Raw genomic sequence first — 48,589 nt, 5'->3', positions numbered from 1 at the left:
GAGCAGGCTTCCATTCCAATTACACAGGGAGGTAAACCTGCGATGAGTTCAGGAAGTGCTGCACGTGACACCTTGGGTTTAACCAGAACTGCTTTACCATTTTGGTCAACGCAGTGAACTGCAAACACATTTTTAGCAAGATCGATACCGACAGTAGTGATGGTCATAACGAATCTCTCTGGGTCAATATTTACCCCATGATTGCACGAAAGTTAATCAGGTGCATATCCAGGGGAAGTCCCTTCCATTCGCTAAGAGTCTACATATTCATTAACATGTTGATTTAAAGGCCTTAATTCACCATTCATCACGTTTTCAGACAAGGTGAATGAGTAATGCCCTAACATATTGATATGACCGTGCATCAGCGGTGATAATCTGGATATATCTTCTTCGTTAATTTCAGTAGGCTGGCTATCTGTATTAATATGTCCAAGGGCTTCCTGCATATACAGCGTATTCCATAAAACAACAGTATTTGTTACCAGTCCCAATGATCCAAGTTGATCCTCTTGCCCTTCGCGATAGCGTTTTCTGATTTCACCACGTTGACCATGGCAAATGGCGCGAGCCACACTGTGTCTCCCTTCACCCCGGTTTAGTTGCGTTAGTATTCGGCGACGATAATCTTCATCATCAATATAATTCAGCAGGTATAGCGTTTTATTTATTCGCCCAGCTTCAATGATGGCCTGCGCCAAACTAGACGGGCGCGTGCTCTTCAATAAACTACGGATTAGCTCTGATGCTTGTACAGTTCCCAATTTAAGAGAACCCGCAATCCGCATCATATCGTCCCAGTTAGCCTCAATCAGTGCTAGATTGATGCAACCACGGGCCAATTCATCGAGAGGGCCGTAATTCGCATTTTTATCCACTCGCCAGAAAACGGCATCTCCGGCATCCGCCAGACGTGGGGAAAACTGGTATCCCAACAACCAGAACAGACCGAATATCAAATCACTGGCACCTGCTGTATCAGTCATAATTTCCTGTGGATTTAACCCCGTTTGCTGTTCAAGTAAACCCTCCAGAACAAAGATTGAGTCTCTCAACGTACCTGGGACAACAATGCCGTGAAAACCAGAAAACTGATCGGAGATAAAGTTGTACCAGGTAATTCCACGATCAGAGCCAAAGTATTTTCTATTGGGTCCGGCGTTAATCGTTTTTACTGGCGTAACAAAACGCATACCATCAGCAGATGCGACCTCTCCACCACCCCATCGCTGAGCGAGACTGAGCGTAGCCTGGTAATCAACCAGGCGAGCATTCGCTTTGATAAGGGTTTCTGACCGAAAATAATTTTGTTTCACCCAACTAAGACGATGCCGGGTTAATGATGGAATATTGTGCTTAATTAATGGTTCAAAGCCAATGTTGCAGGCTTCTGCCAGTAATACAGCACAAATGCTGATATGCAGATCTTTCGCTCGCGCATTAGACTCGCTGACATGAGTAAATTCTTCGGCAAATCCTGTATGGGCATTGATTTCCAGTAAGAGCTCAGTCAGATCCACCAAAGGTAAAAGACCTCTGACTTGTCTGTTGAGAGCTATCAGACTTGGTGATTCATCCAGTTTCTCTAGGCTGCTGATAGTCAACGTAGGATGTTTCCCCCCGTATTCGATATGGACTGACGCATTATCATCAAAGCTATCAGCTACCGCTTTCCAGGCAAAATCTAACTGCTGAGCAAGCTTTTCTGTTGCCTGCTGAGCATTGACAGGGTGGCCTAATGCTCGACAGACAGAGACGCGTTGAGCTTGCCATTCTGTCCCTTGTAATAGCTTTGACCGTGGATCTCCCCAACGATCGCTATTCTCAAGATAAATATCCCGCCGCCTTAATGCATCCTGAAACCGCTCAAGTAGACATAGTGAATAGCCAGGCCGTCTTACTCGGCCTTCTTCGTCAAAAACCAAACGCTTCCAGGGGCCGGTAATAATATTTTTTGGAGCATCGTCAAGGATGTGCTTTCTTGAAGCGCCTAGCGACGATAAATAGTTAAAAGCTGCCAGAGTATGTTCTCCCGCCGGGGCGGCCAGAAAAGTTAATTCCCGAAGAACTCTGGGTAGAAAACGGCGAACGCGCCCATATTGTTCAATCATTTCATCTTGGAAATTATTGTCTGCCGGTCGGGCCAACTCATTGACCATTTTTACCGACTCAGCCAGTCTTTCTTTGGAAATGCAGGAAAAAATTGATTTTCGGAGGTGGGAATCATCAGTTACCTCATCCAGCAGGAGTGCACAGGCTTTTGCCAGTATCAACGAAGAGCGGTCCAAATCCTTCAACGTCCTCAACCGCTTCTTTTGCCCTGCTTTTTTAGCCTCTCCCGCAATATTAGTGATTAGCATATCCAAAACATCGATGGCTTCATCCAGCGCAATGACCTCCAATGATTTAACAAAGGCAATAAGTATCGCTGTACGTTTCTTCATGGGGATACGAACTATCTTTTTTACCGAGGTTACATTGGCATAGCGAGCAAGACTTTTTAGCTGAGCCGGTGGAAGGCCTGTAAAATCAAGTTGCTGAAAACCCAGTTGGTGCAATTTGTTATAACGATCAAGTGCATCGTTAAATGCAGGACTACTGACTGTCACAGGACCTTTTTTCAGTTGCTCGAACATGGATACTCTCTGACCTTCACTAAAGCTCAGTAATTCATCCAGTTGTCGTTTCTGTTCATCATTGGGCAATGCCAGTAATCTTTGCCAAAGACGGTTTGCTGCTCGTTCGCGGATTTCGGTGATCACTCTGGAGAGTGTTGTGGTTCCTGGTAATAAAATTTTATGCTGTACCAGCCATGCGGTGGCGAAATCGAACATCAGGCTGGGGCGTTCATTGCTAATCCAGGCTCGGGTATACAGCAACCGGTTCAATCTGAATGTCCACGGAAACTCCCCGAACTCATGATAGTGATAATATTTTTTGATTTGAGCATAATGCTCCCAGCGGGTTGGTTCTCGTTTTGCGTATTCAGCCAGAATATCAGTCCGACTGATTGAAAGCTGCGTGGCAACAAAGGTTTGTACATTGTGCGGAACCAGAGCCAAATCAGGCAGGAACGCTCCTAAAAATCGGACGGATGTTAGTTGAAGGGCTATACCAAGACGGTTTTGGTCCCCGCGCCTTTGTGCGATGAATATCAGGTCATTTTCATCCAGAATAAAATAACGGGAAAGTTGTACCTCGTTCGGCTCTGCCGCATAACGCCCATAATTTTGCTTCTGCTCTTCAGTCAAAAAATCGATAGGCATCCAGCACTCCTTGCGTAACTATGACTTAGGTCTATTTTTAACTATCTCAAATGTTATAAGTTTTGAGACCACTCAAAACGATTTCAAACATGAGTATCAAAAATCGCGATTTATACTTTATGATACTACGCAGTATCAATATCGATTTGTGAGACCAATATGGCATTACTGGGATATGCAAGAGTATCAACCAGCCATCAGAAACTGACGGTACAGATTACGGAGCTGAAATCTGTAGGTGTCAGAGATGACCGGATTTTTACTGATATGATGTCAGGAGCCACGGATGAGCGCGAAGGGTTACAACGGCTGCTTGCCCGTGCAGAAAAGGATGACATCATTATTTGTACCAAAATGGATCGGCTTGGCCGCAATACCGTAGACATGATCCACATTGTTGATGCTTGCTATAAAAAGGGAATAGCCATTCGTTTTCTGGAGAACGGACTAAGTACAGAAGGAACTATGGGGAAAATGGTGATTCAAATTTTGGCGGCTGTTGCAGAAGCAGAACGAGAACGTATTCTGGAACGCACTAATGATGGCAGAATTGTTGCTATGGCATCCGGTGTCAAATTTGGACGGAAACCGCACTCGAAAGCAGCACTTGTCAGACAACTTATCAATCAGAAGCTATCAGAAAAAATAATTCTAGAAAAGACAGGGGTTTCTCGGGCTACTTATTTTCGGTTAAAAAAATCGGAAAACAATCAGAAATCATCATAAAGATAATATTAACCATGATTTAAAAAGAATTATTCTAAGCAGAGATCAAGTCATACAACAAATTATGATAGGGAATTAAAAGCTATGGAAGAAATAAACCTACTTAAAGAAATTCGTGAGCTAAAAAGTCAACTATCCTACGCTAAAAATATTGGTTTCTTTATGGGGGCTGGTACCTCCTGTGCTTTAGGCTTGCCAAATATATCTCAATTGACTATTCAAGTCGAAAGTGCATTAACCGGATCATTGTTGGATTATTTTAATGTTATTAAAACAGACTTATCGAAGCCTGATGAAACAATTAGCATTGAAGATATTCTTAATCAGATAAGACGGATTCGCGAAATAACTGAAGAAAGGCCTGATAGAGAATTCCTCGGGGTTTCTGGCATAAGCGCGTGTGATCTGGATATTGAAATTTGCAAAAATATTTATAATCTAATCACGGAGAAAGAAGTTAGTGCTAATCTGACTGCTCCAAAGAAATTTTTTGCGTGGTTAAACATGCAAAACAGAGATTTTTCGAAAGAGATTTTTACTACAAATTATGATCTGGTAATAGAAAAATCTCTTGAAGCAATTCGTGCGCCGTATTTTGACGGTTTCGTTGGTTCTTATGAACCATTTTTTTGGCAAGAAAGTGTCGAAACACTTGTTCGTAGAAATGATCTAACTCAGAACTGGATTCGATTATGGAAGATACATGGTTCTCTTAGTTGGTTTTGGAAAAAAAGAGAGAATCTGAAGTCGCATAAAGTTATACGCCTTGGGAAAGTAGATAAAATTGAAGAAGAGAAAAATGAGATAGTCATTTACCCATCAAAAGAAAAATATGATCTATCTCGTAGACAACCTTTTTTAGTTTACTTCGACCGCCTTAAAAACTATTTACTAAATGGTGAGCTTCTATTCATTTTCACCGGATACTCATTTTTAGATCAGCATATAAATGAAATTATTTTTAATTGCTTGAGGCAAAACAACAGGCTTAGTGTTGTAGTCTTTTTTTATGCAGACAGTGAAGTTAAAAAATTGCATTCCCTTTCGGCAGGATATCTAAATCTATCTGTATTCGGACCAACAACTGCGATTATAAACGGAACATTAGGGAAATGGTCCTTTGACCAATCCGAGCTAAAAAACAAAGAAAAATGTGATAGTTTTTGGAATGCTGAAGGTGAAAAATTCTTGCTTGGTGATTTTAATTATTTGGTTGAGTTCTTAGTTGGTAATTCTGGTCGTAGTAGTGAGATTGAGGTATCTATAAATGAAGACTGATTCTACATATTTAGGAAAGGTTATTCGTGTGGATTCCAGTACTGTAGAGGTAGAAGTTTCATCAGAAATACCTTCCGCTGCGCCAATAATAAATGGACGATTGTATAAAATTGGCCAGATCGGCACATTTGTAAAAATGCCAATGGGAAATATTACTATCTACGCTATCGTTGCTGCGGTAAGTGACAGACCGTTCACAGATAGTAGCGATGATGAGTATAGAGTAAGCTCAAAATTTCTTTCAGTACAACTGATTGGCGAAAAAATAGGTGACAGTGAGTTTGAAAAAGGAGTGGGTACTTATCCTACAATAGGTGATGAAGTACACCTTGTAATCGAACACGACTTATTTGCAATTTATGGTGAAAAGGATGCCGGTTCCATTGAAATTGGAAAACATTCTTCATCTGAAAATTTAGGTGTTCATGTAGATACTCATAACTTAATTTTACGTCACTGTGGTATTTTAGGCTCAACAGGTAGCGGGAAATCCAATACTACCGTCAGTATTTTGAAATCTATTCTACATGGTTACGTTGGTTCAAGAATTATATTGGTTGACCCACACGGTGAATATGCTTCTGCATTTCCTGATGCCAAAGTACTTCGAATTAATGAAGTAGCATCCCCATTGGTGATACCATTTTGGCTTATGACCTTTGAAGAACTTGCCTATTTTCTTGTAGGTGCTGATCATCGCGATGAACAAAGAATAGAATATCGTTTACTGAGAGATCTTGTAACAAAGCTTAAGAAAGAAAACTTAAATTTAAAAGCTGGGATTGTTAATGAAAATCTTATCACAGCCGACTCACCTATTCCTTTTAGCGCTAGGCAGCTATGGTATGAGATGAATTGGTTACTTAATGCATCATTTTCTTCTGCAAAGAAAGATGAACAAACTAGAGATACAGCAAATGAACTGGCTGCTGGGGATGCAGAAACATTGACTCCGGCAACCTTTGAAGCATATGTAATGGGAAATACAGCTCCATATAAATCTCAACACGCAGAGTATTTTTCTTATGAAAAAAAATTACTTTCTCGACTCAGAGATACCCGATACGATTTTCTGTTCAATCCAGGTGATTACAAAACAGCAGATTCTGAAAAAGATTTGCATGATTTACTAGCTGACTGGATAGGCTGTGAGCAGCGATTAACAATACTAGATCTTAGCGGTGTACCATTTGAGGTGTTAGATATAACCATAGGCTTGATTACAAGATTTGTTTACGACAGCATGTTCTGGGGGCGTAAAGAGTCATATACCGGTAAGCAAAGGCCAATACTCTTAGCATTTGAGGAAGCTCATACGTATTTAGGGAAAAATGACAAGAGTAATTATTCAAAAGCCGCAGTTGAGAAAATATTTAAAGAAGGGAGAAAATTTGGCGTAGGAGCGCTAGTCATTTCTCAACGCCCCTCAGAGTTGTCAGAGACTATAATTTCCCAAATTGGCACGTTGATAGCTCTTAGGCTTACCAATTCAAGTGATCAATCCATAGTGAAATCATCAGCCCCCGATAATCTAAATAGTCTTATGGATCTTCTTTCATCTTTGCGTATAGGTGAGGCAGTTATTTCAGGTGAGGCTATAAAAATTCCATCTAGAGTTCGATTGAAATTGAATCACCCAAGACCTACAAGTGAAGATCCAAAGTTAATTGAATGTTGGACAAAAGCATTTTCTTTCGATGCTGATAATTATAAAATTGTTGTAACTAAAATACGTGAACAGAAAATATAACCAAAGGAGTGTAAAATGGAACGAAGAAGTATTTCATCAAGCATGATTCGTAGTATTGGGTACGACGAATCTATTTCTACATTAGAGATTGAATTCAATAGTGGTGCAGTATGGAATTACCATGATTTTCCTATTACATGTTGGTATGAATTTGATGGAGCAGAATCGCACGGTAAATTTTTTCATAGCTTCATAAAGAATAATTATCGAGAGTCTCAAGTGGGATAACCTATGAATGAACTGTCACCGAAGCATAATAAAGGTCGGTGGCAGTCACAATTAGCGTCTTATGGTAACAGCACAACTCATTGTTTAAAAAAAATTTGAATTTGGTTTCCTATCGCTTAGCGTAGGTTTTCGCCCCATTGGACCTCAAACCCCGTCCTCAAGCGTTTTCATTTGTGGTTATTAAGTCTGCTGTATCTCGCCACCTTCGGTTCATTTATCGGTTTTTCAGCAGGCTTTGCCATGCTGGCGAAAACACAGTTCCCTGACGTGAATATTCTGCAACTGGCGTTCTTCGGGCCCTTCATCGGTGCGCTTGCGCGATCGGCGGGCGGTGTTATCTCTGACAAGTTTGGTGGTGTGCGTGTCACCTTAATTAACTTCATCTTTATGGCACTGTTCAGCGCCCTGCTGTTTCTCACTTTGCCCGGCTCGGGCGAAGGAAGCTTTATCGCGTTTTACCTGGTGTTTATGGGCTTGTTCCTGACCGCGGGTCTGGGCAGCGGTTCGACCTTCCAGATGATTGCGGTGATCTTTCGCAAAATCACCATTTACCGGGTGAAGCTGCACGGTGGTACTGAAGAACAGGCCCAGCGTGAGGCGGTAACCGATACCGCCGCCGCCCTGGGATTTATCTCCGCAATTGGCGCTGTCGGGGGCTTCTTTATCCCGAAAGCGTTTGGTTCATCGCTGGCGCTGACCGGATCTCCGGTAGGCGCCATGAAAATATTCCTTGTGTTCTACATCGTCTGCGTGCTGGTGACCTGGCTGGTTTACGGCCGTAAATCACAAAAAAAATAGTCATCTTTTGGCCTGTGTAGGCAACGTTATTCGAAGCAGGAGTTATGTCATGAGTAAACTGTTAGACCGCTTTCGCTACTTTAAACAAAAGGGCGATACGTTTGCCGAGGGGCATGGGCAAGTAATGCACACCAACCGGGACTGGGAAGACAGCTATCGTCAGCGCTGGCAGTTCGATAAAATTGTGCGTTCTACCCACGGCGTTAACTGTACCGGCTCATGCAGCTGGAAAATCTACGTCAAAAACGGGCTGGTAACCTGGGAAACTCAGCAAACCGACTACCCGCGTACCCGACCTGACCTGCCAAATCATGAGCCCCGTGGCTGCCCACGCGGCGCAAGTTACTCGTGGTATCTCTACAGCGCTAACCGCCTGAAATATCCACTGGTGCGTAAACGCTTAATCGAATTGTGGCGCGACGCCCTGTCCCGCCAGCCCGATCCGGTGCTGGCCTGGGAATCCATTATGAACGACCCGCAAAAATGCCAGAGCTACAAGCAGGTACGCGGGCGCGGTGGGTTTATCCGTTCCAACTGGAAAGAACTTAATCAACTGATTGCTGCTGCCAACGTCTGGACGGTGAAAACCTACGGCCCGGATCGTGTGGCCGGATTCTCTCCCATCCCCGCAATGTCGATGGTCTCCTATGCCGCAGGTACGCGCTATCTCTCGCTACTGGGCGGAACCTGTCTGAGCTTCTATGACTGGTACTGCGACTTACCGCCCGCGTCACCGATGACCTGGGGCGAGCAGACCGACGTTCCTGAATCCGCCGACTGGTATAACTCCAGCTATATCATCGCCTGGGGCTCTAACGTGCCGCAGACCCGTACCCCGGACGCGCACTTTTTTACTGAAGTTCGCTACAAAGGCACCAAGACGATTGCCATTACGCCAGACTACTCGGAGGTCGCCAAACTGTGCGACCAGTGGCTGGCACCGAAACAAGGGACAGACAGCGCGCTGGCAATGGCGATGGGCCACGTCATCCTGAAAGAGTTCCATCTCGACAATCCCAGCGATTATTTCCTCAATTACTGTCGTCGCTATACCGATATGCCGATGCTGGTGCTGCTGGATGCCCGCGAAGATGGCAGCTACGTGCCTGGGCGCATGATGCGCGCCTCAGACCTTGTCGATGGTCTGGGTGAAAGCAACAATCCAGAGTGGAAAACGGTGGCTTTCAACCGCGAAGGTGAACTGGTTGTCCCGAATGGATCCATCGGTTTTCGCTGGGGCGAGAAAGGCAAATGGAACCTGGAACCCCTGGCGGCTGGCGCTGAAACTGAACTTTCCCTCTCGCTGCTTGGTCAGCATGATGACGTGACCGGCGTGGCATTCCCCTATTTTGGCGGCAACGAAAACCCACATTTTCGCAGTGTAAAACAAGAACCAGTGCTGGTCCGTCAACTACCGGTAAAATATCTTACCCTCGCTGACGGTAGCCGTTGCCCGGTGGTGAGCGTCTATGATCTGGTGCTGGCGAATTACGGCCTCGACCGTGGTCTGGATGATGTTCATAGCGCACAAGATTACAGCGAAGTAAAAGCCTACACCCCGGCCTGGGGTGAGCAAATTACCGGCGTGCCACGCCGTCATATCGAACAAATCGCCCGTGAGTTTGCCGATACCGCGCACAAAACGCATGGCCGTTCGATGATCATCCTCGGGGCTGGCGTTAACCACTGGTATCACATGGACATGAACTACCGCGGGATGATTAACATCCTGGTGTTCTGTGGTTGCGTGGGACAAAGCGGCGGCGGCTGGGCGCACTATGTGGGTCAGGAGAAACTGCGTCCGCAAACCGGTTGGTTGCCGCTGGCCTTTGCGCTGGACTGGAACCGCCCACCGCGTCAGATGAACAGCACCTCGTTTTTCTACAACCACTCCAGTCAGTGGCGTTATGAAAAACTCACCGCGCAAGAACTCCTCTCTCCGCTGGCCGATGCGTCGAAGTTTAGCGGACATTTGATTGACTTTAACGTACGAGCTGAACGAATGGGCTGGCTGCCCTCTGCGCCGCAGCTTAACCTTAACCCATTGACCGTCAAAGCGAAGGCAGAACAGGCTGGGTTATCTCCTGCGCAATACACTGCCCAAGCGCTGAAGTCGGGTGATATTCGTTTTGCCTGCGAGCAGCCGGATAGCGGCAAAAACCACCCACGCAACCTCTTCGTCTGGCGCTCTAACCTGCTCGGTTCCTCAGGTAAAGGGCATGAATACATGCTCAAGTATTTACTGGGTACCGAAAGCGGGATCCAGGGGGAAGCGCTCGGTTCAAGTGAGGGTATTAAACCTGAAGAGGTTGAATGGCAGTCCGCGGCGATAGAGGGCAAGCTCGATCTGCTGGTCACGCTCGATTTCCGTATGTCCAGCACCTGTTTGTTCTCCGATATCGTTTTGCCAACCGCTACCTGGTATGAAAAAGACGATATGAACACTTCGGATATGCATCCGTTTATTCACCCGTTGTCCGCGGCGGTCGACCCGGCATGGGAATCGAAGAGTGACTGGGAAATTTATAAAGGCATCGCCAAAGTGTTCTCCGAGGTATGTGTGGGACACCTTGGACAAGAAACGGATGTGGTGTTGCAACCACTGCAACACGACTCTCCGGCAGAGCTGGCGCAGCCGTTTGACATTCTGGACTGGCGCAAAGGCGAATGCGATCTCCTTCCGGGGAAAACGGCACCAAATATCGCCGTTGTGGAACGTGACTACCCCGCTACCTACGAACGCTTTACTTCACTCGGTCCGCTCATGGACAAGCTTGGTAACGGTGGGAAAGGCATTGCGTGGAATACCCAGGCGGAAGTCGATTTCCTCGGCAAGCTGAACTACACCAAACGCGAAGGCCCGGCAAAAGGCCGACCGCTGATTGACACCGCGCTGGATGCCTCTGAGGTGATCCTCGCCCTGGCGCCGGAAACCAACGGTCAGGTGGCGGTGAAAGCCTGGGAAGCGCTGGGGGCGATGACCGGACGCGACCATACGCATCTGGCGTTGAACAAAGAAGACGAAAAGATTCGTTTTCGCGATATCCAGGCGCAGCCGCGCAAAATCATCTCCAGTCCTACCTGGTCCGGCCTTGAAAGCGAACATGTCTCCTATAACGCAGGCTATACCAACGTCCACGAGTTGATCCCATGGCGTACCCTGTCCGGTCGCCAGCAGCTGTACCAGGATCACGCGTGGATGCGAGCGTTCGGTGAAAGTCTGGTGGCGTATCGTCCGCCTATCGATACCCGCAGCGTCAGTGAAATGCGCGAAGTTCCGCCTAACGGCTTCCCGGAAAAAGCCCTCAACTTCCTGACGCCGCACCAGAAATGGGGGATCCACTCTACCTACAGTGAAAACCTGCTGATGCTGACGCTTTCGCGCGGCGGCCCCATTGTCTGGATCAGCGAGACCGATGCCAAAGAGCTGGGCATTGAGGATAACGACTGGATTGAAGCCTTCAACGCCAACGGTGCGCTCACCGCGCGTGCAGTGGTGAGTCAACGCGTGCCGCCGGGAATGACCATGATGTATCACGCTCAGGAGCGAATCATGAATATCCCAGGCTCGGAAGTCACCGGGATGCGTGGCGGGATCCATAACTCGGTCACCCGCGTCTGCCCGAAACCCACGCACATGATCGGCGGCTATGCGCAACTGGCATACAGCTTCAACTATTACGGGACGGTCGGCTCTAACCGCGATGAGTTCATCATGATTAGAAAAATGAAAAACATTAACTGGCTGGATGATGAAGGTCGCGATCAGGTACAGGAGGCGAAAAAATGAAAATACGCTCACAGGTAGGCATGGTTCTTAATCTGGATAAGTGCATCGGCTGCCACACCTGCTCCGTCACCTGTAAAAACGTCTGGACCGGGCGTGAAGGGATGGAATATGCGTGGTTTAACAACGTCGAGACTAAACCGGGGATTGGTTATCCGAAAAACTGGGAAGATCAGGAAGAGTGGCAAGGCGGCTGGGTTCGCGATGTCAACGGCAAGATAAGACCGCGTCTGGGCGGTAAGATGGGCGTGATCACCAAAATTTTCGCCAACCCGGTGATCCCGCAAATCGATGATTACTATGAACCGTTTACCTACGATTATCAGCATCTGCATAGCGCGCCGGAGAGCAAGAATCAGCCCACCGCGCGTCCGCGTTCGCTGATAGATGGTAAACGGATGGACAAGATTATCTGGGGTCCAAACTGGGAAGAACTGCTTGGCGGCGAATTTTCAAAACGTGCCCGCGACCGTAACTTCGAGAAGATGCAAAAGGAGATGTACGGTCAGTTCGAAAACACCTTTATGATGTATTTACCGCGCCTGTGCGAGCACTGTCTGAATCCAAGCTGTGTCGCCACCTGCCCGAGCGGTGCTATCTATAAGCGTGAAGAAGACGGCATTGTGCTGATCGACCAGGACAAATGTCGCGGTTGGCGCTTGTGCATCAGCGGCTGTCCGTACAAAAAAATCTACTTTAACTGGAAGAGCGGTAAGTCAGAGAAGTGCATTTTCTGCTACCCGCGTATTGAGTCCGGCCAGCCGACGGTGTGTTCAGAAACCTGCGTTGGGCGTATCCGTTATCTCGGGGTATTGCTGTACGACGCCGACCGTATCGAGGAAGCAGCGAGCACTGAGCATGAAACCGATCTCTACGAGCGTCAGTGCGATGTGTTCCTCAACCCGAACGATCCGGCGGTGATTGAAGAGGCGCTAAAACAAGGTATTCCACACAACGTCATTGAAGCAGCCCAGCGCTCGCCGGTTTACAAAATGGCGATGGACTGGAAGCTGGCGCTACCGCTGCACCCGGAGTATCGCACCCTGCCGATGGTCTGGTATGTGCCGCCATTGTCACCGATTCAGTCGGTCGCCGACGCGGGCGGACTGCCGCACAATGGCAACATTTTGCCTGCGGTTGAGTCGCTGCGAATTCCGGTTCAGTACCTCGCCAATATGCTCAGTGCGGGTGATACCGGTCCGGTGCTGAGGGCGCTCAAACGGATGATGGCCATGCGCCACTATATGCGTGCGCAAACCGTAGAAGGCGTCACGGACACCCGCGCGATTGAGGAAGTGGGTTTGAGCGTTGAGCAGGTCGAGGAGATGTATCGTTATCTGGCCATCGCCAACTATGAAGACCGCTTTGTGATCCCGACCAGTCACCGCGAAATGGCGCGTGATGCCTTCCCGGAGAAAAACGGCTGCGGATTTACCTTCGGCGACGGTTGTCATGGTTCCGACACCAAATTCAACCTGTTCAACAGCAGCCGTATTGATGCCATCGACATCACCGAAGTGCGCGATAAAGCGGAGGGTGAATAATGCAAATCCTGAAGGTTATCGGCCTGCTGATGGAGTACCCCGACGAGCTGCTATGGGAGTGTAAAGACGACGCGCTGGCGCTTGTGGCCAGCGATGCCCCCATGCTTAGTGATTTTAGCCAGGAGCTGCTCAATGCGCCGTTACTGGATAAACAAGCCGAATGGTGCGAAATCTTTGACCGGGGTCGGGCCACCTCTCTGCTGCTGTTTGAGCATGTGCACGCCGAGTCCCGTGACCGTGGTCAGGCAATGGTCGATCTGTTAGCGCAGTATGAAAAGGTCGGGCTGCAGCTAAACTGTCGCGAACTGCCGGATCACCTGCCTTTATATCTTGAGTACTTAAGCGTGTTACCGGAAGCGGAGGCCAAAGAAGGACTGCAGAACGTCGCACCGATTCTGGCGTTGCTTGGCGGGCGCTTAAAACAGCGCGATACGCCGTGGTATCAACTGTTTGATGCCCTGTTGCAGCTTGCCGGAAGTCCTCTATCGAGTGACAGTGTCACTAAGCAGGTTGGCGCGGAAACGCGCGACGATACCCGACAGGCGCTGGATGCAGTCTGGGAAGAGGAACAGGTGAAGTTTATCGAAGATAATGCCACCGCCTGTGACAGTTCACCGTTACAAAACTATCAACGACGCTTTAGCCAGGACGTGGCACCTCAGTATGTCGACGTCAGCGCGGGAGGCCCGAAATGATACAGTACCTGAACGTCTTTTTTTACGATATCTATCCGTACCTGTGCGGTACGGTGTTTATCCTCGGCAGTTGGCTCCGCTACGACTACGGGCAATACACCTGGCGCGCGTCTTCCAGCCAGATGCTGGACAAACGCGGCATGGTGTTGTGGTCAAACCTGTTCCACATCGGTATTCTGGGGATTTTTTTCGGGCACCTGTTTGGCATGTTAACGCCGCACTGGATGTATGCCTGGTTCCTGCCGATTGCGGTAAAGCAGCAGATGGCGATGATTGCCGGCGGACTTTGTGGTGTGCTCACACTGGTGGGTGGCGCTGGCCTGCTGGTGCGCCGGTTGACTAACCCGCGCATTCGCGCAACCTCCTCGACCGCCGATATTCTGATCCTCTGCGTTCTGCTGATTCAATGTATTCTCGGTTTAACCACTATCCCGTTCTCTGCACAGCATCCTGACGGCAGTGAAATGCTAAAACTGGTCGGTTGGGCGCAGTCGGTGGTGACCTTCCAGGGCGGTGCGTCTGCGCATCTGGATGGCGTGGCGTGGATTTTCCGTGTGCATCTGGTTCTGGGGATGACCATTTTCCTGCTGTTCCCGTTCACCCGACTGGTCCACGTGTGGAGTGCGCCATTTGAGTACTTTACCCGCCGTTATCAGATAGTGCGTTCGCGCCGCTAATTTCCTCTGCTGCCCGGTAGCGCTAGCGCTTACCGGGCCTGGATCGCTATCCCGCTTTTTGTACGTTATGATGCTTCTCCATCCCAGGGAGAACGCTAATGAAACCACAGGTTTATCACGTCGATGCCTTTACTTCAGTACCCTTTCGCGGCAATTCAGCGGGAGTGGTGTTGCATGCTGACGGATTGAGCGAAGCACAGATGCAACTTATTGCTCGCGAGCTGCGTCATTCGGAAACCGCATTCCTGCTGACCAGTGACGACAGCGATGTTCGCATTCGTTATTTCACGCCGACGGTCGAAGTTCCTATCTGTGGACACGCTACCGTCGCCGCACATTATGTGCGCGCCAAGGTGCTGGGTCTGGGCAACAGCACCGTCTGGCAAACCTCGCTCGCCGGTCGTCATCGGGTCGATATTGAAGCAAGTGACAATGACTATCGCATCAGCCTTGAACAAGGCGTACCTGGATTCGAAGCTCCGCTGGAAGGTGCTGTACGTGCCGCGATAATCGATGCACTGCACCTGAGCGAAGACGATATGCTGCCCGGATTTGCCTGCCCTGACCGCTATCAGCAAGCAAATTGGCTGTAACGGTTTCTTCCCTTTTCAAATTCGCAAGGGCGAAAACGCCACCGATGGCCGCATGTTCTCGCCTGCTATTGGTATTGTGGAAGATCCGGTTACCGGCAATGCCAACGGTCCAATGGGCGCGTGGCTGGTTCAACATGGGTTGATGCCGCATGACGGAAAAACGCTACGTGTTCAGGGGCATCAGGGCCGCGCGCTCGGGCGTGACGGTATTGTTGATGTGACGGTGGCTATCCGGGAAAACCTGCCGGAAAAAGTGACTATTACCGGTTCGGCAGTGATCCTGTTTCACGCCGAATGGGCGGTAGATTTTTAATTGTTCCCGTAGGCCGGATAAGGCCTACAATCAAAACAGACAAACTAAAGCGAACTTTAAAATCGACCATAGGCTTAAGTTCTTCTTATTGGGCAGAGCCAGTAAATATTTTTGCGAAAAAGAATTTAGAATCTGTATTCTCAATGCGCGACATAAGGAGAACATTTAAAACCTTGTCTGGAACGCTCCACTTCACAGAGAATGAAAAAGATATTGTTAATCAACATGCTAATAAAATCATCGGAAAAAACATTATGACAGATATGATTATATTATTGAGAAACGTGAAACCACGTTAAAATGGGAGAAGGCATTACAGGTTCCACTGTCAAATGACGGGCTTAATGAGATTAATCTCATCATAGAAAAGAAAAAGAGTTTACGAGGCATTTATCTAATGAATTTCAATTAAACTGGTTATAAAAGGCCTGAATTATTTTAAAAAAGATTCAGGCTTTTTTTATAATTTGCGATGGCAGTCACAATAATTAAATTACAAATAGTTTGATATCATACTTTCTTTAGTCTTGATATTTAAAATAAGGATTTGCCATATGAGTTTCTGGGATGCTAAGAAAGGATTTTTATTATCTCCGGGAGATAGAACAAGTTGTGGTGGTTATATTTTAGAAAATTCCGACCTTCCTGGTATTAGAGGAGTTAAAATAGCATGTGAGGGGGATGAGTATATATGTGGTTTTGATGGTCAACGATACCAAATTGAGGGTGGCGTACCAAATGACTCACATATAGAAGCAAGCAGGATTTTATATAGAGACACCTTCAAAAGTGCATTTGATAACGATATTGATCATGAAGGTCGAAAAATAACACCTTCTTCAGAAATATTCAGACAAATGCAAGAGGAAACCGGTTTACATAGACGCTCGCATGATTCACTTAGAGACTTCGATGAAAGATTTGAACACGATGATTTTATTGGTATGGCTGGAGGGATAATACTTGGACGGAAAAAAATCATTACTGGAGAAAAGAAAAATAAATTCTTAACTTCAAATTTTAGCACAGGTTTTCGAACAAGGATTCCCAAACATTTATTTGATATTTACTCAAGGATGGGGCGAGATTTATCAGATTATGAAACCGAAATAATATGTCTCCTTGCAGGTTCCGCACACAGCAGAGGTTCATGCAAATGTCATTGCAGGTTTACACCGCATTTTAATATAACATACAGATATGATGAATACCTTTTGTCCAGTTTTCAGTCAGTAAATAGTACCAGTAATTCAATACCTGATACACCACCTGTACGGCAGCAGCGCCCCCCAGAAGCAAGACAAACGGTAGAACCTGGTTTTTGTGTAGTACCAGATCAAACATCACCTAAGAAATATGAGTGTGAGTTAATAGTCAATCCGCCATCAGGAGTAAAAGAGTTATACCGCAAGCTAAATCCAGAAATGGAAAAAAAACCAGGCTCTATATTGATTGTTGTTGATCCTGAAAAGCAAGATCAAAAGCAGATTCAGACTCTGCAAAAAGCACGAGATAAAATTGATAAAGCACTTGAACCTCTTACTATAGAGGAAGCAAAACTTTTACACGATAACAGAGCCGTCGTAGATACATTTTCATATCAGCTTTATGGAGATTATTTAGGTAAGGCCGGGGATGGTTTTGGATATATAAGTGAAATAGGCAAAGGATACTATGAAGAGATAAATGATATATTAAAAGAAATTGAAGATCTATACAAAAAAACTTACACGCATAATAATGGAAAAATATCTGGAGAGGAGTTTTTTGGACAAAGATCGAGGCTTTTTAAAAGATTGGATATTGTATTAAATAAGTTCTCTAAATCACAATTAAATTTAGAAGAATATAACAGTATAAAGAAAGCGCTGGGCCTCTCAACATCTTCTGTTATGCATAAGTGGAACCAATCTGGAGTCGATAATATTGAAGGATATGCGAATTATATTGAACATTCTTCCAAATTGATAAAAATAATAAAAATGTAGGATACATTGGTGTTGGCTTAGATTTTGCTGGTTATTCAGCAAATGTATATGACGCTTGTTCCAGAGGCCGTGAAGATGCTTGCAAAAAGGCTGCAATTACTGAATATAGTAAGTTTGGTTTTAAACAGGGGACGAGTATGGGGGTTGGTTGGGCCAGTGGTTTAGCTGCGCGAGGTGCCTGCATGTGGGTTCTTGGGCTAGTAACTACGGAAGTGGGCGCCGTAGGTGCTAGTTTATGCTTTGTAACGGGGGTTGGCGTAAGTATAGGAACCGCAAAAGTTGTCGAGGATAGTGCTGAACATTATGGTGAATTATTCGGAGAACATATAATTTATGAGCAATTATTTAAAAAATAATCCAAACTTTATTTTATATTTAATAACATTCTCCATGATTGGAATGTTACTTATTGTTATTATTTCATTGGTAAATAAAAAATATTATGCTATGGTTGTTGATTTATATATTAAAAAGTATAATAGATTGCCTATTATGGCAGGATTAGCAAAAGAAGCTAGCCTGATATTAACACCAGGGTCATACCATGCAAAAGTTGGTTTTATTATGGATTCATTAATATTGCCGTATAACAAGTTTTCTAATCATGATATGACAATAGAGCAATATAATTACATTAATTCCTTACCAATGAAATTAACTATTGGATTTAGAATTGAGGGTTTTCTTTGGATTATATCGATTCCACCAATGTTAATAGGATTTATTTTACACGCATTATTTGAATGATAATTCAAAGGGACTCCATTGGAGTGCTTGTTATTTTTTATTTCAATGCCCCATAAATCTGATCAACAATCCAGCCATATGTAGCAACAGGTAGTAACCCGCTTACAAATACATTCGGATTTACTTTAGGGTCTGCCGGATAAGGCGATGACGCCGCATCCGGCACTATTCTCACCCCCTATTTCCCCGCCTCTGGATGCGTATCAAACGCAGCCATGACCGTCGCCAGCTCATCTTCGGTAAACCCATGCTTCACGTCATCCACGCCCAGTCCAAACTGTTCCTGCAGCAAGGCATACAGGCTGGCGACATCGGGCAGATTAATCTGCTCTACCGCACGACCATCCTGATAACGGGTGAAATGAAAATTGGTCAACGTCAGCTTACCGCCGTCCGGAAGATGACGACACATCAGCAAATGATGACGAAAATGCGATTGTGGCCAGTGCGCGGACCAGAAATTGCCCATCAGATAATCGCTCTGGTGCTGTACAACCAGGTCAAAACGGTACATTGATTGCCAGTGATCGTGATGGCGGAACTGCAGGATCCAATCGTCCCCCTCCTGAACCAGACGATATTCGCCGTGTGGCGTTTGCTGCTCAATGTCGGCCTGCAGACGAATCGGCGCCGTCAGCGTTTGCCCGCCGAAGCCAACGTCGGCGATCCACTGCTCTCCCTGTAATTCAACCAGCAACAGACGATGCGTGCGCGGCGGCAGACTTGACGGATTTGCCAGTACCACACGACCGAGAAGGCTGCGTACGTTAAAACCGATTTCGCGTAACGCGCGCTCAAACACTCCATTCTGTTCAAAGCAATAACCGCCACGACGCGCCGTCACCAGCTTCTCTTCCAGCGACAAATCGTCAAGCTGCATCTCTCTTGGCAGTAATACATCCAGGTTTTCAAACGGAATCGCGCCGTTGTGCAGTAAATGCAGCGCTTTTAAAGTTTCAATGTCGACGCTGGCCGAATCTGACCAGCCAATACGGGCAAAATAAGCGGTTAAAAAAGGCGTCATAGGGAGTTCCTGTTCGATTAATGCAGTACTTATAACGCATTTTTAATTTTACGCCGTCGATTTTGTGCGTTGTTCCTCCAGACGAGGCGACAAAATCGCTAATACCGTTAATATCTATATCTATTGTGGTGTGTTATCTCTCAGCCCAGGAGCATCCATGAGCCATTTCCGTTCAATCGAATTAAAACATGCCAGTCGGCTGCTTAACCACGGCCCTACGATACTGATCACCAGCCGGGATGAGCATACCGAGCGGCGCAATGTGATGGCGGCGGCATGGTCAATGCCGGTAGAATTTGAACCGCCGCGGATTGCAATTGTTGTTGATAAGACCGCCTGGTCGCGTGAACTGATTGAGCGTAGCGGCAAGTTCGGCATTGTTATTCCGGGCGTGGCCGCCACCAACTGGACTTACGCGGTGGGCAGCGTTTCCGGTCGCGTGGAAGATAAATTTAACTGCTACGGTATTCCGGTGGTAAAAGGTCCGGTGCTGGGATTACCGTTAATAGAAGCGAAATGTCTGGCCTGGATGGAGTGTCGCCTGTTGCCTGCAACGGCGGCACAGGAAAAATATGACACCCTGTTTGGGGAAGTGGTCTCGGCTGCCGCTGATGAACGAGCTTTCGTGGAAGGACGCTGGCAGTTTGATGATGGCCAACTCAATACCCTGCATCATCTTGGCGCCGGAACGTTTGTCACCAGCGGGAAACGCATAACAGCGGCTGAATAATACGGGCGCAATAATCGCCCGTTCTCTTTCACATGCTGTAGCCGGGTTTTTTAATCAGCCTCGTCATCTGTGGCGCAATTTCCGCATCCCACACGCTCTGCCACTCCCCTGGCTCAATTTCATTCAGCGCCACGCTCACTGAACTCTCTTTGCTTTGTAAATGACGAATAATGACTTCGGTAATATCCGCCGCCAACGCGGCCTTCTCTTCTTCGTTCAAATCGCGAGGAAAACATTTGATATCAACGTGCGGCATGCCAGGTTCCTTAGTGTTTTGGGATGCAGGTAACTTATGCGGACTCTCGTTCAACCAGGTGAAATCCGACATCAATAATATCGTCTTCACGTGGAATTTGTTCGATACGATCGAGGCGACGCGTTGTCCAATAGCCCGTCGGAGCTCGCCCGCTGTTCCGGGATTTGCACTCCTGCGGAACAGCGTTTTTTTATTCAAATAATCTTATTGCTTTTCAGTACAGTACGCAGCCTCGGATGCTGACAAACTGCATCAGCGATAGCGCTAATATTCGGCGTGTTGTCCTGAAACCAGTCATGCCCTGGCCCCCAGGTGCGCATAACGGCAATATATACGTCCAGTAGTGTTAGCTGATCCCCGAATGCGTACGGCTCGGCGTTTAGCTGATCGTTCAGCCACATATAGAGGGATTTACGGTACTCAATGCAGTTCTTTTTCAACTGCGCCGGGGCGTCCGGTACCCAGCGTTCTGGATAGTCGGCATAGGTAAACGTGGGATAGACATTTGCTACCAGCCATATCAACAGACGCTGAAACTGCTGGCGTTCGGCGTGTCCAACGGGTGGTGAAAGTTCAGGGCGACGATCGAGGATCATCAGCGCGATCGCCGCCGTTTCTGTCATCACACTGCCATTTTCCAGTACCAGCGTGGGCACCTGGCATAGTGGATTCATCGTCTTAAGCAACTCCCGCTGAGGGCCATCACTGTCAAAACCGTCGACATTAATAAAATGATAAGGGATCTCCGCCAGTGTGAGCATCACTTCACTGATGGCCGATCCCCAGCCCGGTACCCCATAGACCTTAATCATGCTGCAATCCCCAAAGTTAAAACCCTAAGTGTAGAGCAGCATTCGGCAACCTATGCAGACATGATTATTACTTTCATAATAACAATGGTCGAATACCGGGGGAGAATAAGCCATGCGTTCCAGTATGTTTGAATATATGAACATTTTTGTACAGGTTGTTGAGCAAGGTGGATTTGCCAGAGCAGCAGACGTGTTACACCTGCACCGCCCTGCAGTGACCAAAGCTATCCAACATCTTGAAGACGATCTGGGAGCAAAGTTGCTTAACCGCACGACTCGTAAAGTGAGTCTGACAGAAGAAGGTGACGCTTTTTACCAACGCACAAAAATCCTGCTCAGTGACGTTGATGACATCATGGCTTCTTTCTCACCCACCCGCCCTCCGCGCGGAAAGCTTAGGGTGAATGCCCCCCTGTCGCTGGCTCACTCGGTATTAGTCCCGGCCCTGAACGATTTCCAGTCGCGCTACCCGGATATTGAGATTGTCCTCACCTCCACCGACCGCAGAATCGATCTGCTTGCCGAAGGTATCGACTGCATGATTCGCATTGGCGAGTTACAAGACTCTTCTCTGATTTCACGGCGGCTTGGTGAGGTAAAAATGGTGACATGCGCGTCACCGGATTATCTGCAAAAACACGGCGTACCGCAGACGCCAGAGGATTTATCCCGACATCAGGCAATTAACTTTTTCAGTGAACGTCATCGTGAAGCACTGGAATGGTCCTTCGTCCGTGAGGGTGAAACCGTGTCGTTTATCCCCACAGGTCACATCAGCGTTGATAACTCCGACATCCTTTTGACAGGCTGTTTATCCGGACTCGGTATCATCCACGGTGTGCACGCGGTACTGGCCCCCTGGATCCAGTCGGGCCAGCTCGTAGAGGTGCTGGCCGATTATGCTGGGGAATCAAAACCCGTTTCCGTGCTCTACCCGGACAGGCGTCATCTTGCCCCCCGCGTTCGGGTGTTTATTGACTGGCTGTATGCGCTTTTTACCGAGCAAAAATCGCGCCTACAGGGATTATTATAATCTGAGTAATAGTGAAGTTCCGCAACGGCGGTTTTTCACCCTCATCTGAGCCGTTAAATTGTGCAGACCCAATACAGAACAATTTACAGAGGTTTGCTATGTCTAAGGTCGTGGTTTTTAATCAATCAGGTGGCGCTGACGTCCTGACAATTGAGGATATACAGGTTCCGGCGCCAAGTGCTGATGACGTTCAGATCCGCGTGCGCGCAATCGGCATCAACCGGGCGGAAATTATGTATCGTACCGGCCAGTATATTTACCAACCCAAATTCCCGGCGCGTCTGGGCTATGAGGCTTCTGGCGTTGTTGAATCCGTGGGAGACAACGTGCGTGAGTTTGCGCCCGGCGATAGCGTCAGCGTCATCCCGGCTTTCAGCTTCCATGAGTATGGTATGTACGGTGAAGTCGTCAATGCTCCAGCCCATGCTGTCGTCAAACATCCAGAGAATCTTAGCTTCGAGGAAGCCGCGGCGAGCTGGATGATGTATGTGACCGCTTTCGGCGCGCTGGTTGAATATGCGGATATTAAGCCTGGTGATAACGTGCTGATCAATGCTGCTTCCAGCAGCGTCGGACTGGCGGCAATTCAGATTGCTAACATGCGGGGAGCAAAACCGATTGCGATGACGCGCACCAGTGAGAAACGTGCCCAGCTTCTGCAACTTGGCGCGGCAGAGGTTATCGCCAGCCAGGAGCAGGATCTGGTGGCGGAGATTAACCGGATCACTGACGGCAAAGGTACCCGCGTGGTCTTCGATCCGGTCGGTGGCCCTGGCGTGGCAAAAATTGCCCAGGTGATGCCTGCCGGCGGACTCTTTTTCCAGTATGGCTCTCTTGATGCGCGTGATTTGTCGATTCCGGTAATTGAGATACTCGGTCGTCATCTGACCTTCCGCGGCTATGAGATTTTCGAAATCACCGCGGACGCAGAAAAACTTTCGCGGGCGAAACGGTTTATCTTTGAAGGACTGCAATCCGGTAAGCTCAAACCGCTGATTGATAAAACCTTTGCCTTTGATGATATCGTTGAAGCACATCAATACATGGAAGCCAACGGTCAGGTGGGCAAAATCGTCGTCACCCTGTAATCCTTGTGCGGCACAGTCTTGTGCCGCAAATTACCCTCAAAGCACTTTCGACAAAAACTGCTGGGTGCGCGTGTGGCGTGGATGATTCAACACCTGCTCGCTGCTGCCCTGCTCGACGATTTTGCCATCAACCATAAACACCACCTGATCCGCCACTTCCCGAGCGAAGCCAATCTCGTGCGTCACCACCACCAGCGTGGTTCCCGACTTCGCCAGCGCTTTGATGACATCCAGGACTTCGCCCACCAGTTCAGGATCCAGTGCAGATGTAGGCTCATCAAACAGCATGACGCGCGGATTTAGCGCCAGTGCACGGGCAATAGCGATACGCTGCTGCTGACCGCCAGATAAGTGACGCGACCAGGCATCGGCTTTATTGCGCAACCCTACCGCATCAAGCAGCGTTAATGCCCGCTCGGTGGCGGCTTTACGCGATGCCAGTCCGTGCGCAATGGGTGCTTCAATCAGGTTCTCCAGCACCGTTAAGTGCGGGAACAGATTAAAGTTCTGGAACACATAGCCGACGTTAACCCGCTGGCGCAAAATTTCCGCCTCTTTCAGCTCATACAGCTTGTCTCCCTGCCGACGATAGCCAATGTAATCGCCATCGATTTGAATAAAACCCTCATCGACGCGTTCCAGATGGTTGATGGTACGCAGGAGTGTGGATTTCCCTGAACCGGACGGCCCGAGAATGACCGTAACCGTTCCGGGAGGGATCTCCAGCGACACATTATCCAATGCTTTGTGGCGACCAAAGTATTTGCTGACGCCGGTAATAGAAATATGACCTTCAGGCGAGTGGGACATGGACGGCCTCCTGCTGTGGACGTTGACGACTGCGTTTTTCTGCACGGCTCACCCGGACGGTGTTGATCGCTGAACGTCGTTCGCTGCGTGCCAGCGCACGTTCGACCAGATGCTGAATAAGCGACAGAATGCTGGTGATCACCAGATACCACACCGCACCCACCATCAGCAGCGGGATCACTTCCTGCGTGCGGTTGTATATCATCTGGATGGTGTAGAACAGCTCCGGCATTGCCAGCACGTATACCATCGCCGTCCCTTTCGCCAGGCTGATGATTTCATTGAAGCCAGCAGGCAAAATGGTGCGCAGCGCCTGCGGCAGAATAATCCGCAGCGTACGTCGCCCTGCCGGTAAGCCCAGTGCTGCCGCTGCCTCGTACTGACCGTGATCAACCCCCAAAAATCCACCACGTATAATCTCAGCGGTATAGGCGCTTTGCACCAGCGTCAGGCCAACCACCGCAGTGGAAAACTGACCGAGTACATTGATGGTCTCAAAACTTCCCCACTGAATGGGAGTAAACGGAATACCAATCGTCAGCGTGTCGTATAGATAGGAGAAGTTGTACAGAACGATTAGCACCACAATCAGTGGTAACGAACGAAACAGCCAGATGTACCCCCAGGCCAGACAGTTCAACAGCCAGGAAGATGAAAGCCGCGCCAGCGCCAGCAGACCGCCGATGAGAATACTCAACAGCGTCCCGATAAGTGTCAGTAACAGCGTTTGTCCAAGACCAGACAAAATCACCGGATCGAAGAACCAGCGGGCAAACACACTCCATTCCCAGCGCGGATTAAACGCCACAGACTGGAGAATCACCGCCAGGGCAAACAAAGCAATGATCGCGCCAACGGTGCGCATGGGGTAACGCGCCGGTACGACTTTAATGCTATCTGTCGTTTTCATCTTCTCTCCTCAGGCGATTCTGGCCTGACCGGCAATAGTCAGCAGTTTGGTAAAGCGCAGTCGTCCATCAAACGGTGGCTGGCTGTACTCTTCGGGATTGCGCGTCGTATCAAATTGCGGATCGTAGCCCTGGCTTAAATAAAGTCTGACGGCCTCCGGCTGGCGAAATCCTGTGGTCAGATATATCCGGCTGTAGCCCGCGAGTAGCGCCCGACGTTCCAGTTCCTGCACTACACGCGCCGCAAGTCCCTGCTGACGCAGGCTGCTTTTTGTCCAGATACGCTTAATCTCGGCAGTGTCCTTGTCGTAAGGTTTGTAAGCCCCGGTGGCGATAATTTCACCGCCACGCTCCAGGACCACAAAAAGTCCCTGCGGTGCCAGATACCATTCGGTCAGTTCCACTTCAGCGTCACGAGAAAAATAATCGCCATAGCGGGCAGCATACTCACCGAACAGACCGTTCAAAATGGGCTGTAGCTCGCTGGCTTCAGGTGAGACCACGCGAAATTGATCGCTCACGATAACCTCCTTAGTCGCCTAAACCGGCCGGGTTGATTTCAGATTGCGGAATGCGTTCCACCCCTTCTCCCCAGCGACTCAGCACCTTGTCATAGGCGCCGTTGCCAATTACGCCGTTGAGGGCGGTTTGTACCGGCAGAACCAGACCGCTGTCCTTTTTCAGCGTCACAGCGATGTGTGCCGCTTTTGGCCAACCGCCATCAACACTACCCACCAATTGCGTTTTACCGTTGAGTGCAGCTTTCCATGCGCCGATTACATTAGGACCGAAGTAGGCATCGGCGCGACCTGACTGTAGGGCCAGGGTTTGCGCGGCATCATCTTTGGTATACACCGGCGTAAACGGCTGTAACCCTTTCTTCACGTTCTCATCGTTCCAGGCCAGCAGGATGGCTTCCTGGTTCGTCCCTGAACCGACGATAATGCGCAGTCCAGCGATATCTTCCGCCTGCTCGATTTTCTTCAGCTTGCTACCGGTTTTGACATAAAAGCCAAGAGAGTCTTTCCGATACGTCGCGAAATCGAATTTTTCTTTGCGTGCTTTGGTGACGGTAATATTGCTGATCGCGGCATCGTATTTGCCGGAAGTGACGCCCAGCGGCCAGTCTTCCCATGACGTAGGTACGACGTTGAGTTCCAGCCCCAAACTGTCAGCCACCAGACGCGCGATGTCCGCCTCGCTGCCGATCAGCGTCTTATTGTCATCGGCAAAGACGGTCAGCGGCGGTTGACTGAGCCCGGCAATCGCCACGGTGAATTTGCCCGGTACGGCCAGGTGCAGGTTTGCGGGCAATTGCGCAATCGCCTGCGGATTCTTTGCCGTATTGATCGGCGTTTTATTGGCTTCCAGACTTACGCCCGTGCCGTTAATCGTCACATCATTTGCCCAGACAGTCGCGCTGAAAGCCAGCGACAGCGCGAGGAATACTGATTTTTTCTGCATAGCGTTTTTCTCTTATTGTGCGAATTGATTTGCAGGTGTCGTTAATCCCAGGCTTGCGCGCAGGGTCGTACCGGGATATTCATGGCGGAACAGGCCCCGCGCCTGAAGCACAGGGACAACCTGTTCGACAAAACGCGGGAAGGTATCCGGCGTTCCGCCCTGGATAATAAAACCGTCTGCGGCTTTCTCGTCGAACCACTGCTGCAGGCCGTCGGCGACCTGTTCCGGCGTGCCGCTGAAACGCGGACGTGGGCTGGCCGCTTCCAGAGCAACCTGACGGAGTGTTAAGCCACGCTCGCGCGCGTTGCGTTTGATCTCATCAGTCGTACTGCGAAAGCTGTTTTGTCCGAGAGAGCCAAGATCCGGGAACGGTGCGTCCAGCGGATATTGGGCAAAATCATGATGTTCAAAGTAGCGGCCAAGATAGTTCAGCGCGTCGGTAACGGAGACCAGCGCAGCGGTAGTCTGATACTGCTGCTCAACGTCCTCTGCGCTGTCGCCAACAATAATACTGACGCCCTGGAATATATGCAGTTGATCGGGATGTCGTCCGGCGATTTCCAGCTGACTTTTTACATCCTGATAGAACGCCTTAGCCTCTGCCAGAGACTCCTGATGGGTAAAAATGGCATCAGCATGCTGCGCCGCTAATTTCTTGCCATCTGCTGAAGCTCCCGCCTGAAATATAATCGGACGACCTTGTGGCGTACGCCCAATATTTAACGGCCCGGCGACCTGAAAATAATCTCCATGATGGTTTAGCGTGTGCAGTTTATGCGGATTAAAAAATTCCCCGCTTGTTTTATTACGGGTAAAAGCATCGTCTTCCCAGGAATCCCACAGTCCTTTCACTACCTGTAAATATTCATCGGCAATACGATAACGCTGAGCATGCTCCGGATGCTCAGCGCGAGAATAGTTTTTTGCCGATCCTTCCAGAGGCGACGTAACCACGTTCCAACCCGCACGCCCCTTGCTGAGATGGTCCAGGCTGGCGAACTGCCGTGCGGTCGTAAACGGCTCGCTGTATGATGTAGACACTGTGCCAACCAGTCCCAGATTCTGGGTGATGCTGGCCAAAGCGGATAATACTGTCAGCGGCTCAAAACGATTTAAAAAGTGCGGGATTGATTTTTCATTAATATACAGGCCATCGGCGACAAAAATAAAATCCAGCTTCCCTTTTTCCGCAATAAGCGCCGTCTCTTTGACAAAATTAAAATTAATACTGGCATCGGCCTGAGCCGCCGGGTGGCGCCATGCGGACATATTTCCCGATGCGCCATGCAGAATAGTTCCGAGCCGTAGTTGCCGATTTTCAGCCATAATAACCCCTACCCAACAGGTAAACTTAAAGGTGTGCGAATGCCGTTTTTGCTAACTGCGCAAAGTAATGTGCGGCAGGTTCAATTAAACGCTCGTCCGGATTAAATCCCGGGTGATGTAATCCGTATTCACTGGCGCTACCAATACTGACAAATGCGCCTGGTGTATTTTGCAGGTAGACGGCAAAATCCTCCCCGCCCATATGCAGGTCGGCATGGTGAGTGGTGTAGCCTGACTGTTTCGCCACCGTGGTGGCGATATCGGCCCAACGCGCATCTTTCACCAACGCGGTCGGCCCCGCATGCCAGATAACGTCTATTTGTGCGCCAAAGGCATGGGCAAATCCGGCAGCGATGTCATTAACCCGTGCTTTAACCTGCTGCTGTACCTGAGTCCGGTGCGTTCTGAGCGTCCCTTCCAGTTCAACGGACTCTGGCAGTACGTTCCATGTATTTCCTCCCTGAATACGGGTCACGCTGAGTACCACCGAATCCAGCGTGTTAACGTCGCGACTGGCAACGCTTTGCAACACGGTGACCAACTGGCTGGCAAGCAGGATGGCATCTTTGCCTTCATGCGGACGCGCCGCATGTGCTCCCTTGCCATTTATACGCAGCACAAAGCGATCGACATTGGCATAGAACGCACCGCCGCGTGTGGCAAATTCGCCCACTGGCAAACCGGGCTCATTGTGCATACCAAAAATAGCCGCTACGTTTTGCAACGCACCGGCGCGGATCAACGTTTTTGCGCCGCCGAAACTCTCTTCAGCTGGTTGAAACAAAATACGTACTCGCCCCGGTAAGGTTGTTTCCTGTTGTTTAAGCAGCAGTGCTGCACCAAGCATCACGCTGGTATGGACGTCATGCCCGCAGGCATGCATCACGCCCGGTGTGAGGGAGCGAAACGGAACATCGGCGCTTTCTTCTATCGGTAGCGCATCGATATCCGCCCGCAGCGCGATGACATCTTCTCCCTTGCCGATTTCCGCGACCAGACCGGTTTTCAGCTCGAACGGCAGAATGTCGACATCCGCAGCGTGCAACCAGGCCTGAATGCGCCCGGTGGTTGCTTCCTCCTGCAGGGAAAGCTCCGGGTGCTGATGTAATTCGCGACGCCAGTTGATAAGCGTTGAGCTGAGGGTCATCAGAGCACCTCCACGGCATTATGGACTTGTGCCAACAAACGCAGCGATGTCAGACGTGCGTGGCCCTCCGCCACTGGCGTGTCGATAATAAACTCATCAATACCAAATTGCGTATGCAGAGCATTCAGCTTTACCATCACCTCTTGAGCGGTGCCGTGTAACAACGCCAGTTCACGACGCGCGATTTTGCGTGGCGAACTCCCCGCCTGTACGGCGAATGCCAGGGCTTGCTCTTCACTGGCGACTGTAACGCGTTGACCATTTTCTAGCTCAACGCCCCAGATTTGCACGTTTTCCGCCAGTTGCGCAGCGGTATCGTGACTGTCAGCCACAATCACCTGAACGGCGACTATCGTCGGGCGGTCGCTGTGGGTCTGCCAGAAGGACAAAACCTCACGTAATAACGCTTTGTCACCGTTGAGGTGCGCAGCGAAGATAAAATTCCAGTCGGATTGCGCTGCTAACTGTGCGCTTTGCACACTGGCTCCGAGTACAAATCCTTCTGGCGGTATTGGTGGGATTGGCGTCGGGAATACCGTTTCCCCGCTTTCCGTTCCGTTCAGCGCCAGCCAGCCGTTAAGCTGAGAAAGCTGATCGGCAAAACTGCCTTTTTCTTCCTGATGCAGTCCATGCTGTAACGCCTGAGTCGACAACGGTAACCCGCCAGGGGCCTTCCCTACGCCGAGATCGACACGTCCAGGAGCCAGTGATGCCAGAAGATTGAAGTTTTCCGCCACTTTGTACGGGCTGTAATGTTGCAGCATCACGCCGCCGGAACCAACGCGGATACGCTGGGTTTGCCCGAGGATCCAGGCGATCACCAGCTCCGGCGATGGACTGGCCAGCTGTGGCGTATTATGGTGTTCCGCGATCCAGAAACGATGGTACCCCCACTCTTCCGCCAGTTGCGCCAGGCGCAACGTCCGGGAAAGCGCAGTCGCGGCAGTTTCACCTTCCCCGATGGGGCTTTTATCCAGAATACTCAGGCGATATGACATGTTACGAGCCTATGTTTGTTAACATGTCTTTATTATTAATTTATCAAATAGCCATACTGAAACATTTAATTCACATTTACTCAGCTAAAAAGTAGATAACAAACCCTGCAGCAGTCAGGGTTAAAATTTGGATCGCCCTGTACCGCTAAACTGAAAAACACCCGCAATTAATAGCCTACAAAATATAATAGGGTCGTTGATATCACGGTAATAACATCAAAATCTTTTCATGCCAGTTTTCTTTTTTCGAAATGGTTTTTTAGCGCAATTTACGTTAAGTCAGTTTAAACGACTTGTAACGTTATGCGCTTGTATTAATTGTTTCACTTTTATGACGCGGGATGAATGATTTACATGGAAATTTTTATTTTAACTACTTCCACAGAAATGATGATTAGTAGAGAATGCAACGTTTCTTATTAAAACGGTTGAAAACAGATTTCTAATATCCCCCGATTTTATTGCGGGGATTTTTGTATGGATTATACATAGCATCATGGGACCTCTATGAAAAGTAACATGCCCGTTACACAAATTGAGCACGCACTTAACGATAAAGCGACGCTGCTTTCTACGACGGATAAAGAAAGTCATATTACCTACGCCAACTCCGCATTTATTGATGCCAGCGGATTTAACGAACAGCAATTAATGGGCGAACCGCATAATATTATTCGCCATCCTGATATGCCTCCCGCGGCGTTCGCCGATATGTGGTACACGCTACAGCAGGGAGACAGCTGGACGGGAATGGTGAAAAACCGTCGGCAGAATGGCGACCATTACTGGGTTCGCGCCAACGTTACACCGGTCTGGCACAATGAAAAGCTCACTGGCTACATTTCAGTGCGTACCGTTCCTTCGCGCGATGAAATAACTCAAAGCGAAAGTTTATATCAAAAAATTAATAACCAGCAGTTTAAAGGGTTTCGACTTTTTAAAGGCATTATCATTCGCCGCGGCATATTGTCATGGGCATCAATGTTTAAATGGCTGAGCATTAGCCAGCGCGTCAATTATTCTTTAGGGGTAATCGCCCTGCTCGCTGTGCTATTTCTTTTTGCTCCTGTTAATCCATTTATTCAGGCGGGAGGGTTGCTGTTCTTATTTCTGATGTTTGCTATTTACCTTAAGTATCAGATTTGTCAGCCAGTTAATACGCTACTGACGCAAATGAAGAAAGTGGTATCCGGGAGAAAACCTGATAACTGTCATTTAAATCGGGTGGATGAGATCGGAATGCTGATGCGTCTGGTTAATCAGTCCGGGCTTAATCTGAATTCACTGGTCGATGATGTCAGTACGCAAATATCCGGTATTCGCGCTATCAGTCAGCGAGTATCAAAAGAAGGTACGGCACTGCATAAGCGTTCCGAAGAAACCTCCGCCGACCTGCAACAAACCGCTGCCGCCATTGAAGAAATTGGTAGCGCGGTACAGCAAACTGCTGAGACTGCGGCACATACTATGACCATGGCCGATAAAACCAGCGCCAATGCGGCAGAAGGCGGCGATATCATGAAACAAACTATCGCCATGATGCAGGCGATATCGCGTGACAACGGGCAGATCGTCGACATCATCGGCGTCATTGATAGTATCGCCTTTCAGACCAATATTCTGGCGCTCAATGCCGCGGTCGAGGCCGCGCGAGCCGGAGAGTCAGGACGCGGTTTCGCCGTTGTGGCGGCAGAGGTCCGTAATCTGGCACAACACTCAGCGTCTGCAGCAAAAGAGATCAAACAGTTGATTGAGAAGAACGTCGCCAACGTGAATAGCGGCGTCAAAATGGTAGAACAAACGGAGACGCATCTTACCGGAATGATTGGCGATGTCCTGCAGATGTCGATGATGATCAAAGATATTAGTCTGGCGACGCGTGAGCAAACCCTGGCGCTGGATCTGATTAACGATTCGATTTCACGCGTAGGCACCATGACACACAATAATGCCGAGATGGTAGAGCGTGTCACCGATGCTACCGCCGATCTGACTCAACGTTCATCGCGCTTACAGCAGGCCGTTCAGGTCTTTGGCGTATCAGCATAACCTTACGGCGCTTATCGGGTGAATGTCTCGATAAGCGCACTCCTCTCCAGGTATTTACGCCCTTTTCTTTTATTGGCTGAATCGAGGCCACACCGCGCCAGTGCAGGCTGTACAAAAATGCTGAATTCTTGTTATCGGGGCTTTGCGGAACCGAACAATTGAATGTAGGATGCTCGGCCGGCAGTTTTCCCCCGTAACACAATGAAGGGTAAGGCTGTTTTCGCCGCAGCAGGTGCGGCAAAAAGGATTTGTATTTTTGTCAGGTCAACAGGAAAAGTAATGAACACAAACAACACGCAAGCCGCGGAACAACATGCGGCGAAACGACGCTGGTTGAATGCCCACGAAGAGGGGTATCACAAAGCGATGGGAAATCGACAGGTACAGATGATCGCCATTGGCGGCGCAATTGGTACCGGGTTGTTTTTAGGGGCTGGCGCACGCTTGCAGATGGCTGGTCCTGCTTTGGCGCTGGTTTATTTGGTGTGCGGTATTTTTTCGTTCTTTATACTGCGCGCGCTTGGCGAACTGGTTTTACATCGCCCTTCCAGCGGCAGCTTTGTCTCCTATGCCCGTGAATTTTTAGGTGAGAAAGCCGCCTATGTGGCTGGCTGGATGTACTTTATCAACTGGGCGATGACCGGCATTGTCGATATCACCGCGGTGGCGTTGTATATGCATTACTGGGGCGCATTTGGTGATGTACCGCAGTGGGTATTCGCCCTCGGCGCGCTGGCCATTGTCGGCACCATGAACATGATCGGCGTGAAGTGGTTCGCGGAGATGGAGTTTTGGTTTGCACTGGTCAAAGTGTTGGCGATTGTGATTTTCCTGGTGGTGGGTACCGTCTTTTTAGGCACTGGAAAGCCATTGGATGGTAACGCCACGGGTTTTCACCTGATCACCGACAACGGTGGATTCTTCCCACATGGCTTGCTGCCGGCGCTGGTACTGGTTCAGGGGGTGGTTTTCGCGTTTGCCTCCATTGAACTGGTGGGCACCGCTGCTGGAGAATGCAAAGATCCACAAACCATGGTGCCGAAAGCGATCAATAGCGTTATCTGGCGTATTGGTCTGTTCTATGTGGGTTCTGTCGTGCTGCTGGTTCTGTTACTGCCGTGGAATGCCTATCAGGCAGGGCAAAGCCCGTTTGTTACCTTCTTCTCCAAACTGGGCGTGCCGTATATCGGCAGTATCATGAATATTGTGGTGCTCACCGCGGCGCTTTCCAGCCTTAACTCTGGGCTGTACTGCACCGGACGTATTTTACGTTCCATGTCGATGGGCGGATCGGCGCCGAAATTCATGGCTAAAATGAGCCGCCAACAGGTACCCTGGGCGGGGATCCTCGCCACGCTGGTCGTCTATGTCGTCGGGGTATTTCTTAACTATCTGGTGCCGTCGCAGGTGTTTGAGATCGTGTTGAACTTCGCGTCGTTGGGCATTATTGCGTCGTGGGGCTTTATCATGGTCTGTCAGATGCGTCTGCGCCGGGCCATAAAAGAAGGTAAAACGGCAGACGTTAGCTTTAAACTGCCGGGCGCTCCGTTTACCTCGTGGCTAACCCTGGTGTTCCTGTTGAGCGTGCTGGTGTTGATGGCGTTTGACTATCCAAACGGCACCTACACTATCGCGTCATTACCGTTGATTGCCATCCTGCTGGTTGCAGGCTGGTTCGGCGTGCGTAAGCGCGTCGCGGAAATCCACCGCACCGCGCCGTAATGGCTGAAGGCCTGACAGGTTAACCCTTCAGGCCCTCTTTTTTAGTTCGCTTCAATCAACTGCGCTACATCGTTGCTGTTAATTTCCCGCGCGTTTCCATCCTGATCGGTATAACTGGTCATTCCCGTATCTTTATCCACTTTTGGCTTACCCTGGGTGGTAATGGTTTGTCCGCTTTTGGTCGTCATGACGTAATCAGTGGTGCATCCTGCCAGGGTAAACAGCATTACGCCTGCACAAAGACAGATAAATGGCTTTTTCATGGTATTCCCGTGTTATTCAGTTAGCCGTTGAGGGCGTAGTGTAAGTCCCTGAAGTGGGTCGGGCTACTGGCGGGGTGTAACGAGGCGTATCGTGGGGTTTAGAGAAATGACAGGAGGGGTTTCCCCCTCCTGATTTTTTACAGCGCAATACGAATAACATCGTCCGGCTGGGTAGCTTCCTGCTCACGGGTAGATTTCTGTTTCACGCTGACGTACAGGATTTTACCATCGGCAGAGAGTGCCAGGCTATTCGGGAATGTTGGGGTCTCGAATGTTTTGACGACTTTATAGCTTTTCGCGTCGATCACACTCACTTTACCGGCCTGGCGATGAGTCACGTAGGCTTCATTACGCGTCGGGTTGAACAGCACGGCAAGGGATTCCGGCGCGGCGACTTTTGCCAGTACGTTGCCGTTACGGGTGTCGATTACCAGCACTTCCGCCGCTTTAGAGTCGGTGACAAATGCACGGTTGCCCGCTGTGTCCAGGCTCAGGTTGATAAAGAAATGCTCTTTCCCATCATCCAGCAGTTTTTTGCGACTGAGAATTTTGTTGGTGGTGGTATCGATGGTAATGAATTCACCGTCCGCATTGGCGGTGTACAGGCGCTTAGCCTTGCTGTCGACCGCCAGAGCGGTGCTCATTTTGCCGGTATTTTGAATGGTGTCCTTCAGTTTAATGGCATCACCGTCCACCACCCAAATCACGCTCTCTTTACCAATACCGCTAATGTATACCGTGTTAGTGGCGTCATCTGCGGCCAGCTCACGCGGCTGCAGCGGGCGAACATCTTCAGAACGCTTACGCGCATCCAGCACCAGACGTCCTTTCACCGCGCCCGTTTTAGCATCCATCGCCGTTACCGCGCTATTTACCGTGTTGCCGAACCACAGCGTTTGCGTGGCGTTATTGATGGTGGCACCAAACGGTTTGAGATCGTTATGAATCACCTGAGTCACTTCGAGGGTGACCGGGTCAAGGCGGTAAACCACCCCGCCGGTATCCAGTTTGCGGCTCTGTGAGGTCGCCAGCCACAGCGCGTTCTCTTGTTGGCTGTACGCCATTTCATAAGCGCCTTTACCGACGGCTTTGCGCAGCAGTTCTTCTGCAGCCTGCGTAGTAAAAGATGATGCAACGAGCAGTGAACCTAACAGTAAAGAACCACGCAGACGCGGTGAAAACAGATGACGTAAAGACATGACGACTCCCTTTGATAAATTCGTTTGTTACTGCTTCACATAGCTTCAATGAGCAAAATCATGGTTTTGCCTTTTTAAGAATGAGAATAGTAATCATTATTTATCTCAATGTGGAGTATTTATTTGCTTTCGGGTTGTAACCTTCTCATTTTCTCCATGAATAATCGCTTTTCATCCAGATAACGTCATTGGCATTTTACCAGACCTACATTTCGTACGAAGCAGGCCTGGTTACAGACATTCACCGTCTTCCACTCTTACGCATCAATCCTCAGCAAGACGAATAACTACCTTGCCGAAGTTTTTGCCGGTCAGCAGACCGATAAAGATTTGTGGCGCATTTTCCAGGCCGTCGGTCACCTGCTCGCGGTAGTGGATTTTGTCCTCTTTAAGCCAGCGCCCCATCTCCCGCTGAAACTCCTGAATGCGGTGACCATAATCCTGACCAATGATAAAACCCTGCATCCGGATACGCTTTTTCAGCAGGGTTGCCATTAACAGCGGTAATCTGTCAGGTCCGGTCGGAAGCGACGTTGCGTTATAACCACTGACCAGGCCACAAAGCGGAATCCGCGCAGAAGTATTGAGCAATGGCAGAACGGCATCAAATACTTTTCCGCCGACGTTTTCATAATAAATATCAATTCCTTGCGGGCAGGCTTTTGCCAGTTGTTGCGCAAAATCTTGTGCGTGGTGATCGAGGCAAACATCAAAGCCCAGCACCTCTGTGGCATGTCGGCATTTCTCTGCCCCACCAGCCACACCTATTACCCGACAGCCTTTAAGCTTACCGATCTGTCCAACCGTTGCGCCAACCGGCCCGGTTGCGGCGGCTACCACCAGCGTTTCTCCCGCTTTCGGCTGACCGATATCCAGCAGGCCCATATAAGCGGTAAACCCCGGCATACCCATAACACCCAGCGCCCAGGAGGGATGTTCGGGATGAGCGCCAAGCTTCACCAGTCCGTTACCGTCGGAGATGTCATAGTCCTGCCAACCGCTGTAGCTCAATACCCATTCGCCTGGCTGGTAGTCCGGATGGCGGGATGACACCACGCGACTTACGGTACCACCCACCATAACACCACCAATCTCTACTGGTGGTGAGTAAGATGGCTCATCGCTCATGCGGCCACGCATGTAGGGATCGAGGGAAAGATAAACAGTGCGCAGCAAAACCTGGCCTTCGCCCGGGGATGCCACCTCATCTTCTTCAAGACGGAAGTTCTCTGGGACTGGCGCGCCATGTGGACGGGAAGCCAGTACCCAGCGACGGTTACGATTAGTCTGTTGACCCATGATGTGCTCCTCTGCTTTTGGCATGAATCCATCAATAGTAGCAGTCTGCGCCTGCTATTTAGCTGACGACGTGGTTTAACCGCACAACCAGGTAAACGCAGGGTTTCGCGGTTTCATTGATAAACCGACAGTCATTCGGCGGGCCAAGTTCCAGGCAATCACCTGCCTGCATTTCATGGCGTATGTCCCCTTCCACAAAAACTAATTCCCCCTGCTGTAACCAGATAAGTTGTCTGGCCTGCACATAGGAAGAAGCTGGCATCGGGATATCACTTCCGGCGGGTAATTCAATCTGCACCAGATCGATAGGTAGATCGCTGCGCGGTGAAACATGGCGGCGCAGATAGTGGCTTTGCGGGTCGTGCCAGACGGGCTGGTCAGCGAAGCGCAGCAGCTTGCCCTCCTGCATTTCAGCCCGCGCAATCAGGGTAGACATGCTGATGCCAAACGCACCGGAAAGTCTACCCAGCAGCGTCGCCGTTGGACTACTCTCGCCGCGTTCTATTTTATGGATCATGGCTCGCGACACGCCCGCGCGCTCGGCAAGTTCCGTGAGTGACCAACCGCGAGATTCCCGCTCAATGCGAATTCTTGCACTGATCCGTTGATTTATGCTGTCTTCAATAGTATTCATATTGTAATACTATAGTGAACAAGCCCTGAGGTTCAACATGTCAATTCGATTTGCTAGCAAAGAAGACTGCGCCGCCATTGCAGAAATCTACAACCATGCGGTACTGCATACGGCGGCTATCTGGAATGATCAAACGGTCGATGCCGAAAACCGTATTTCCTGGTATGAATCCAGACAATTGATGGGGTATCCGGTACTGGTGAGTGAAGAGAATGGCGTGGTTACGGGATACGCCTCCTTTGGCGACTGGCGTAACTTTGATGGCTTCCGCCATACCGTTGAACATTCGGTGTATGTCCATCCAGAACATCAGGGAAAAGGACTCGGACGAGCACTACTCAGCAGACTGATAGACGAAGCCCGCGCATGCGGCAAGCATGTAATGGTGGCAGGTATTGAGTCTCAGAATCAGGCATCACTGCATCTGCACAGCTTGCTGGGCTTTAAAACCACCGCGCAAATGCCACAGGTTGGAACCAAATTTGGGCGGTGGCTGGATCTGACCTTCATGCAGTTGCAGTTAGACGATCGCCGCGAACCGGATGCCCTTAGATGAACCAGACGCTGACCCTCTCCTTTCTGATTGCCGCTGGTATTGGTCTGGTGGTGCAAAATACCTTGATGGTACGCATCACGCAGACGTCCTCGACGATCCTTATCGCCATGTTACTTAACTCGCTGGTCGGGATCGTGCTGTTTGTCAGCATATTGTGGTTTAAGCAAGGTTTAGCAGGGTTTGGTGAATTGGTTTCCAGCATACGCTGGTGGACACTCATCCCCGGCTTGTTGGGATCGTTCTTTGTTTTCGCCAGCATTAGTGGATATCAAAATGTAGGCGCTGCCACGACGATTGCGGTACTGGTTGCCAGCCAGCTTATCGGGGGACTGATACTGGATATTCTACGTAGTCACGGCGTGCCTCTACGGGCGCTGATGGGCCCAATCTGTGGCGCGGTAATGTTGGTGGTCGGGGCATGGCTGGTGGCGAGACGTTCGTTTTAATTGTGCTTATCCGACCTACAGAACGCGCCTGTAGGCCGGATAAGATCCGGCGAGGAAATATCAAAGAATAGTGCCGCCTTTGGTCAACTGTTCGCGACGGGCTTCCATATCTTCTTTATGCTGACGGCCATGATGGGCGATAGCCGTACGCAAACGCTGTTGCTGGGTATAGCGGTCTTCCCGGCTCAACGCGACATCATCGCTGAGCTCAATCAGCAATTCATTCATATGCGTAATGACGCTCTCCTCAATGGCGGCATCAACACGTGCGCTGACCTCATCCAGATGCGACATAACCTCTCCTTAACTCATTAATTTAATTTTGCTTTTGAAAAATCACTGCCCATCAGGCTAACGCTGTATCCGCTGACGTTGCTACGCGTAGCGTAGAACGTTTTACCGTTTGCCAGGGCTATCCAAGGAGCCTGCTGGTAGAAAATCTCTTGTGACTGCTGGTAAAGCGCGGCGCGCTCTTCCGGTTTGCTCACCAGTTTCGCCTTTTCAACCAGCGAATTATACTCTTTATCGCACCAGCGCGCGGCGTTAGATCCGGTTTTTATGCTGTCGCAGCCCAGCAGCACATCCGCGAAGTTATCCGGATCGCCGTTGTCTGACATCCAACCAAACAACGCGGTGTCATGCTCACCTTTACGCATTCCGGAGAGATATTCACCCCACTCATACGATACAATTTTCGCCTTCACGCCCACCTTTGCCCAGTCGCTCTGGATCATCTCGGCAATCCGTCGGGAGTTCGGGTTGTATGGGCGCTGGACCGGCATTGACCACAGCGTCGCTTCAAAGCCATTTTCCAGCCCAGCCTGCTTCAGTAGGTCTTTCGCTTTTTGCGGGTCGTAAGCGTAATCCTGCAGATCTTTATTGAACCCCAGCATATTCGGTGGGATCGGCGATTTTGCCACCGTACCAGAACCTAAAAAGACAGCGTTAATAATGGCCTTTTTGTCCGTTGCGTAGTTCAAAGCCTGACGCACCAGTACGTTATCAAACGGTTTTTTCTCGGTATTAAACGCCAGATATCCAACGTTCAGCGCGTCAACCGAATGCAGCGTCAAATCTTTATTCTTTTTAATCTCGTCAAACTGTACGGGCGCAGGTGCTGGGATTATTTGGCATTCATTGGTTTGCAGTTTTGCCAGCCGCGTCTGGACGTTTGGCGTGATTGAGAAGATCAGGTGTTTCGTTGGAACGGCGCCATCCCAGTAGTTAGGGTTGGCAAGATAGCGGATTTGCGAGTCCTGCTTGTACTGCTGCAGCACGTAAGGCCCGGTGCCAATAGGCCAGTTGTCGACGTTTTCCGGTGTACCTTTTTTCAGCATCGCGTCGGCATATTCCGCAGAGAGAATCGAGGCAAAATCCATTCCCCAGTCGGCAAGAAACGCAGCATTAGGTTCATTCAGGACAAACTGAACGTGATAATCATCGAGCTTCTTAACTTCTTTAATCAGTTTATCCAGACCGACATCGTTAAAGTATTCATAGCTTCCCTGAGAAACCTTGTGATACGGATGATCGGCATCCTTCTGCCGTAATACCGAGAAAATCACGTCGTCAGCGTTGAAGTCGCGGGTCGGTTTAAAGAATTTATTACTGTTGAATTTCACGCCTTGACGCAGGGTAAAGGTGTAAGTCTTACCGTCGGGAGAAATCGTCCAGTCCGTTGCCAGAGATGGTACCGGGGTATTCTTTACCGGATCAAAGTTGATGAGTCGGTTGTAGAGCACTTGTGAACTGGCCACAAATGAGGGACCGGAACTGGCAATTTGCGGGTTAAATGACTCCGGCGATGCTTCAGAACAATAGATGATGGTGTCAGTATTGGCCGCGAACGCAACGCCTGACGGTATGACGGTGCTGAGAGCCAGCGCGAGTAACGTTTTCCTTGCAATCATGGTTATAAGCCTTCTTATTTTATTATTAACCGAGATATCAGAGCATAGCTGACAAAAACTGACCAATAACAAATCACTATCAGGTTATTCTAATCAGGTGTATTTCGCTGAATAATTCATCACCCTAAGCGAATTAATTTCCCTTAAGTCTTTTTCAAAACGTCAAGATTTTTCCCGGCACTCTATGCCATGAAAATTAGCCCCTTTTTGCCTCTCTTTCTCCGTTTGCTCGTTTTTATAAAACGTAAAGTAGATACGTGAAGAAGTCTAAGGGGTAACAACGTGGCAAAAACTCTCTTGCGCAGCGGCAATTTGGATGACTATCAGGCCGTGGGCGGCGGTGGTCAGGCCGTGTTTGATTCAGCATTGCAAATTCGTGAAACGCTTCGTCTGCGTAAACAGCAGGCGATGGTGGATTGTTTGGCGATCCCACAAATTAACGACAACGGCGATCGGGTTGACTGGTATTCCCCGATAGAAGGGAAAGCCGTGGCGTGGAAAGCCGCTGATGAAGAAGCACGTTTTCGTGCGCTGCGCTATCTGGGAAGCACGCTGGAAAATGCGGCGGCTTTGAGCCGTAAAAGCCTGCAGTCGGGAAAAACCTCCCTACAGCTGTTTGGCTCTCTGCTCGAAAAAGCCATCCAGTTTCCCGGTGAAAACCACGTGTTTCTGGTTGATGGCAAACCCGTTATTACGTTCTGGGGCTTCGTCAATCTGAATGAAAATCCCCGCGACGATGTGCTCGATTGCCTGCGACTTGCCGATATTCCTCCTGTCGTTACCGTAGCAGAGCCGGAACAGGAAGAAGAAATCCCCCCGGAAATCACCTTCGCCGAGGCTGATGCGCCTTTATTGACGCCAGTCGTCGAGCTGGCTAAACCGGCTGAACCTGAACCTGAACCTGAACCACAGCCACCGGTTATAGTTAACGAACCGGAGGTTACACCGCCGCTGGCACAAGAGAAACCTGCGCGCCGCCTGCCTCTGTGGAGCCTGCCCGTTGCCGCAGTCATCATTGCCGCCATCGTTGGGCCGCTGCTGTGGAAGCAACAGACCACCCAGCCCGTACCCGCAGCCGCCGCTGTTGAAGTCGTTAAGATTGATATGGCACCGCTGCCAGCACTGGCATCTGCTCTGCCTTTGCATCGTGCTGAAGTGACTCCAGCTGCGAAGAAAGAGAAACCTGTAGAAGGACCGGTGGTGATCGCCGCGATTCCAAAAGATGCGCTGGTGATGGATGCCAATCAGATGAAGGCAGGAACGACGCGTTTCCTCAATGGTAACTGGCGCGTCCTGGTCGATGTTAAAGATCCGGTGAGCGGCAAAGCGCCGTCGCTGCGCTATCAGATCCAGGCTAATAAAGGCACTGCTCGCGTGGTTCATGGTGACAATATTGTTTGTCGTGCCGAGATTTTCTCCGGTTTGCACCAGTCGGGTGAATTAATGATTAAGAGTCGCGGCAATGCCCGTTGTACAGACGGGTCACGTTATCCGATGCCTGAAATTACCTGCAAAGCGGGAACCAACGACGTCGCCGCCTGTACCGCGCGTTATGACGATCACGCGGAAATCCCTCTGACAATCAAAAAGATAGGTGCCTGATTCTATGTTGGTGAATCTGTGTGATTACAAGCAGAGCGTGACGCTCATCGCCAATAGCGGTGTTCAATTCCTGGATTTTGGCCTGACGCCGCAGGAATCTGCACACCATGGCCGCTTTGTGCGCAAAACGGCAAACGGTCCCCTGCTACGGCTGGATTTCGATCTGGCAACGGGTCGCTATACCTTGCCTGGCAGCACTGGCGGTCAGCCCGAAGTGGTGAAGCCGGAAAGTACCCAGACGCTGCATTATTCGCTGGATGTCCTCGACGGTGTCTGGCTGCCGCTGCCGTTTCTGCGCTTTAACCCACCGCGCACGTTTGTTGAAGGCCCGGATAACTGGGCGCGCGTGCAGGTACGAAAACTGGCGCAACCCGACAGCGCGGGCAACACCCACCGCGTTACCGTGGCGCTGGATAGCCAGCTCACTGAAAATGCCCCTGCAGCGTTAACGCCTAATGAGAACGACCTGCTCAACGGGACACGATTCGCGCTGGCCTGGCATGACAATGAAATTGCTGATTTCCTTGACCAGACCTGGATTGACGGCTGGTTGCGCGAATCTTTTATGCACCATGTCACCCAACATGAGAATCGCTCAGAACAAGAGATCCAACTGGCGCTGCGTAACTTTGAATACCAGGCGCACTGGCTGAATGTGCTGACTCTGTTAGGCGAGCAGCTTTCTGTCCCGGAAGTGAAACTGGTTACGCATACCCTTAGCACACCCGCTATTCCCGTCGATCTTATTTTAGATATCGGTAATACCCATACCTGTGGCGTCCTGATTGAAGATCACGGGGATGCCAATGACGGGCTGCGTCAGACCGCTGAATTGCAGGTCCGTTCGTTAAGCGAGCCGCAGTTCCTCAACGATCCGCTGTTCACCAGCCGGCTGGAGTTTTCCGAAGCGCGCTTTGGTAAGCAGCATTTTTCCGTTGAGAGCGGGCGTGATGACGCCTTTATCTGGCCGTCGATTGTGCGTGTGGGTGATGAAGCCCGTAAGCTGGCAATGCAGCGTATGGGCACCGAGGGCAATAGTGGGATCTCCAGCCCGCGCCGTTATCTGTGGGATGAAACGCCGGTGTTACATGACTGGCGCTTTAGCCAGATGAATGGAAAAACCCAGCGCGAACCGCTGGCTACCGCCTTCCCACTGATGAACCTGATGAACGATGACGGGCAACCGCTGTTCAGCCTGCCGCAGGACGATCGTCTGCCGGTATTCTCACCGCAATACAGCCGCAGTACGCTGATGACGCATATGTTATGCGAAATACTGGCCCAGGCGCTGGGGCAAATTAACAGCGTAGCGACGCGTTTGCGCCTCGGATTCCCGGCATCTCCTCGTCAGTTACGGACGCTGATCCTGACCCTACCGTCGGCGATGCCCAAACAGGAACGCGAGATTTTCCGCCTGCGCATGTTTGAAGCTATTGCCCTGGTCTGGAAAGCAATGGGCTGGCACCCGCAGGATGAAGACTTCACTACCCGTAAACAGCAGGAAAAGAGTGTGGTTCCCGTACCTGAAATTCAGATGGAATGGGATGAAGCCAGCTGCGGGCAACTGGTGTGGCTGTATAACGAGGCTATCTCTCACTACGATGGCCACACCGAATCATTCTTTAACGCCCTTGCCCGCCCGGACCGTTTGCCGGAACCCGGTGAGACTAAAGGCCGTGCGCTGCGCGTGGCATCGATCGACATTGGCGGCGGGACAACGGATATGGCCGTCGTCCATTATCAGCTTGATGACGGCGTCGGCGCGAACGTTAAAATTACTCCGCATTTGCTGTTCCGTGAGGGTTTTAAGGTGGCAGGCGATGACATGCTTCTGGACGTGATTCAGCGTTGCGTGTTGCCTGCGCTGCAAACCCGCTTACAACAGGCTGGCGTGACCGATGCCGCTGCATTACTGGCCACGCTGTTTGGCGATTCCGGTCGCATCGATACCCAGGCGATTTTGCGTCAACAAACGGCATTGCAGCTCTTTATGCCGCTCGGTCATGCGGTACTCAGTGCCTGGGAACAAAGCGATATTAACGATCCGGTCGCTGGTCTGCATGCCACATTCGGAGAACTCCTGAGCCAACGACCAACGCGCAACGTGATGAACTACATCCAGCAGGCTATCGACCATGCGTTGCCAGCAGGTTCGCCAGCGTTTGATGTTCTGAGCGTGCCGTTGCAGGTACAGTTCAGGCAGTTACAAGAAGCTCTGTTAGCGGGGCAATTTACCCTGACTTCCCCGCTGCACGCGGTTTGTGAGGCTATTTCACATTATCGCTGCGATATTTTATTAGTGACCGGCAGGCCCGCCTGTTTACCGGGCGTGCAGGCGTTGATCCGCCATCTGCAACCTGTTCCGGTTAACCGTATGATCTGGATGGATAACTACCGCGTGCATGAGTGGTATCCGTTCAGCCAACAAGGGCGGATTGGTAATCCCAAATCCACCGCGGCAGTCGGCGCCATGCTGTGCAGCCTGGCGCTGGATTTGCGTTTGCCGCGTTTTAACTTTAAAGCTGCCGATATCGGCGCTTACTCGACCGTACGTTATCTTGGCGTACTGGATAACACGGTCAATACCCTGCGCGATGAGAACATCTGGTATCACGATATTGATCTGGATAAACCCGGTGCGAAGCTGGATGCCCGGTTGCACTTCCCGTTACGTGGCAACGTGACGTTAGGATTCCGGCAACTGGCAAACAGCCGCTGGCCTGCCACGCCGCTGTATACGCTCAGCATAAATTCCGCCGAACTGGCAAAAACCATCGCCGGAGATGGCGTGTTGAATGTACGGCTGCAGCTACGCGGCGGCAGCAAAGAAAGTGGCCCAGAATTCTTCGTCCTGAGCGATGCCTGGTTACAGGATGGCACCCCCGTTGCCGCCAATGCCTTAACGTTAAAACTGAATACGCTGGCAGACCGTCGCCATAGCGGAAGCCATTACTGGATCGATAGCGGGAGCGTGTACCTGAAATGAGTAAGATGTTTAATACCGCGCAGGCCGCCATCGAGTGGGTGGTAGATACCCGTCAACGTGCGGCGCGTCTTGATGATGAAGCGGATGCCCTGCTGGCACAGCTTACGCTAGCCGCAGTGAGTGAATCTGCGCTGGAGACAACCTTTTCATCGCAAGGATGTATAGGGTTATACGGACATTCACAATCGGCAAAAGCACATCTGCTTGCGGCATTGTGCAGCAATGCCACTGGCAAAGTGAATATTGTTACCCCGGATCGCAGCTTTGATTATTTCTCGCATATTAATCCTGGCCATGCGCCAACCAATATGGCGATCCGCTTTACGCGCGATGAAAATCCGCATGATAGCGAATGGCCGTTGCGTCTGCGGTTACTCAGTGAAGCGGAACTGGTACAGCTATTTATCGCCCAGTTCAGCGCGCTCCCGGATAACCGGCAGGTCGAGAAATCGATTATTGAGGCGCGCCTGGAAAAATGGCAAACGCTGCGTCAGCGTCACCCTGTGCCGGGCATTACCGCACATGATGTTGCGGCAATCGGTCGTTTCTGGCGCTCCTGCGTACCGGCAAACCAGCAGCAAATTGACGATGCGCTATGGCACCAGTTTGCCACGTTGCTGCCCGCACTGGATCTGACTACCCGGGCAAACGCCTGGGCACTACTGTGGGGAGAACAACCAGAGCTGACGCAGCAGTGGCTGACTCTGGCGCACACGTTGCAACAAACCGGACACGCGCAAGAATTAGCGGCCCCGCTGAGTCTGCTGGTTGATCATTTTGGTTTACCTGCCGAAAGTTTCCTGACCCAGGTGGCATTAACAGGCAATAATGAGGCGCAAAGCGATGTGGTGGTTCATCCGATTGAAAATCATCAGTTGCTCAATGCAGTTAGCCTTTCTTTGTCGTCACTGGCGCTGCTCACGCGCGAACTGATCCTGACTGTTGAAGACGCAGTGCTGGAGAATGTCGATCTGCTCGATATTCCCCTCGCCCCGGATACTCATCCGCATCCACTGTGGCAGGCAAAATTAGGCTGGATGCTGGAACATTATCGCCAGCACCTGCAACCGGATGTGCTCTTAATCTGCAACGCTGTCTCTACCCGCGCCCAGACGCCCGCCATCACCTGCAAGCTATTGGGCTGGGTTAACGATACTCAACCCGTCCACGACGCCGCATTGCCAGGCGTGGTCTGGGCCATTACCCCGCAGGATGCGCGTTTTAGTACCCAGCAAAATCTTGACGAATCCGTGCAGCAATTAATGGGCAAACCCGGACTGCACTGGGGCACGCTGCAGGCGCTGGATAAACACAGCTTACAACGCCTCGTCGAATGGTTGACTCAGGCAACCTCACCACAGCAGCGCCAGGCCAGGCTGACCTCCCTGCGAGAACAGCACCAGCAGCGCGTACGCGAAACCCTAATCGGCTGGATTAATCCCGTTGAGACCGAATCAGCAAGCAATGAGTCAGTGATCCGCCAGCTACAGGCTCAGGCGGCAAAGCATGGCGAACTGCTGGATGGTTTGCTCCCGCCGATGCGCATTTTTGAGTCGCTGCTGCGTATTCAGCAACCGCGCGAGGAGCAGGTAAGTGGTTTATTTAATGAAGAGATTGACCTGTTTGCCGAGGTGCGTGACACAATGCACTCACCGGAAAGCCAGGAGACCGGATATCAGGCTCACAAAATGTGGATTAACCACGTGCGCCAGTGGTGTCGCGATGAAAATAATGCCCGCCGTTTACGACTCGATCCCCGTACGTTAAGGCAGGTTGCCGACATCCTCGTCACCACCAGCTATCGCCTGGAGATGCCGCAACGCTTACAGCGCATTATGCAGCGCGAAAACGTCTGTGCCGCGCAGCTATACGCCGATATCGGTGATTTTATTACCTGGCTTGGATTTGCCGACGTTGCTGAGGATCAGCGCCCTGCCAGCAGGATCCAGAAAGGATCGGCTATTTTTAGCGCGCCGAAGCAACAGCCGATGTTACGCCTGACGAAGCTGGATGAACAACCTTCGCACGGCGCAAGCCGCTACGTATACGACTGGCTGGTCGCTTTGTATACCCGTGCGAATGAGAACGTGGGGTATCAGCATCCACAGGATGTCAGCGAAGTCGACAAAAAGCGATTGGATGCCCTGCTTTCCGCCTGAAGCGGCGTTTACGCCGTCATCAGAAGAGAGAGAACATTAACGCGACGGGAAAACTCATCGGCCAGGTCGCACCGACTAATACCGCGCTGAGAAAGCGAATTCGCTTTTTATCGCGGGAAAGAAACCAGGTGATGATTGCCGTGATAACGGCCATCACCGCATAAAAAACCAACATTTTTTGGTACAGAGACATGTAAGGCATCCGGGCCGAAAGGTGAAATCGCGCGCAATATGCTCTTTTTCATGACCCACATCAAGTTTTATTAATTAATTTAAGAAAAGTGGCTGTAAAACAACCCATTTTCATTATGTTCAGAATTCGTACTATTGCGGATAGTTATAACCCGTACTATACCCATATGGGTTAAAACGAAAGGTGGCACAAATGAATGTTTCCAGTAAAACGGTGGTGCTGATAAATATATTTGCTGCTGTAGGACTTTTCAGTCTGATTTCCGCAAGGTTCGGCTGGTTTGCTTGATGTGGTTCTTGTTTGATTAATTGCAGCGTCCGTTGGCAGAGAGGGACTTCTCTCTGCCATTAGTGCACGATCTTCCCACTCTCCCGCCGCCGGGTAAATTATCCTTAGTATGTAATGTCCCTAATCCTTCTGCGGCATTATATTGCCCGAATAACGGCTCGGCGTTGTGCCGGTATGTTGATGGAAGAACGCGATAAAAGCGCTGTCGCTGACAAACTCCAGATATTGCGCCACCTGGCTAATAGGGCATCCATCCGCCAGCATCTCCATGGCTTTTAGCAACCTGAATTGCTGCCGCCAGTTCTGATAATTCATCCCGGTATCCCGGGTAAATATTCGACCGATTGTTCTCTCACATGCCCCAACCCGTCGGGACAATTGATTCAGTCGCGGTGGGAGTTCGCCCATACGTAATCCCTCTAGCCACACGTTCAACCGCGGATCTGAGGGAAACTGCAACGTCCAGTTTTCACTGCGGGCGGCGCGTATTTCCTCACAAAAAACGGTGATGAGGCTGGCCTGCTTCGCGGCTGGCATATCCCATGGCCAGAAAGACATACGTTCTATCACCTCAAAAAAGAGAGGGTTAACGTCGACTATCTGCAGCGGTAAATCAGATAACGGCAACGTGGTTGAGAAGTACAAAGAACGATAAGCCATCACGCCGCGCATTATGGCGCGATGTACCGTACCGGCTGGGATCCAGACCGCACGACGTGGCGGTAGCAGACACAACGCCTGTTCCAGCTCAATCGTAATGCTTCCCGCTGCCGAATAAAGTAGCTGATGACGAAGATGGCTGTGCCGTCCTGAATCGTGTACGCCCATCTCGGAAGCAATCCCGATTACCGGTTTATCAAAGCTGTCCGCATCAAAAGCATCATCTGGGGCAATTTTCATCTTCTGTCCGATATCTGACATTTATAGTCCTGATAATGGTAACGCGACATTTTCCTTTCAGCAATAATGCCCACCTGTTTTCTGTTTCTCTGGATATTGCTATGAACACATTTCATCGACCGCCGCTGTGGCTTCTCACATTCCTGATTATGTTTCCACAACTGGTGGAAACCATTTACAGCCCGGCATTGCCAGGTATTGCGACGTCTTATCACGTCAGCAGTGAGCGCGCGGCTCAAACACTCTCCGTTTATTTTGTTGCCTTCGCCGTCGGCGTGGCGATGTGGGGATGGCTGAGCGACTGCATCGGGCGACGCCGGGCGATGATGGCTGGACTCCTGTGCTACGCCACGGGTTCCCTCATGGCCGTTGTTGCCACTGATTTCAGCGTTCTGCT

General features: G+C 50.1%; 39 protein-coding genes and 6 pseudogenes (1 of these 45 running past the window's edge). 24 read left to right on the top strand and 21 right to left on the bottom strand.

What is annotated here, in order from left to right; genetic code table 11:
- A pseudogene (locus tag SK39_RS27235) lies at positions 1-167 on the bottom strand (IS110 family transposase); the annotation flags it as partial.
- Between the two features lie 84 nt (positions 168-251).
- Positions 252-3,266 carry a Tn3 family transposase gene (locus SK39_RS22990; protein WP_046051740.1) on the bottom strand — a complete coding sequence of 1,005 codons (3,015 nt, stop codon included), beginning with the start codon at positions 3,264-3,266 and terminating at the stop codon, positions 252-254.
- 159 nt (positions 3,267-3,425) lie between these two features.
- On the opposite strand from SK39_RS22990, the gene SK39_RS22985 reads away from it, so the two are divergent.
- From SK39_RS22985 to SK39_RS22935, 12 genes and pseudogenes are all read left to right on the top strand, one after another.
- Complete coding sequence (locus SK39_RS22985; protein WP_046051739.1) at positions 3,426-3,992, top strand: recombinase family protein; 567 nt, start codon at positions 3,426-3,428, stop codon at positions 3,990-3,992.
- A gap of 84 nt (positions 3,993-4,076) precedes the next feature.
- Entirely contained in the window at positions 4,077-5,270 is a 1,194-nt protein-coding gene (locus tag SK39_RS22980; protein ID WP_048216464.1) for an SIR2 family protein, read from the top strand.
- A complete protein-coding gene (locus SK39_RS22975) occupies positions 5,260-7,020 on the top strand; it encodes an ATP-binding protein (protein WP_046051737.1) in 1,761 nt (586 codons plus the stop codon). The genes SK39_RS22980 and SK39_RS22975 overlap by 11 nt, the downstream gene beginning before the upstream one ends.
- A 15-nt stretch (positions 7,021-7,035) precedes the next feature.
- Entirely contained in the window at positions 7,036-7,248 is a 213-nt protein-coding gene (locus SK39_RS26485) for a KTSC domain-containing protein (RefSeq protein ID WP_075261940.1), read from the top strand.
- A 150-nt stretch (positions 7,249-7,398) separates the two neighbouring features.
- Positions 7,399-8,046: pseudogene (locus SK39_RS22970) on the top strand (MFS transporter); the annotation flags it as partial.
- Positions 8,047-8,095: 49 nt separating this feature from the next.
- Positions 8,096-11,836 carry a nitrate reductase subunit alpha gene (locus tag SK39_RS22965; RefSeq protein ID WP_003843700.1) on the top strand — a complete coding sequence of 1,247 codons (3,741 nt, stop codon included), beginning with the start codon at positions 8,096-8,098 and terminating at the stop codon, positions 11,834-11,836.
- Positions 11,833-13,377 carry a nitrate reductase subunit beta gene (gene narH, locus SK39_RS22960; protein WP_003020103.1) on the top strand — a complete coding sequence of 515 codons (1,545 nt, stop codon included), beginning with the start codon at positions 11,833-11,835 and terminating at the stop codon, positions 13,375-13,377. The genes SK39_RS22965 and narH overlap by 4 nt, the downstream gene beginning before the upstream one ends.
- On the top strand, positions 13,377-14,072 hold the full coding sequence (gene narW / locus SK39_RS22955; RefSeq protein WP_003836210.1) for a nitrate reductase molybdenum cofactor assembly chaperone: 696 nt from the start codon (positions 13,377-13,379) through the stop codon (positions 14,070-14,072). The genes narH and narW overlap by 1 nt, the downstream gene beginning before the upstream one ends.
- Entirely contained in the window at positions 14,069-14,749 is a 681-nt protein-coding gene (gene narI, locus SK39_RS22950; protein ID WP_003020109.1) for a respiratory nitrate reductase subunit gamma, read from the top strand. Before narW ends, narI begins: the two co-directional genes overlap by 4 nt.
- Before the next feature lie 98 nt (positions 14,750-14,847).
- Positions 14,848-15,655 (top strand): annotated as a pseudogene (locus tag SK39_RS22945) (PhzF family phenazine biosynthesis isomerase).
- Positions 15,656-16,209: 554 nt separating this feature from the next.
- Positions 16,210-17,643: a PAAR domain-containing protein gene (locus SK39_RS27655; protein ID WP_231593830.1), complete on the top strand. Its 1,434-nt coding sequence runs from the start codon at positions 16,210-16,212 to the stop codon at positions 17,641-17,643.
- A 333-nt stretch (positions 17,644-17,976) separates the two neighbouring features.
- A complete protein-coding gene (locus tag SK39_RS22935) occupies positions 17,977-18,390 on the top strand; it encodes a hypothetical protein (protein WP_016150261.1) in 414 nt (137 codons plus the stop codon).
- A 37-nt stretch (positions 18,391-18,427) separates the two neighbouring features.
- On the opposite strand, the pseudogene SK39_RS27650 reads toward SK39_RS22935, so the two are convergent.
- Both SK39_RS27650 and nhoA read right to left on the bottom strand, forming a co-directional pair.
- Positions 18,428-18,526 (bottom strand): annotated as a pseudogene (locus tag SK39_RS27650) (hypothetical protein); the annotation flags it as partial.
- A gap of 42 nt (positions 18,527-18,568) precedes the next feature.
- The gene (nhoA, locus tag SK39_RS22930) at positions 18,569-19,414 is read right to left on the bottom strand and encodes an N-hydroxyarylamine O-acetyltransferase (protein WP_003843702.1); all 846 of its coding nucleotides are present in this window, start codon (positions 19,412-19,414) and stop codon (positions 18,569-18,571) included.
- A 157-nt stretch (positions 19,415-19,571) separates the two neighbouring features.
- Here nhoA and SK39_RS22925 point away from each other — a divergent pair, with 157 nt between their 5' ends.
- Positions 19,572-20,144: a flavin reductase family protein gene (locus tag SK39_RS22925; protein WP_032935711.1), complete on the top strand. Its 573-nt coding sequence runs from the start codon at positions 19,572-19,574 to the stop codon at positions 20,142-20,144.
- 28 nt (positions 20,145-20,172) lie between these two features.
- Here the strand turns inward: SK39_RS22925 and pptA are convergent, their stop codons facing one another.
- The 3 genes and pseudogenes from pptA to SK39_RS22915 all read right to left on the bottom strand — a co-directional run bounded on the left by pptA (position 20,173) and on the right by SK39_RS22915 (position 21,212).
- Positions 20,173-20,400 carry a tautomerase PptA gene (gene pptA, locus SK39_RS22920; RefSeq protein ID WP_003843703.1) on the bottom strand — a complete coding sequence of 76 codons (228 nt, stop codon included), beginning with the start codon at positions 20,398-20,400 and terminating at the stop codon, positions 20,173-20,175.
- A 34-nt stretch (positions 20,401-20,434) separates the two neighbouring features.
- Positions 20,435-20,541 (bottom strand): annotated as a pseudogene (locus SK39_RS27645) (GntR family transcriptional regulator); the annotation flags it as partial.
- Positions 20,542-20,594: 53 nt separating this feature from the next.
- Positions 20,595-21,212 carry a glutathione S-transferase family protein gene (locus SK39_RS22915; RefSeq protein WP_048217557.1) on the bottom strand — a complete coding sequence of 206 codons (618 nt, stop codon included), beginning with the start codon at positions 21,210-21,212 and terminating at the stop codon, positions 20,595-20,597.
- Between the two features lie 112 nt (positions 21,213-21,324).
- Here SK39_RS22915 and SK39_RS22910 point away from each other — a divergent pair, with 112 nt between their 5' ends.
- Both SK39_RS22910 and SK39_RS22905 read left to right on the top strand, forming a co-directional pair.
- Complete coding sequence (locus SK39_RS22910; RefSeq protein ID WP_046670704.1) at positions 21,325-22,245, top strand: LysR family transcriptional regulator; 921 nt, start codon at positions 21,325-21,327, stop codon at positions 22,243-22,245.
- A 98-nt stretch (positions 22,246-22,343) separates the two neighbouring features.
- A complete protein-coding gene (locus SK39_RS22905; RefSeq protein WP_048217556.1) occupies positions 22,344-23,333 on the top strand; it encodes a zinc-dependent alcohol dehydrogenase family protein in 990 nt (329 codons plus the stop codon).
- A 36-nt stretch (positions 23,334-23,369) separates the two neighbouring features.
- Here SK39_RS22905 and SK39_RS22900 read toward each other — a convergent pair whose 3' ends face one another.
- The 6 genes and pseudogenes from SK39_RS22900 to SK39_RS22870 form a co-directional block, all read right to left on the bottom strand.
- Positions 23,370-24,143 (bottom strand): amino acid ABC transporter ATP-binding protein, encoded by a 774-nt coding sequence (locus SK39_RS22900; RefSeq protein ID WP_003836184.1) that lies wholly within the window; start codon positions 24,141-24,143, stop codon positions 23,370-23,372.
- Entirely contained in the window at positions 24,127-25,053 is a 927-nt protein-coding gene (locus SK39_RS22895; protein WP_003836182.1) for an amino acid ABC transporter permease, read from the bottom strand. Before SK39_RS22895 ends, SK39_RS22900 begins: the two co-directional genes overlap by 17 nt.
- Positions 25,054-25,062: 9 nt before the next feature.
- On the bottom strand, positions 25,063-25,572 hold the full coding sequence (locus SK39_RS22890) for a GNAT family N-acetyltransferase (RefSeq protein WP_048217555.1): 510 nt from the start codon (positions 25,570-25,572) through the stop codon (positions 25,063-25,065).
- Between the two features lie 10 nt (positions 25,573-25,582).
- Positions 25,583-27,841: pseudogene (locus SK39_RS27640) on the bottom strand (NtaA/DmoA family FMN-dependent monooxygenase).
- A gap of 25 nt (positions 27,842-27,866) precedes the next feature.
- A complete protein-coding gene (locus tag SK39_RS22875; protein WP_048217553.1) occupies positions 27,867-28,988 on the bottom strand; it encodes an amidohydrolase in 1,122 nt (373 codons plus the stop codon).
- Complete coding sequence (locus SK39_RS22870; protein ID WP_048217552.1) at positions 28,988-29,986, bottom strand: MsnO8 family LLM class oxidoreductase; 999 nt, start codon at positions 29,984-29,986, stop codon at positions 28,988-28,990. Before SK39_RS22870 ends, SK39_RS22875 begins: the two co-directional genes overlap by 1 nt.
- A 507-nt stretch (positions 29,987-30,493) precedes the next feature.
- On the opposite strand from SK39_RS22870, the gene SK39_RS22865 reads away from it, so the two are divergent.
- Both SK39_RS22865 and ansP read left to right on the top strand, forming a co-directional pair.
- On the top strand, positions 30,494-32,035 hold the full coding sequence (locus tag SK39_RS22865; protein WP_048217551.1) for a methyl-accepting chemotaxis protein: 1,542 nt from the start codon (positions 30,494-30,496) through the stop codon (positions 32,033-32,035).
- Between the two features lie 279 nt (positions 32,036-32,314).
- Positions 32,315-33,757 carry an L-asparagine permease gene (ansP, locus tag SK39_RS22860; RefSeq protein ID WP_003843715.1) on the top strand — a complete coding sequence of 481 codons (1,443 nt, stop codon included), beginning with the start codon at positions 32,315-32,317 and terminating at the stop codon, positions 33,755-33,757.
- Between the two features lie 41 nt (positions 33,758-33,798).
- Here ansP and SK39_RS22855 read toward each other — a convergent pair whose 3' ends face one another.
- The 4 genes from SK39_RS22855 to SK39_RS22840 all read right to left on the bottom strand — a co-directional run bounded on the left by SK39_RS22855 (position 33,799) and on the right by SK39_RS22840 (position 37,152).
- Complete coding sequence (locus tag SK39_RS22855) at positions 33,799-34,020, bottom strand: YgdI/YgdR family lipoprotein (RefSeq protein WP_048217550.1); 222 nt, start codon at positions 34,018-34,020, stop codon at positions 33,799-33,801.
- A gap of 137 nt (positions 34,021-34,157) precedes the next feature.
- Positions 34,158-35,219 carry a 7-bladed beta-propeller protein YncE gene (yncE, locus tag SK39_RS22850; RefSeq protein ID WP_044710801.1) on the bottom strand — a complete coding sequence of 354 codons (1,062 nt, stop codon included), beginning with the start codon at positions 35,217-35,219 and terminating at the stop codon, positions 34,158-34,160.
- A 264-nt stretch (positions 35,220-35,483) separates the two neighbouring features.
- The gene (locus SK39_RS22845) at positions 35,484-36,518 is read right to left on the bottom strand and encodes an NADP-dependent oxidoreductase (protein ID WP_046670711.1); all 1,035 of its coding nucleotides are present in this window, start codon (positions 36,516-36,518) and stop codon (positions 35,484-35,486) included.
- Positions 36,519-36,576: 58 nt separating this feature from the next.
- Positions 36,577-37,152 carry a helix-turn-helix domain-containing protein gene (locus tag SK39_RS22840; RefSeq protein ID WP_003020168.1) on the bottom strand — a complete coding sequence of 192 codons (576 nt, stop codon included), beginning with the start codon at positions 37,150-37,152 and terminating at the stop codon, positions 36,577-36,579.
- A gap of 37 nt (positions 37,153-37,189) precedes the next feature.
- Here SK39_RS22840 and SK39_RS22835 point away from each other — a divergent pair, with 37 nt between their 5' ends.
- Both SK39_RS22835 and SK39_RS22830 read left to right on the top strand, forming a co-directional pair.
- The gene (locus SK39_RS22835) at positions 37,190-37,708 is read left to right on the top strand and encodes a GNAT family N-acetyltransferase (protein WP_003836165.1); all 519 of its coding nucleotides are present in this window, start codon (positions 37,190-37,192) and stop codon (positions 37,706-37,708) included.
- A complete protein-coding gene (locus SK39_RS22830) occupies positions 37,705-38,154 on the top strand; it encodes a DMT family transporter (RefSeq protein ID WP_048217549.1) in 450 nt (149 codons plus the stop codon). Before SK39_RS22835 ends, SK39_RS22830 begins: the two co-directional genes overlap by 4 nt.
- Positions 38,155-38,214: 60 nt before the next feature.
- On the opposite strand, the gene SK39_RS22825 is transcribed toward SK39_RS22830, so the two are convergent.
- Positions 38,215-38,448, bottom strand: coding sequence for a YdcY family protein (locus SK39_RS22825; RefSeq protein ID WP_003020183.1), 234 nt, complete (start codon positions 38,446-38,448; stop codon positions 38,215-38,217).
- A gap of 17 nt (positions 38,449-38,465) precedes the next feature.
- Complete coding sequence (locus SK39_RS22820) at positions 38,466-40,064, bottom strand: ABC transporter substrate-binding protein (protein ID WP_003836160.1); 1,599 nt, start codon at positions 40,062-40,064, stop codon at positions 38,466-38,468.
- Positions 40,065-40,346: 282 nt separating this feature from the next.
- Here SK39_RS22820 and SK39_RS22815 point away from each other — a divergent pair, with 282 nt between their 5' ends.
- Genes SK39_RS22815 through SK39_RS22805 form a run of 3 tightly spaced genes read left to right on the top strand, consistent with a single transcriptional unit; the run spans position 40,347 to position 46,811 of the window.
- On the top strand, positions 40,347-41,666 hold the full coding sequence (locus SK39_RS22815; protein WP_048217548.1) for an SrfA family protein: 1,320 nt from the start codon (positions 40,347-40,349) through the stop codon (positions 41,664-41,666).
- A gap of 4 nt (positions 41,667-41,670) precedes the next feature.
- The gene (locus tag SK39_RS22810; RefSeq protein WP_032935685.1) at positions 41,671-44,652 is read left to right on the top strand and encodes a virulence factor SrfB; all 2,982 of its coding nucleotides are present in this window, start codon (positions 41,671-41,673) and stop codon (positions 44,650-44,652) included.
- Entirely contained in the window at positions 44,649-46,811 is a 2,163-nt protein-coding gene (locus SK39_RS22805) for a virulence factor SrfC family protein (protein ID WP_048217547.1), read from the top strand. Before SK39_RS22810 ends, SK39_RS22805 begins: the two co-directional genes overlap by 4 nt.
- A gap of 19 nt (positions 46,812-46,830) precedes the next feature.
- On the opposite strand, the gene SK39_RS26480 is transcribed toward SK39_RS22805, so the two are convergent.
- Complete coding sequence (locus SK39_RS26480) at positions 46,831-47,004, bottom strand: GhoT/OrtT family toxin (RefSeq protein ID WP_003020198.1); 174 nt, start codon at positions 47,002-47,004, stop codon at positions 46,831-46,833.
- Between the two features lie 192 nt (positions 47,005-47,196).
- Here SK39_RS26480 and yncL point away from each other — a divergent pair, with 192 nt between their 5' ends.
- The gene (gene yncL / locus SK39_RS26475; RefSeq protein WP_071524268.1) at positions 47,197-47,292 is read left to right on the top strand and encodes a stress response membrane protein YncL; all 96 of its coding nucleotides are present in this window, start codon (positions 47,197-47,199) and stop codon (positions 47,290-47,292) included.
- A 120-nt stretch (positions 47,293-47,412) separates the two neighbouring features.
- Here the strand turns inward: yncL and SK39_RS22800 are convergent, their stop codons facing one another.
- Positions 47,413-48,192, bottom strand: a complete 780-nt coding sequence (locus SK39_RS22800) for an AraC family transcriptional regulator (RefSeq protein ID WP_048217571.1) — start codon at positions 48,190-48,192, stop codon at positions 47,413-47,415.
- Between the two features lie 101 nt (positions 48,193-48,293).
- Between SK39_RS22800 and SK39_RS22795 the strand changes: the two genes are divergently transcribed.
- On the top strand, positions 48,294-48,589 hold the beginning of the coding sequence (locus tag SK39_RS22795) for a multidrug effflux MFS transporter (protein ID WP_016150278.1). 832 nt of this gene lie beyond the right edge of the window; 296 of the gene's 1,128 nt are visible here — the first part of the coding sequence; its start codon is at positions 48,294-48,296; its stop codon lies off the right edge, out of view.

Origin of the sequence: Citrobacter sp. BIDMC107 (genome assembly GCF_001037575.1) — a bacterium.
GTDB classification, from domain to species: domain Bacteria; phylum Pseudomonadota; class Gammaproteobacteria; order Enterobacterales; family Enterobacteriaceae; genus Citrobacter; species Citrobacter freundii.
This window is presented reverse-complemented; position numbering and strand designations above follow the sequence as displayed.

Bases quoted from the DNA above. Each gene is read 5' to 3' on its own strand.
- SK39_RS22990 (WP_046051740.1), bottom strand. From the start codon at position 3,266: ATGCCTATCGATTTTTTGACTGAAGAGCAGAAGCAAAATTATGGGCGT.
- SK39_RS22985 (WP_046051739.1), top strand. From the start codon at position 3,426: ATGGCATTACTGGGATATGCAAGAGTATCAACCAGCCATCAGAAACTG.
- SK39_RS22980 (WP_048216464.1), top strand. From the start codon at position 4,077: ATGGAAGAAATAAACCTACTTAAAGAAATTCGTGAGCTAAAAAGTCAA.
- SK39_RS22975 (WP_046051737.1), top strand. From the start codon at position 5,260: ATGAAGACTGATTCTACATATTTAGGAAAGGTTATTCGTGTGGATTCC.
- SK39_RS26485 (WP_075261940.1), top strand. From the start codon at position 7,036: ATGGAACGAAGAAGTATTTCATCAAGCATGATTCGTAGTATTGGGTAC.
- SK39_RS22965 (WP_003843700.1), top strand. From the start codon at position 8,096: ATGAGTAAACTGTTAGACCGCTTTCGCTACTTTAAACAAAAGGGCGAT.
- narH (WP_003020103.1), top strand. From the start codon at position 11,833: ATGAAAATACGCTCACAGGTAGGCATGGTTCTTAATCTGGATAAGTGC.
- narW (WP_003836210.1), top strand. From the start codon at position 13,377: ATGCAAATCCTGAAGGTTATCGGCCTGCTGATGGAGTACCCCGACGAG.
- narI (WP_003020109.1), top strand. From the start codon at position 14,069: ATGATACAGTACCTGAACGTCTTTTTTTACGATATCTATCCGTACCTG.
- SK39_RS27655 (WP_231593830.1), top strand. From the start codon at position 16,210: ATGAGTTTCTGGGATGCTAAGAAAGGATTTTTATTATCTCCGGGAGAT.
- SK39_RS22935 (WP_016150261.1), top strand. From the start codon at position 17,977: ATGAGCAATTATTTAAAAAATAATCCAAACTTTATTTTATATTTAATA.
- nhoA (WP_003843702.1), bottom strand. From the start codon at position 19,414: ATGACGCCTTTTTTAACCGCTTATTTTGCCCGTATTGGCTGGTCAGAT.
- SK39_RS22925 (WP_032935711.1), top strand. From the start codon at position 19,572: ATGAGCCATTTCCGTTCAATCGAATTAAAACATGCCAGTCGGCTGCTT.
- pptA (WP_003843703.1), bottom strand. From the start codon at position 20,400: ATGCCGCACGTTGATATCAAATGTTTTCCTCGCGATTTGAACGAAGAA.
- SK39_RS22915 (WP_048217557.1), bottom strand. From the start codon at position 21,212: ATGATTAAGGTCTATGGGGTACCGGGCTGGGGATCGGCCATCAGTGAA.
- SK39_RS22910 (WP_046670704.1), top strand. From the start codon at position 21,325: ATGCGTTCCAGTATGTTTGAATATATGAACATTTTTGTACAGGTTGTT.
- SK39_RS22905 (WP_048217556.1), top strand. From the start codon at position 22,344: ATGTCTAAGGTCGTGGTTTTTAATCAATCAGGTGGCGCTGACGTCCTG.
- SK39_RS22900 (WP_003836184.1), bottom strand. From the start codon at position 24,143: ATGTCCCACTCGCCTGAAGGTCATATTTCTATTACCGGCGTCAGCAAA.
- SK39_RS22895 (WP_003836182.1), bottom strand. From the start codon at position 25,053: ATGAAAACGACAGATAGCATTAAAGTCGTACCGGCGCGTTACCCCATG.
- SK39_RS22875 (WP_048217553.1), bottom strand. From the start codon at position 28,988: ATGACCCTCAGCTCAACGCTTATCAACTGGCGTCGCGAATTACATCAG.
- SK39_RS22870 (WP_048217552.1), bottom strand. From the start codon at position 29,986: ATGTCATATCGCCTGAGTATTCTGGATAAAAGCCCCATCGGGGAAGGT.
- SK39_RS22865 (WP_048217551.1), top strand. From the start codon at position 30,494: ATGAAAAGTAACATGCCCGTTACACAAATTGAGCACGCACTTAACGAT.
- ansP (WP_003843715.1), top strand. From the start codon at position 32,315: ATGAACACAAACAACACGCAAGCCGCGGAACAACATGCGGCGAAACGA.
- SK39_RS22855 (WP_048217550.1), bottom strand. From the start codon at position 34,020: ATGAAAAAGCCATTTATCTGTCTTTGTGCAGGCGTAATGCTGTTTACC.
- yncE (WP_044710801.1), bottom strand. From the start codon at position 35,219: ATGTCTTTACGTCATCTGTTTTCACCGCGTCTGCGTGGTTCTTTACTG.
- SK39_RS22845 (WP_046670711.1), bottom strand. From the start codon at position 36,518: ATGGGTCAACAGACTAATCGTAACCGTCGCTGGGTACTGGCTTCCCGT.
- SK39_RS22840 (WP_003020168.1), bottom strand. From the start codon at position 37,152: ATGAATACTATTGAAGACAGCATAAATCAACGGATCAGTGCAAGAATT.
- SK39_RS22835 (WP_003836165.1), top strand. From the start codon at position 37,190: ATGTCAATTCGATTTGCTAGCAAAGAAGACTGCGCCGCCATTGCAGAA.
- SK39_RS22830 (WP_048217549.1), top strand. From the start codon at position 37,705: ATGAACCAGACGCTGACCCTCTCCTTTCTGATTGCCGCTGGTATTGGT.
- SK39_RS22825 (WP_003020183.1), bottom strand. From the start codon at position 38,448: ATGTCGCATCTGGATGAGGTCAGCGCACGTGTTGATGCCGCCATTGAG.
- SK39_RS22820 (WP_003836160.1), bottom strand. From the start codon at position 40,064: ATGATTGCAAGGAAAACGTTACTCGCGCTGGCTCTCAGCACCGTCATA.
- SK39_RS22810 (WP_032935685.1), top strand. From the start codon at position 41,671: ATGTTGGTGAATCTGTGTGATTACAAGCAGAGCGTGACGCTCATCGCC.
- SK39_RS22805 (WP_048217547.1), top strand. From the start codon at position 44,649: ATGAGTAAGATGTTTAATACCGCGCAGGCCGCCATCGAGTGGGTGGTA.
- SK39_RS26480 (WP_003020198.1), bottom strand. From the start codon at position 47,004: ATGTCTCTGTACCAAAAAATGTTGGTTTTTTATGCGGTGATGGCCGTT.
- yncL (WP_071524268.1), top strand. From the start codon at position 47,197: ATGAATGTTTCCAGTAAAACGGTGGTGCTGATAAATATATTTGCTGCT.
- SK39_RS22800 (WP_048217571.1), bottom strand. From the start codon at position 48,192: ATGAAAATTGCCCCAGATGATGCTTTTGATGCGGACAGCTTTGATAAA.